Annotated in this window: 36 protein-coding genes and 3 pseudogenes (2 of these 39 cut by a window edge); 28 read left to right on the top strand and 11 right to left on the bottom strand. The window is 34.2% G+C overall.

Translation table 11 applies throughout. From position 1 onward, the window contains the following. On the bottom strand, positions 1-457 hold part of the coding region annotated (locus WP_RS01600) for an AAA family ATPase (RefSeq protein ID WP_012481803.1) (this coding region is incomplete at its 3' end). 29 nt of the annotated region lie to the left of the window's left edge; 457 of 486 annotated nt are visible. A 54-nt stretch (positions 458-511) separates the two neighbouring features. Next, positions 512-1,006: an RNA polymerase sigma factor gene (locus WP_RS01595; protein ID WP_012481776.1), complete on the bottom strand. Its 495-nt coding sequence runs from the start codon at positions 1,004-1,006 to the stop codon at positions 512-514. A 231-nt stretch (positions 1,007-1,237) separates the two neighbouring features. On the opposite strand from WP_RS01595, the pseudogene WP_RS06925 reads away from it, so the two are divergent. Then, a pseudogene (locus WP_RS06925) lies at positions 1,238-3,329 on the top strand (AAA family ATPase). 1,143 nt (positions 3,330-4,472) lie between these two features. Here the strand turns inward: WP_RS06925 and WP_RS01585 are convergent. Further along, entirely contained in the window at positions 4,473-8,009 is a 3,537-nt protein-coding gene (locus WP_RS01585; protein ID WP_012481802.1) for a DEAD/DEAH box helicase, read from the bottom strand. Positions 8,010-8,656: 647 nt separating this feature from the next. On the opposite strand from WP_RS01585, the gene WP_RS01580 reads away from it, so the two are divergent. From WP_RS01580 to WP_RS01475, 22 genes are all read left to right on the top strand, one after another. Beyond that, on the top strand, positions 8,657-9,121 hold the full coding sequence (locus tag WP_RS01580) for a crossover junction endodeoxyribonuclease RuvC (RefSeq protein ID WP_012481773.1): 465 nt from the start codon (positions 8,657-8,659) through the stop codon (positions 9,119-9,121). A gap of 113 nt (positions 9,122-9,234) precedes the next feature. Next, the gene (locus WP_RS01575; RefSeq protein ID WP_007302943.1) at positions 9,235-10,467 is read left to right on the top strand and encodes a DNA modification methylase; all 1,233 of its coding nucleotides are present in this window, start codon (positions 9,235-9,237) and stop codon (positions 10,465-10,467) included. Next, on the top strand, positions 10,464-10,940 hold the full coding sequence (locus tag WP_RS01570) for a hypothetical protein (protein ID WP_007302942.1): 477 nt from the start codon (positions 10,464-10,466) through the stop codon (positions 10,938-10,940). Before WP_RS01575 ends, WP_RS01570 begins: the two co-directional genes overlap by 4 nt. Before the next feature lie 7 nt (positions 10,941-10,947). Beyond that, the gene (locus WP_RS01565; RefSeq protein ID WP_012481772.1) at positions 10,948-12,420 is read left to right on the top strand and encodes an ankyrin repeat domain-containing protein; all 1,473 of its coding nucleotides are present in this window, start codon (positions 10,948-10,950) and stop codon (positions 12,418-12,420) included. Continuing rightward, a complete protein-coding gene (locus WP_RS01560) occupies positions 12,420-14,255 on the top strand; it encodes a phage terminase large subunit family protein (RefSeq protein WP_012481771.1) in 1,836 nt (611 codons plus the stop codon). Before WP_RS01565 ends, WP_RS01560 begins: the two co-directional genes overlap by 1 nt. Then, the gene (locus tag WP_RS01555) at positions 14,245-14,469 is read left to right on the top strand and encodes a gpW family head-tail joining protein (protein ID WP_007302937.1); all 225 of its coding nucleotides are present in this window, start codon (positions 14,245-14,247) and stop codon (positions 14,467-14,469) included. The genes WP_RS01560 and WP_RS01555 overlap by 11 nt, the downstream gene beginning before the upstream one ends. Further along, a complete protein-coding gene (locus WP_RS01550) occupies positions 14,470-15,888 on the top strand; it encodes a phage portal protein (RefSeq protein ID WP_007302936.1) in 1,419 nt (472 codons plus the stop codon). Beyond that, positions 15,888-16,934 (top strand): S49 family peptidase, encoded by a 1,047-nt coding sequence (locus tag WP_RS01545; RefSeq protein ID WP_012481770.1) that lies wholly within the window; start codon positions 15,888-15,890, stop codon positions 16,932-16,934. Before WP_RS01550 ends, WP_RS01545 begins: the two co-directional genes overlap by 1 nt. 141 nt (positions 16,935-17,075) lie before the next feature. Continuing rightward, positions 17,076-17,447, top strand: coding sequence for a head decoration protein (locus WP_RS01540; RefSeq protein ID WP_007302934.1), 372 nt, complete (start codon positions 17,076-17,078; stop codon positions 17,445-17,447). Between the two features lie 25 nt (positions 17,448-17,472). After that, entirely contained in the window at positions 17,473-18,477 is a 1,005-nt protein-coding gene (locus WP_RS01535; RefSeq protein ID WP_012481801.1) for a major capsid protein, read from the top strand. Further along, positions 18,477-18,797 carry a head-tail joining protein gene (locus WP_RS01530; RefSeq protein ID WP_012481800.1) on the top strand — a complete coding sequence of 107 codons (321 nt, stop codon included), beginning with the start codon at positions 18,477-18,479 and terminating at the stop codon, positions 18,795-18,797. Before WP_RS01535 ends, WP_RS01530 begins: the two co-directional genes overlap by 1 nt. Continuing rightward, the gene (locus tag WP_RS01525) at positions 18,787-19,284 is read left to right on the top strand and encodes a phage tail protein (protein WP_007302931.1); all 498 of its coding nucleotides are present in this window, start codon (positions 18,787-18,789) and stop codon (positions 19,282-19,284) included. The genes WP_RS01530 and WP_RS01525 overlap by 11 nt, the downstream gene beginning before the upstream one ends. After that, positions 19,281-19,754 (top strand): hypothetical protein, encoded by a 474-nt coding sequence (locus WP_RS01520; RefSeq protein ID WP_012481799.1) that lies wholly within the window; start codon positions 19,281-19,283, stop codon positions 19,752-19,754. Before WP_RS01525 ends, WP_RS01520 begins: the two co-directional genes overlap by 4 nt. Then, the gene (locus WP_RS01515; RefSeq protein ID WP_012481798.1) at positions 19,741-20,205 is read left to right on the top strand and encodes a phage baseplate assembly protein V; all 465 of its coding nucleotides are present in this window, start codon (positions 19,741-19,743) and stop codon (positions 20,203-20,205) included. Before WP_RS01520 ends, WP_RS01515 begins: the two co-directional genes overlap by 14 nt. After that, positions 20,202-20,456 (top strand): PAAR domain-containing protein, encoded by a 255-nt coding sequence (locus WP_RS01510; RefSeq protein ID WP_012481797.1) that lies wholly within the window; start codon positions 20,202-20,204, stop codon positions 20,454-20,456. Before WP_RS01515 ends, WP_RS01510 begins: the two co-directional genes overlap by 4 nt. 2 nt (positions 20,457-20,458) lie before the next feature. Then, complete coding sequence (locus WP_RS01505; protein ID WP_012481796.1) at positions 20,459-20,794, top strand: GPW/gp25 family protein; 336 nt, start codon at positions 20,459-20,461, stop codon at positions 20,792-20,794. Positions 20,795-20,796: 2 nt separating this feature from the next. Continuing rightward, entirely contained in the window at positions 20,797-21,582 is a 786-nt protein-coding gene (locus WP_RS01500; RefSeq protein WP_012481795.1) for a baseplate assembly protein, read from the top strand. Next, positions 21,582-22,742 carry a phage tail protein gene (locus WP_RS01495; RefSeq protein ID WP_007302879.1) on the top strand — a complete coding sequence of 387 codons (1,161 nt, stop codon included), beginning with the start codon at positions 21,582-21,584 and terminating at the stop codon, positions 22,740-22,742. The genes WP_RS01500 and WP_RS01495 overlap by 1 nt, the downstream gene beginning before the upstream one ends. A 167-nt stretch (positions 22,743-22,909) precedes the next feature. Next, positions 22,910-23,620 carry an ankyrin repeat domain-containing protein gene (locus WP_RS01490; protein ID WP_007302881.1) on the top strand — a complete coding sequence of 237 codons (711 nt, stop codon included), beginning with the start codon at positions 22,910-22,912 and terminating at the stop codon, positions 23,618-23,620. Positions 23,621-23,645: 25 nt separating this feature from the next. Beyond that, positions 23,646-24,095 carry an ankyrin repeat domain-containing protein gene (locus WP_RS01485; RefSeq protein ID WP_007302882.1) on the top strand — a complete coding sequence of 150 codons (450 nt, stop codon included), beginning with the start codon at positions 23,646-23,648 and terminating at the stop codon, positions 24,093-24,095. 4 nt (positions 24,096-24,099) lie between these two features. Then, positions 24,100-24,531, top strand: a complete 432-nt coding sequence (locus WP_RS01480) for a DUF2924 domain-containing protein (protein WP_007302883.1) — start codon at positions 24,100-24,102, stop codon at positions 24,529-24,531. 9 nt (positions 24,532-24,540) lie between these two features. Then, a complete protein-coding gene (locus tag WP_RS01475; RefSeq protein WP_007302977.1) occupies positions 24,541-26,022 on the top strand; it encodes a recombinase family protein in 1,482 nt (493 codons plus the stop codon). A gap of 466 nt (positions 26,023-26,488) precedes the next feature. Here the strand turns inward: WP_RS01475 and WP_RS01470 are convergent, their stop codons facing one another. The 3 genes from WP_RS01470 to WP_RS01460 form a co-directional block, all read right to left on the bottom strand. Further along, positions 26,489-28,435 carry an ankyrin repeat domain-containing protein gene (locus WP_RS01470; RefSeq protein ID WP_007302978.1) on the bottom strand — a complete coding sequence of 649 codons (1,947 nt, stop codon included), beginning with the start codon at positions 28,433-28,435 and terminating at the stop codon, positions 26,489-26,491. A 649-nt stretch (positions 28,436-29,084) separates the two neighbouring features. Next, positions 29,085-31,283 (bottom strand): hypothetical protein, encoded by a 2,199-nt coding sequence (locus WP_RS01465; protein ID WP_007302979.1) that lies wholly within the window; start codon positions 31,281-31,283, stop codon positions 29,085-29,087. A gap of 7 nt (positions 31,284-31,290) precedes the next feature. Continuing rightward, positions 31,291-32,628: a hypothetical protein gene (locus WP_RS01460; RefSeq protein WP_007302980.1), complete on the bottom strand. Its 1,338-nt coding sequence runs from the start codon at positions 32,626-32,628 to the stop codon at positions 31,291-31,293. Positions 32,629-33,376: 748 nt separating this feature from the next. On the opposite strand from WP_RS01460, the gene WP_RS01455 reads away from it, so the two are divergent. Both WP_RS01455 and WP_RS07080 read left to right on the top strand, forming a co-directional pair. Beyond that, positions 33,377-39,289, top strand: coding sequence for an ankyrin repeat domain-containing protein (locus WP_RS01455; protein ID WP_012481794.1), 5,913 nt, complete (start codon positions 33,377-33,379; stop codon positions 39,287-39,289). Beyond that, positions 39,286-47,532, top strand: a complete 8,247-nt coding sequence (locus WP_RS07080; RefSeq protein ID WP_012481793.1) for an ankyrin repeat domain-containing protein — start codon at positions 39,286-39,288, stop codon at positions 47,530-47,532. The genes WP_RS01455 and WP_RS07080 overlap by 4 nt, the downstream gene beginning before the upstream one ends. Here WP_RS07080 and WP_RS01445 read toward each other — a convergent pair. Then, the gene (locus WP_RS01445) at positions 47,516-48,448 is read right to left on the bottom strand and encodes an Rpn family recombination-promoting nuclease/putative transposase (protein WP_012481792.1); all 933 of its coding nucleotides are present in this window, start codon (positions 48,446-48,448) and stop codon (positions 47,516-47,518) included. The genes WP_RS07080 and WP_RS01445 overlap by 17 nt on opposite strands. Before the next feature lie 113 nt (positions 48,449-48,561). Between WP_RS01445 and WP_RS01440 the strand changes: the two genes are divergently transcribed. The 3 genes and pseudogenes from WP_RS01440 to WP_RS01435 all read left to right on the top strand — a co-directional run bounded on the left by WP_RS01440 (position 48,562) and on the right by WP_RS01435 (position 50,863). Further along, positions 48,562-49,116 carry a helix-turn-helix transcriptional regulator gene (locus tag WP_RS01440; protein WP_007301903.1) on the top strand — a complete coding sequence of 185 codons (555 nt, stop codon included), beginning with the start codon at positions 48,562-48,564 and terminating at the stop codon, positions 49,114-49,116. A 26-nt stretch (positions 49,117-49,142) separates the two neighbouring features. Next, positions 49,143-49,520 (top strand): hypothetical protein, encoded by a 378-nt coding sequence (locus WP_RS07835; RefSeq protein ID WP_007302984.1) that lies wholly within the window; start codon positions 49,143-49,145, stop codon positions 49,518-49,520. A gap of 112 nt (positions 49,521-49,632) precedes the next feature. Further along, positions 49,633-50,863 (top strand): annotated as a pseudogene (locus WP_RS01435) (IS256-like element ISWpi15 family transposase). A 34-nt stretch (positions 50,864-50,897) separates the two neighbouring features. On the opposite strand, the pseudogene WP_RS07075 reads toward WP_RS01435, so the two are convergent. The 4 genes and pseudogenes from WP_RS07075 to WP_RS01410 all read right to left on the bottom strand — a co-directional run. After that, positions 50,898-51,466 (bottom strand): annotated as a pseudogene (locus tag WP_RS07075) (IS6 family transposase); the annotation flags it as partial. Positions 51,467-51,624: 158 nt separating this feature from the next. Next, a protein-coding gene (locus tag WP_RS07070; protein ID WP_076611169.1) for an IS630-like element ISWpi10 family transposase occupies positions 51,625-52,627 on the bottom strand; the annotation gives its coding sequence in 2 pieces (ribosomal slippage) (positions 51,625-52,116 and positions 52,118-52,627; 1,002 coding nt in all). Positions 52,628-53,200: 573 nt separating this feature from the next. Beyond that, positions 53,201-56,725, bottom strand: coding sequence for a cytoplasmic incompatibility factor CifB (locus tag WP_RS01415; protein WP_012481788.1), 3,525 nt, complete (start codon positions 56,723-56,725; stop codon positions 53,201-53,203). A gap of 53 nt (positions 56,726-56,778) precedes the next feature. Next, positions 56,779-57,671, bottom strand: the 3' portion of a protein-coding gene (locus WP_RS01410; RefSeq protein WP_012481787.1) for a hypothetical protein. Its footprint extends 583 nt past the window's final position; only the last 893 of its 1,476 coding nucleotides appear in the window; its start codon lies beyond the right edge, outside the window; it ends in the stop codon at positions 56,779-56,781.

Here is a 57,671-nt window from a genome sequence, read left to right as displayed (position 1 = left end):
CAAGTAACCCATAAGCAGCTCTTTTATCTTCTCTTCCTGATCTATCTGAAAAAGCTTCCGGTTGCATTCTTGCCCATGAAAAGCATAAACGTGATGCTACAGTTATGCTATCAATAAAGATAGAGCGGTATTTAGAAACTTCAGAAAGAAGATCTTTGTGCTTGCTACAGACATGCTCATAGTGTTTTTGACTATACGCTTGATCAGACCTTAATGCAGGATTAGGACCACCAATAAGACAAGCAATGTCTCTGGCCTCATTCCAAGTGCGAATCTCAGTTGAATCTCCTTTCCAGTCTTGTACAGCAAGAAGTCCTGCTTCAAAATCAAGGCAAAGCGTTGTTGATTCATCAAGAGTTTTAAGTAGGCTAGTCTTGCCGATTCCATAAGGTCCGAAGATTACCATTTTCACACCTGTGACCATTTTTGCTCTTTCTTTGCTGTTTATTATTTTCATGCTTTTACCTTAATTTGCCACTATATATAAATTCACTAAATTTCAAAAAACTGTTCAATTTTTCTTATGCTTTTTTCCGTAAACAGGTGCAAATTTAGATCGCATTTTCTTGAGAATGTTGTACAAAGTAGTCCGTGACATATTGTTCATGTCTGCAACTTCAGCAATGCTGTGATGTTTAAGTTGTTCACATAAAACTTGCCACTTCTTTGGTAATTTTGAAATAATTTGCTCAACATCAATACGTAGTATCGTTTCATCTTCAAAGCAGTAACTTTCTTGTTGCACATTATTTTCAAGCTTAGGAGTAGTACGTGAGTGTTTACGGACTAGATTATTAATACGATTTTTAACAACTTGCTTAGCAAAGGTTGAAAGACTGCCCTTAGTTTTATCATACTGATCTATGCATGAAAGAAACTCACAGAAGAGGTCTTGTTCTATGTCTTCAATATCTTGATCAGTAAGCGATTTATAATATTTTGCGTAAAATTTTATTAAATTAACAACTTTAGGATCAATACCTGAATAAGAGTTTCGAGATTTCATAAGATGTGTCCTTAAATGAAAGACTTAAGGATGAAACTTTCTTAGTAAATATTGTAGGACATGAAAAAAATACCTCAGACAATCGTGAGTTTTTTACCCTCTGAAAACCTGGAATCTTTTTTCAAACCTCAGACACTCAAAACTTTGATCAGACAATACACCTACGAACTGAACAGTTTTTGTAAATCCGGTGAATATATAGAACAAGACTTTCAACTTACAGGTAATTTCATGAGTGATTCATACAATGTTCAAGAACTTAAAGCACAACTTCTATTAAACTTAAGATCTTGTCTTTTGTACTTGCTACCTAACGGAACTTTTCACAAAAATGAGTTTCAAGTAGGTGATATATGGGGTAATAAAGGAAAAAGTTTAAGAGTAGAACTAAGTGGCAGTAGAGCCGGGTTATGGAATGATTTTGCAACTGGAGAAGGTGGTGACATTATCGACCTTTGGGCAGCTGTGCATAGAAAGAATGCAAGGACAGAGTTTCCTGAGGTAATAGCTTCAATAAGTGAATGGCTCGGAAATAATAAAAAAATACAGAGAGAAACAATATGTTGATGAAGACTTTGAGAAATTCATTACCCAAAGTTGGAATTATTATGATGAAAATGGTCAGGTGATTGTAAAAGTTTATCGTTCTGATCCTCCTGGAAAGAAAAAAGTATACAAGCCTTTTGATATCAAACAATCTAAGTTTGCATCACCAGAAATAAGGCCTCTATATAATATTCCAGAAATCTTAAAGTCTGATAAAATTGTTCTGGTGGAAGGGGAAAAATGTGCAGAAGCGCTGATAGAGAAAGGAATAACTGCAACAACAATAATGTCTGGAGCAAACGCAGATGTCAAAAAGACTGATTGGTCACAACTGAAGGGCAAGCATATTATTATTTGGCCAGATAATGATGAAGCAGGTGCAAAATATGCTAAAAATGCTGAAAAAAAGCTTTTAGAAATCGGAGTTGAATCACTTGTTGTTCTTAATATTCCACAAAATAAAACAAAAGGCTGGGATGCTGCTGATTGTGTAGAGGAAGGAATAAATGTTAAAGAATTTTTAGCTTCAACTGCACTTACTACTAATACTCTAAGTACAAAAAGTTTGATTTCATTTTCTGCAAGGCAATACTTTAACGATAAATCACCGATGCCAGAAGATATAATTGCACCTAGGATTTTAACTCCAAGTGGACTTTTAGTGTTTGCTGGAGCACCTAAAGTAGGAAAAAGTGACTTTTTAATTTCTTGGCTAATTTACATGGCAGCAGGAGTTCAATTTCTTGATATGGTACCTAAAAGGCCTTTGAGGATCTTTTATCTTCAAACTGAAATTGGCTATCACTATATGCGCGAGCGTATTCAACAACTGAAACTTAGCGAGGAGATAAGAGAGCTTGCTGGGGACAATATAATGATTACACCACAGATAAAGTTGCTTCTAAATGATGATGGTATAGAAAAAGTTTTGAATGAAATAGAAGACTCATTTAGATTAAATGCTGTTGATATCATTGCAATAGACCCGCTACGAAATATTTTTGATGCTGGTGAAAACGGTAGTGAAAATGACAATAATGCTATGTTATTCTTCCTTCAAGAAAGAGTTGAAAAGCTAAGAACACTAGCTAATCCGGATGCTGGAGTTATTTTAGTACATCACACGAAAAAGATACAAAAGAAATCGCTGGAAGAAGATCCGTTTCAGAGCTTTAGTGGCGCAGGTTCATTGCGAAGCTTTTATACTACAGGAATAATAATGTTTAGGCCAGATGAACAGCAAAGCAACCGTCAGTTAATATGTGAGTTACGCAATGGTCACGCTATTCCACCAAAATGCATTGATAAAATCGATAACTGCTGGCATACAATTGATCACGAATCGCGGAGACTTGTGAATAAAGACTATGGTCAAAAGTTAGATGCAGAACGTTCTCGTAGACATGATATTATTTTGCAATTGATTTATGAAGAAGCACGAGAAAAAGGAAAAGTATATACAATTAATTCATTCTGTCAGATATTTGAAGGTAAAGCAGGTCTTGGTAGTCAGCATTCTATTCGTAACCGTATCGATGTGCTTGCTGCAAAAGGTTATATAAAATTCAACAGAGAAGGTAAAAATGCTGCAAGAACAAAATATGGAATACTTTGTGTTGAAGGTATGGAAAAAAGAGTAACAAATCAACTAAACAAGAATGTTATAGTCTATGAAAAGATTTTACCTACTGATTACAAATCATCGGAAAGTGAGGATGTTGTTCCAGAAGAAAATCCAAATATTTGGGTTTATAACGATCAAATTTTAGATATCTAGAACTTTTTCACTAAAATTCTTTATTACTTAAATATTTCAGTTTTCAGTCTTGGCCAGTTTTTGTCAGAATGTGTTCAGTCTACGAAGTCAGAATTTGTTAATAATTAAAAAGTACTAGATTTTCAATAGTTTAAGAAATCGTCAGACTGTGAAATCGTAGACTGAAAAAAGAGATAAAAGGCTAGAAATATAGAGGGTTTTGTCCGATTTTCAGTTTTCAAAATAACTCCTATTATTATAAATAATAATATTAAGTAGTATGAATTAACACATACTACCTTTAGCTTTTAGCTTACTACAAAATCTCAATAGACAAAAATATGAAAAACCTACTATTGCATTTTGGACAACCTGAAAAAAAGATGAAAGATAAATGCTTACAAAAGACAAAATGGCTAATAATAGCGTTTTAAAAAGATTCTACGACTCCAGGGTACAATTGTACAACCAGGACCTAAGTTACTCATGTAAGGTAGCTCAAAACTCGATTAAGAGTCATTTTTAAATTATTTCTTACCTTAAACTTTTACTTGCTATAAAAAAGCCTCACCTTAGTCTATCACGTTTTTTATTTGTTGTAAAATATTTTTTCAAAAAAGTGAACAGCTTTTGTAATTTAGGTGAAACAAGAGCTGATTATTTTAGAGGTCTTATAGAAATATAACAACTTTTATCTAAAACTCCTAAGGAAATATTTTAGCTAATCTCTATAAACAAATTGTAGGTGAAGTTAAAGAAAAAAAGTTTTGCCATAAACATAAGCTATGGAGCTCGTAAACTGCTTAAAATGGAGATAAAGATCTAAATTTATTTATTTACGTCTCCAATTTCATCGCGTACAATGGAGACAAAGATTTATGTTTTCACTATTTATTGGCAGATAGGGCTTTCTAAAGGGTGGGTCACCCCCCTTGAAATTAAAACAAAAGGTGGTAGACAAGATGTCAAACACAGATAACTCAACTACAAGCTGGTCTTTGTTGTAGTTATTTTCTCACCTGCTTTAATTAATTCATCAAAATCAGATTCATACTCTGTATAGCCTTTCTTATAATAGTCCGAATGCGATAAGATATGTGTTAGCAGGCCAAATGTTGTTTTTTTACATTTTTAAGATAAGAAGTGTATAGCTGAACTTGTTTTTTATACAGCATTTCTTATATTGATCAAATCTTTCAATTGATTATTGCTAAATTCTGTAATCCAACTTTCACCGCTACTTATAGTTAAGTTTGCTAACTCTTTCTTGCTTTGAATCATCTCATCAATACGCTCTTCAAAAGTACCTGTTGAAAGTAGCCTGTACACCATAACATTACGTTCTTGTCCAATACGGTACGCTCTATCTGTTGCTTGTGCTTCCACTGCTGGATTCCACCATAAATCGTAATGTATTACATGGTTTGCTGCTGTTAAATTAAGCCCTGTTCCACCAGCTTTTAAAGATACTATGAGAATATTTGATCGAAATGAGTTTTCAAAATCATTAACCATTTTGTCTCGTGCTTTACGGGATAAACTTCCATGCAAAAATGGCACTTTTGATTCAAACTTTTCTTCAAGTAGCCTAGCTATAATCTCACCCATTTCAGTGTATTGAGTAAATATCAATGATTTTTCTGCAAGCTCACTAATTCCTATCAATATCTCTTCTAGCATCTGCATCTTTCCTGACTGTTCAATACTTGCACGCTTTTTCTTGCCAAAATGCGATGGATGGTTACAAACTTGCTTTAAAGCATTGATAAGCTTAAGAATTAGACCCTTACGTTCAATTCCTTCACTCCTTTCTATCTTTTTCATAGTTGTGTTAACTACTTCTTGATAAAGTGCTGTTTGCTCTGGAGTTAGAGAACAATAACGATTATTTTCAATTTTATCTGGTAGATCCTCTATAATGCTTTTATCACTTTTTACCCTACGTAGCATAAAGGGATGAGTAACTTTCATGAACTTCTCTAGACAAACTTTGTCTCTCGCTTTTTCAATTGGTGTTGCAAAATGAGTTTTAAATTCCTTAGGAGTACCAAGGTAATATTTATTAGTAAAATCAAAAATACTCCAATATTCTAGTAGCCTATTTTCAACAGGTGTACCACTCATTGCTATTCTATTTTTTGCTGCAATAGCTTTTATAGCTTTGCTCTGTTCACTGTGGGGATTCTTTATATTTTGGGCTTCATCAATCACGAGCAAAAACCATCCTACTCTGTTAAGCTCTTTTTTATCACGACGCGCAAGACCATAGGATGTGAGAGCTACATCATAATCATTTGCCAATTCTCGATTTTGTCCATGATAGATGAAAAGCTTTAATTCTGATGCAAAACGTTCCATCTCTCGTTGCCAATTGCTTAATATGCTTGTTGGCGCTACTATCAAGACTTTATCTTCATCTAAAAATCCCACATTCTTACAGTATAAAATGGCTGCAATAACTTGTAGTGTTTTGCCAAGACCCATGTCATCAGCAATTATACTACCAAATCCCGTCTCTATGTTCTGCACAAGCCAACTAAATCCACGTTTTTGATATGGACGTAACTGTGCTGTTAGGTTACTTGGTACATCAACAGGTACATAAGTGTTAAGCTTTTCAAATAGGCTTTTAATCTGCTGATCAAGTCCTACCTTTGCTCCATCTAGTTCACCTCCTAAAGCAGCTTGCATCAGCTCTGCTTGACTCAAGCGTTCAGGTAACTTATCAAATTTTTTCAGTAGAGCTTCTACCTCCTTATCATCCAAAAGCACATATTGGTCTATAATCTTTATAAGTCCACGAGAATCTTTCAGTAGCTTTTTAAATTCTGTAATGCTTATCTCTTTATCACCTATCGCTATTTTCCAATCAAACTTTAATAATTTCTCAAGCGTTAAGAAACTTTTCCGATCTTCTTCAATTTTGCCTTTAGCAGATAAATTAAGACTCAACTTTGGCTTTAGGATTTTTTCCAGTGATTTTGGTAAGATAACTATAACGCCAATTGCTCTTAACACCGGCAAGATATTTAAAAACAATGGTGCAAAATCATCTAAGCTAAACAGTAATCTACTGCTGTCATCAATCGATCTTTCTAGCTCAGGTATGTATTCGGATAGCATTCCCATATCAGATAAAATGCTCAGTTTTGTGCTGCAGTTAGACAATGCTTTTTTCAGCTTTATTATCGATTTTCCATCATCTAAAGATACCTGTATATCAAGCTCAAATCTTTCATAATAATCTTTTACCATTAAGTAAAGTTTGTATGGTTTATCTGTTAAATAAAGCCGTGATAACCAGAGATTAATTGCTTGAGGTATTTCTCTGTTGCTAAACTCACTAAACTTGTATGCTGATCCAGTAAAAAATAATGCAAAGATGTGCTTGTCTCTATACTTATCCATCGATGAAGGAAAGGTATTCTTTTCTCTATACTTATCAAGTGCTGCAGGAAAATTATTTGCCATGTATCCCAAAAGGATTAAAGAAATTGCAATATTAACCTGTTCTTCAGGCTCTATAGAAGTTTTCTGATATTGAATTAGTAGAGGTGGACACATAGATGATATTTTTCTATGAATTTCTTTGACTGATTCATTAAACAACGCAGGGATCCACCTAATTATAAATTCTCCTCTTTTATTTTGTAGTATTTGTGGTACTAGTGCTGATTTTTCCATGAGCATACGTGCAAACTGTGAAATCATATGCATGAAGCGAAGCTCAGGATTAAGCTTATGCAGTAATGAAATAGGAATATCGTTTAAAAATTGTGCTATATTCCTTGAAACACTTTCGCTGAGCATAAATGAATTAGCTATACCATTGCTTACTTGAATAACTTGGTATTGGTCATTGATAAATAATTGAAATGTTTGCCAGTGTTCAATACTTCCCCATTTGCTAGTAAACAATTCTTCTTCCGATAGCTTTTTCTTGGAAGAGTAGAAAAAATAATCTGATTTCCCCGTAGGATATTTTTGCCAATGCTTGTAAGCTGTTTGCAGAATACTGTGAAAATTTTTTTCAAAAAAGAGTGGATTATTCGTCAAGATATTTTCGATACAGCTGGCAAGGTTAGGAATAGTCGATAGATCAATATCATTTAAGTTGACTTGGTCATATACTTTAACTTTAGAAGACGATTTAAATAGATCATTAATTTTTAGAATACTTTGAATGTTTTCTAATTTTCCATTTCCAAAATCATCAATCAGCGACAACAAGTCACAATTATGAATATTGAAAATTACGAAAGGGTTTTTATCAATTTCTGCAGCAATAAGATAAATCACAGCAGCAATATGTTTACAAGGCATAGCCCAATCAGGACAATTGCAACTTGCGTTCATTTCTTCCCAATTCGAAGGAAATAATTTAATACCTGAGTCGTTAAGCTTATCAAACAAAAGTGTTGGTAATTGTCTATTTATTAATTTAGGCAATATAGAGGGCGAATTTTCAATAATACAACGGATAGCTGATGAATTTAATTCATTGAGTGTTATTTTAACTTTATATGGATGAGGTCTTGAACCACTAACTTTGGCTGTAATTGTATTGCCGTTGATTTGAATACCAAAAGCTCGACCAGTATTAGCATAAGTTCTACCACGTGAAAGGCGGTTATCGTAATCAACTTCACTGAAAGATTGAAGCCATTTCTTACCCCACCATGTTCTCCCGTAAATAGACATTATATATATTTTAGCCTAAATAAACTCAAGTAATCTAACATAAATCACTACAAAATGCCAAAAAAACAACAGAAAAGGCAATATGAAAACCTTTTTTTCTATAGTCTCTTCATTTTTTGTGATTAAAAATTATTTTAACTTTTTTTGAGAAAATTCCGGAAAAAGTAGTAAGAAATCCGGTATATATATATTATAGAAGGGCATTGATGCAGTTTGTGGATGCGCTTCAAATACAAAAACTTTAAGTGTCAATCCGAAACTCGGCAAACAAACATTGAGTAGATTTGTATTTTTTTAGATAAGGTAAAAACTTCGTTTTAAAGCTAGATGTGATTTTATAGATAACAATAGCAATTCACCAAAGAACACACGTAGTACCCTCTAAAACTTAATTAAACGGCATTCTCGGTAATCTTACCATTATAGAACAAACCTCCCTTTAAGTCTAACACGATTTTTATCCTTTGCAAAAAAAAAGTGAACAGTTTTCGTAATTTTGGTGAATATATATAACAAGAAAACAACTTTCTGCAGTAGCACATGATTCTCGTTGTTGGACTACAAAAACCTATGAATTGCTAGTGTATTTTGCAGGAACCAAACGATATTTTGGAATCAGTGCTACTTATAGTTTTAAATTATAGCAAATGTCAACCCTAACACTAGATCTCGGCAAGCAAACGGGCTGGGCAATTCTTACAGATGGAGTAATTGAAAGTGGCAGTGAGAGTTTTCATACTAGTCGTTTTAGTGGAGGTGGCATGTGCTTCTTAAATTTTCGTAATTGGCTTAATTCTTTGAAAGAGATTTCTGTAGTGTATTTTGAGGAAGTAAGAAGACACTTAGGAACTGATGCTGCTCATTGCTACGGTGGTTTTCTTGCCGTTCTATCTGCTTGGTGTGAAGAACATCATGTGCCGTACAAAGGTGTTAATGTTAAAACTATCAAACGCTTTATAGCTGGTAATGGTAACGCAAGTAAGAGTGAAGTTATTGAAGCTGTAAAGGAAAAAGGGTTTTTACCTAGAGATGATAATGAATCTGATGCTTTGGCACTAATATTCTACGTTATGAATTTTAGTAAAGATTTTAACACATTAAAAATACCATAAAAGTGGGTCCTTTCGGCTATAATGGCGGGTTTGGTGGTGCTGACCTCAGGCCTTTTCTAGTGTTAGACATATTTTGAATATTAACTTTTTAATTATTAAGAATTTAAACATATATGAATTTAGCAATCCACTACTATCCTACTCGAGATCTAGTCGAATATGAGCGTAACCCACGTAAAAATGATGACGTAGTAAATAGAATGTGTGCTTCTATTCGGGAGTTTGGTTTTCGTATACCAATAGTTGCAAAAAGCGATGGGACTGTGGTTGATGGCCATTTAAGACTTAAAGCAGCAAGAAAACTTGGTATGGAGAGTATTCCAGTGGTCCTCAGTGATAATCTAAATGAACCACAAACCAAAGCTTTTCGATTGCTGGCAAATCAATCAGCTAATTGGGCAAAGTGGGATGATGAGCTTTTGAAAGTAGAAATTCAAGAGTTAGAAGATTTACAGTTTGATCTTAAAATGACTGGATTTGAATTAGAAAAAGTTCAACATTTCCTTGATGATTTAGATAGTGAAAAAGAAGATCTTTCTGACTTAGTTGTTGATGACAAAAAGGTAGAAATAACAAAACCAGGTGATCTATGGATTTTAGGTGATCATCGAATCTATTGTGGTGATAGCTCTGTAGTTGAATCATATAAAGCGCTGTTAGATGATAAAATGGCAGACATTACTGTTTGTGATCCTCCATATAACGTTGATTATGGTAGCAGTCAAGAAAGAGAGGATAAAAAGATACTAAACGATAATCAAGGTGAAAAGTATGAGCTTTTTCTCTACGACATCTGTTCCCATATTTTAGCATATACGAAAGGAGCAATTTACATCTGCATATCATCATCAGAGTTTTCAACGTTGCAAAAAGCATTTGAGGAAGCGGGAGGAAAATGGTCAACTTTTATCATTTGGGCGAAGAATCACTTTACGCTAGGAAGATCAGATTATCAAAGACAATACGAAGCAATGCTTTATGGATGGAAAAGCGGCAATAAACGTGAGTGGCATGGAGGAAGAAATCAAAGTGATCTGTGGTTTTATGATAAGCCAACACACAATACACTACACCCAACGATGAAGCCAGTAGAGCTAATGGAGAGAGCAATAGTAAACAGCAGCAGACCAGGAGACATAGTACTTGATCCATTTAGCGGCTCTGGCAGCACACTGATTGCATGTGAGAGAACAGGAAGAATTTGTAGAACAATAGAGCTAGATTCAAAATTTGTAGATGTAACGATAAAACGTTGGCAAGTGTATACAGGCAGGGAGGCAATTCTTTCTGGTACTGGTAAAACTTTTCCAGAGATTCAAGAAGAAAAAAAGGAGCAAAAAAAGTGAAATTAATAACACAAACAGAATGGGCAAGAGAACAAGGATTTTCAAAGCAATATGTCTGTTATTTAGTAAAGAAAGGAATAGTTGAGTTGGAGAATGGTTTGATCAATAGAGAACAAGCAAATGAAGCAGTAGCAGCAATAAGAGATCCAAGTCAACCATTGAGAAGAAAAAACTATTCAGAAAACGGAGAAAAACTTTCCACAATGTTGCTAAAAACGCGAATAAAAAATGAAATGGAACGAGGTAAACTGCTTGAGGCAAAAGCTAAGGCTGAAATAGGAGAGCTTGTAGCAGTAGAGGAAGTGAAAAACGAAGCATTTAATGTAGCAAGAGTTGTACGTAATAATCTGCTTAATATTCCAAATAGAGTTTCAGCGCTGCTTGCATCACTGAGTGACACTGAAAAGATTCATATGGAGCTAACTGAAGAAATTACAAACTCGCTTGAAGAATTATCTAACACTAAATTTTAAATATAAAATGTCTGCTCACTTAAGTTTAGAATTAATAAAGTGCCTCATTAATCAACCTGGATTAGATGTTAATGTTAGAGGATTAAATGGCAAGACACCACTACATTGCGCTATAGAATTTGACGAATTAAGCATGGTGGATCTGCTACTTACGAAGAAGAACATTAATCCTTTTGTAGAAGATAATGACGGCAAAACATCTCTTGATTACGCTAAAGAAGGAAAAAAAGCAGAAATATTAAAAGCGCTAATTAATAATAAATACGGGTCAGAACAAGATAGCTTACTTCATTTAGCTGCAATGGTGGGTGAGGTAAATGCTGTAAGGTACCTAATAAATAGAGGCATCGATGTTAATTCGCGTAATGCAATATTTCATACACCATTACATTTGGCAGCTGGTATTGGACATGTAGAAGTTGTAAAGATTTTAGTCAGAGAAGGAAATGCTGAAATCGAGGTTTTTGATGCACGAAATCAGACACCGATGCACTATGCAGTTAACAACAAAAAATTAGAGATAGTAAAGTTATTACTGGAGCTAGGAGCAGATGTAAATAGCGCACGTGTAGGACAAAATTCAATGAAATTATCACCTATTCATATAGCTGTAAGTAATACTAATTACGATGAAAGAGATTTGTGTTTGGATATCCTCAAATGCTTAATAAGGGAGCCTAATGCTCAAGTCAATTTGCAAGACTACGAAAATAAAACACCACTACATTATGCTGAAAGACTGAAAACAATAGAAGTTTTACTAACGCGAGAAGATATAGACCCTCTGGTAAAAGACGATAGTGGCAAGACACCATTTGATTACGCTAAACCTGAGATAAAGAAGGCTTTGATAAGTAATAAATACGGTTCTGAAAAGAATAGTCTACTCCATTTAGCTGCACAAAGAGGAGAAATTGAGCTTGTAGAGTCTATCTTAAAAGAAGAAATTGATATTGATATTTCAAATAATAAGAGTCTATCACCGATCTATCTTGCTGCAGAAAAAGGGCATTTACATGTAGTGAAGTTATTGCTGAAAAAAGGAGCAAACTATACACCTGTTCTGCACTTAGCAATCAAGTCAAATAATTTAGAATTACTAAAAGTTTTATTTAATGAAAAAAATGGAGCGTTACTCTGCAGAGATACCGTTGTTAATTTTCCAACCCTTCATAATAAATATATAGCACAGAGAGAAATAGCAGATAAAAGGATGAAAAAACATAATAATATTATCTGCATCTGTATTACAGTTAGCGCAGTAGCAATGGCAGCATATATAGGTTTAACAGCAGCAACAATAAGCAGTGCAATCATTTTTGCAACAATAACAGGGATATTTGCGCTTGTTGTAGCAATAATGGTAAGTGAGATGAACAAAAGATATATAGAAAAGGAATTTCAGAAAAAGATGTTTATGGAACTGGAGGAGTGTAGTTCTACTGTTAATGATGTTGCAATTGTGAGTAGATGCAGATAATGATATACGCTAGAGCTTTTTCTGAAGGTTTAAGACCAGATCCAGAGCTTAAAGTATCAGAGTGGGCGAATGAGTATCGAGTTTTAGCGCCAACTGCAGCATCAGAGCCAGGTAAATGGAGAACAGAGAGAACGCCATACCTTAAAGAAATCATGGATTCACTTTCTCCGTCCTCACCAGCAGAAAAAGTAGTATTCATGAAAGGAGCGCAGATTGGAGGAACAGAAGCAGGTAACAATTGGATTGGCTATATTATAGATCAGACTCCTGGTCCAATGTTAGTTGTGCAGCCAACAGTTGAAATGGGAAAACGTTGGTCAAAAGGAAGATTTGCGCCGTTAATAGAGAGTACACCATGTTTAAAAAGTAAAGTAAAAGACCCAAGGTCAAGAGATTCAGGCAATACTGTGCAAAGTAAGGAATTTCCAGGTGGAATAGTAGTAATAACCGGAGCAAATAGCAGTGTAGGACTAAGATCCATGCCAGTAAAATATCTCTTTCTTGATGAAATAGATGCCTACCCAGGAGATTCAGGAGGAGAAGGAGATCCAGTACTGCTCAGTATTGCTCGAACTAATACATTTGCACGTCGAAAGATTTTTTTAGTATCAACGCCAACGATTCATGGAATAAGCAGAATTGAGAAAGAATTTGAAGCAACAGATAAGAGATATTTTTTTGTACCATGTCCGCATTGTAATTACTATCAAGTTCTAAAATGGTCACAAATAAAATGGGAAAATAACGACTCAAGAACAGCACATTATGTCTGCACTGAATGTAGCGGCAAAATAGAAAATCATCAAAAGACAGAGATGCTAGAACGTGGAGAATGGAGAGCTACAGAGGCAAAAGAAGGGGAGAAAAAAGGATTTCATCTTTCAAGTCTTTATAGTCCAGTTGGGTGGTATAGTTGGCAACAAGCAGTAGAGGATTTTCTGCATGCAAAAGAAAGTGAACAATTACTGAAAGTTTGGATAAATACTACGCTTGGAGAAACTTGGGTAGATAAAGGAGAAGTACCTGATTGGAAGCAATTATTTAACAGGAGAGAATTTTTTCCCGTAGGCACAGTACCAAAAGGTGAAGTGGTTCTCACAGCAGGAGTAGATGTCCAAAAAGATCGGTTAGAAGTAGAAGTTGTAGCATGGGGAAAAAGCCGTGAAAGTTGGTCAATAGACTACCGAGTATTTGAAGGAGATACAGGAGGTAGGGAAGTATGGGGAAAACTCTCTGAGCTTTTAAATCATCATTTTATTGGTGAAAATGGGCTTGAATATATGATAAGCATGATGGCGGTTGATGCAGGGTATGCAACGCAGGAAGTATACAACTGGGTAAGAGGTCATCAGGGCTCTGGAAGAGTAATGGCAGTCAAAGGTGTAAATAAAGCTCTAGTGCCACTTAGCAGCCCAAGTAGAGTTGATATAACAGTTGGTGGTCAAAAGCTGAAAAGAGGAATAAAGCTCTGGCCAGTAGGAGTATCGATATTAAAGTCAGAACTTTTTCAATTACTTAATGTTTTAAAGGACGGTGAAGAAGCTCCAGCAGGATACTGTCATTTTCCCGAGTATGCACCTGAATATTTTAAGCAGCTAACGGCAGAGCAATTAGTCAGCAAAGTGGTAAAAGGATACACCAAACAAGAGTGGCAAAAGGTAAGAGAAAGAAATGAAGTGCTAGATTGCCGAATTTATGCGAGAGCAGCATCTATTGCACTTGGAATTGATCGTTGGCCAGAGAGTAAATGGAATAGTTTGAGTGGAAAAATGGAAAGCAAAAAGCCTAAAAAAGTAATACAGAGTAAGTGGCTTGGTAATCAAAATGTACAGTGAAGAATATTTAACTCAAGTTGAGAAAGCAATTCAAAAACTGCAAAGCGGAGAAAGAGTTGTCTCAATTGCATATGGTGACCATGTTGTGAGGTACGGGGAAGTTCAAATAAATGATTTATTGAATTTAAGACAACGAATTAAGGCTGAGTTAAAAGTTGCAGGCATGAGGCCAAAGAGGAAAATTGTTTTTTCAACGAGTAAAGGAATTTTATAAATGCTGCTAAAAACCTTCAAGCAATTATTTAACAAACCAAAGATAAAAAGCTCAGCGTGGGATACAGCAGGTTCAGGAAGAAGATTTTTTCACTTTCAACCAGAGTTAGGAAGTATAAACAATTTGCTGTCTCAAAGCCTTGAAACTTTACGTAGTAGATCACGTGATATGGTGAGAAAAAATCCATATGCAGCAAATATTATTGATACAATAGTAAGTAACTCTATTGGAACAGGAATAAAGCCGCAATCAAAAGCAAAGAATGCAGAATTTCGAAAGAAAGTACAAGAATTATGGCTGAAATGGACAGATGAAGCAGACAGTAGTGGAGTAAGTGATTTTTATGGATTACAAGCTCTAGTGTGCAGAAGTATGATAGAAGGTGGAGAGTGTTTTGTACGCCTCCGAAATCGTAAACTCGAAGATGGATTTTCTGTACCATTGCAACTTCAAGTATTGGAATCAGAGCATTTAGATAACAAAAGCAATCAAACACTTGCAAATGGCAATATTATTCGTAGTGGCATTGAATTTAACCGACTTGGGCAAAGAGAAGCTTATTACTTATTTAGAGAGCACCCAGGTGAAGGTTCGTTTGGAGAATCAGTTAGAGTACCGGCAAATGATGTTTTACATATCTATAAACCTTTAAGGCCTGGACAAATTAGAGGAGAACCTTGGCTTTCTAATATACTGCTAAAGCTTTATGAGCTTGATCAGTACGATGATGCGGAGCTGGTAAGAAAGAAAACTGCAGCAATGTTTGCTGGATTTATTACGAGACTCGATCCTGAGGCAAATATTTTAGGAGAAGGTGAAAGTAATGAGCAAGGAGTAGCACTATCTGGCCTAGAACCTGGAACAATGCAGCTTTTAGACCCAGGAGAAGACATAAAATTTTCAGAGCCGTCTGATGTTGGAGGAAGTTATGAAGCATTCATGAGACAGCAACTGAGGGCAATAGCAATAGGCACAGGGATAACATACGAACAACTAACAGGAGATTTAACCGGTGTTAATTATTCATCAATCAGAGCAGGACTGATAGAGTTTCGTCGTCGATGCGCTATGCTGCAACATAACATTATGGTATTCCAATTTTGTAGACCAGTATGGAGTAGATGGCTAGAGTTAGCAGTACTTTGTGGAGAACTCCGTATAGATGAAAAAGTGGCAAAAGCAGCGAAAGAAGAAGTAAAATGGATACCACAGGGATTTGATTGGGTGGATCCACTGAAAGATCAACAAGCACAACAGATGGCAGTAAGAAATGGCTTCAAGAGTCGCTCAGAAGTTGTTTCAGAATTGGGTTACGATGTTGAAGAAATTGATCAAGAGATTGCCGAAGATCAAAAGCGAGCTGATTCTTTTGGACTTTGTTTCGATTCTGACATTAATCATAAAAGGGAAGGAAGGTGATGTGGATAAATAAACCAGTAATGGTAGAGAGAAGAAGCTTTGAACTATTATCATTATATAATAGCAAACAACCTATCTTTAAGAACTTAAAGCATTTTCATATAAACCCAAAAGGAATAGCAATAATACGTATTTATGGAGTTTTGACAAAAAAAACAGAAGCTTTTGATCATATTTTAGATATGACTTCGTATGAAAATATTCATGAAGAGATAGAGAGTGCTTTAGAAGATAAAAGCATAGAGACGATTCTACTTGACATAGATAGTCCAGGTGGAGAAGTAAATGGAGTGTTTGATCTAGCTGATTTTATCTACGGTGTAAGAGGAAAAAAGAGGATAATAGCGATAGCAAATGATGATGCGTACTCTGCTGCATATGCTATAGCTTCAAGCGCTGAAAAGGTTTTTGTGTGTAGAACCTCTGGTGTTGGAAGTATAGGTGTTATTGCAAGTCACATTGACCAAAGCGGTTTTGATGAAAAGCAAGGAATAAAATACACAACTATTTTTGCAGGCAAGAGAAAGAATGATTTAAATCCACATGAGCCAATGACGTCTGAAAGTCTGGAAAGCTTACAAAAAGAAGTAGACCGACTATATGAAATGTTTGTGCAGCTAATAGCAAGAAACAGAGGTCTTTCAATTGAAAAGATTCGATCAACAGAAGCAGGTCTATATTTTGGCGAGAAAGCAGTAGAAATAGGTCTTGCAGATGGAGTTACAACATTTTTTGAATTTATTAACAAAGGAGAAAATACTATGAATAAACAAACTACAACTGACCTAGAAATTGATGACCTAGAAACTGATAATTTAACTAAGTATCGTACTGAAATTGTTGAATTAATACGTTTATGTAACTTATCACGAATGCCAGAGAAAATAGGAGAATTTATTGAGCAGGGTGTAAGTATTGAGCAAGCGAGGGAAGTTTTAATGGAATTACTTGCAGAGAGAACGAAAAAGACAGAGATACTGAGTGCAATACCACAGAATTCGCAGGAAGATTTGATGACACAGGTAGCGAAAAGTCGGTGCATTTAAATTTTATAACCGCCATATATAGTGCTCTGCGGTAAATAAGTGTCCAAAATGTGCCATAATGGCTAATTATAAGGTAATAACTGCGGTGTATAGCATTTATAAACACGGCGGTAAAAAAATAAAAAAAGGAGAGAAAAAGACATGATAAGTATAACTGAAGGAAATAATTTAGGCGATCTTCTGAAATATGAAGTGTCCAACCTATATTCAAGAGATCAAATAACAGTAGCTAAAGGTCAAAATCTTAAGCTTGGTGAAGTAGTTGCCAAAAAGACGGAAGATGGTTTTATTAGAGTACTTAATCCTGTTGGAACAGATGGCACACAAACAGCAATAGGTGCAATAGTAAGTGATGTAAATGCGACAGAAAATTCCAAAGCAGTAATTATTACTCGTGGTGCAATACTAGCAGATCATGCAGTTGTGTGGCCAGCAGGTATCACTGAAGAGCAAAAAGCTGCAGCAATAAAGCAACTTGAAGGACGAGGGATCATTGTCCGCAAGGGAGTGTAACTTAAATTAATAAGGGGGAAAAAGAATGCAAAATCCATTTACAAATACAGCATTTAGCATGACGGCACTAACAAATGCGATGAATATATTGCCGATAAATTATGGACGGGTTGAAAATTTAAATTTATTTCCAAATAGGTCAGTAAGATTTAGACATATTACAATAGAAGAACATAACGGAGTTTTAAGTTTACTACCAACGCAAGTTCCAGGGGCGCCAGCAACAGTAGGAAAAAGAGGAAAAAGAAAGGTAAGAACGTTTACGATTCCACATATTCCACATGATGATGTAGTACTGCCAGAGGAAGTACAAGGAATAAGGGCATTTGGATCAGAGAGTGAACTTAAAGCGCTTGCAGACGTAATAACTGACCATTTACAGCTAATGAGAAACAAGCACGCAATAACATTAGAGCATTTGCGAATGGGAGCGCTGAAAGGAATAATTCTGGACGCAGATGGCAGTGAATTATTAAATCTGTACAACGAATTTGAAATCACGCCAAAAGTAGTAAATTTTGCCCTTGGAACAGCAACAACTGATGTAAAGCGTAAGTGTCTGGAAGTATTGCGACATATTGAAGACAACTTAAGTGGTGAATATATGACGGGAATTCATGCACTCATAAGCCCTGAGTTTTTTGATGCACTTACTTCTCATACTAAAGTGAAAGAAGCATATGAGAGATGGCAAGAAGGAGCAGCGCTTCGGAATGATATGAGGTCAGGGTTTACGTTCTGTGGAATAACGTTTGAGGAATATAGAGGGCAAGCAACTGACCCTGAAGGAACGGTGAGAAGATTTATTGAGAAAGATACAGGGCACTGTTTTCCACTAGGAACAGCGAGCACATTTACAACATATTTTGCACCAGCAGATTTTAATGAAACAGTAAATACACTAGGACAGCCACTATATGCAAAACAAGAGCCAAGAAGATTTGATAGAGGAACAGATTTACATACGCAGTCAAATCCTCTGCCAATGTGTCACAGACCTGGGGTATTAATCAAAATTACTGCAAGTTAATGAGTATAGAGAGGTTGTTGGAGGATTGTTTTGAGCATCTAGGAGTGGAAGCCACATATTGTAATAAAAATAAGGAGGGTATTCATAAAATAAAAGTGCTAATGAAACGTCCTGAGACTAAGTACTCTTTAGGTACAGATGGAGCATTAACTCAGCAAATTGCTTCTATAGAAATACGTGATCAGGACGTTACTTCCTTTAGCATAGGTGATTATATCAAGATTGAAAAAAGGTTCTACAAGATTTTTGAACCACCATTGAAAGATTCTTCAAGTAAAATATGGAAAATTCAAGCTGTAGGAGAAGGAAGTGTTTCATAATGTAAACCAGGTAATAAGTGATATCAGAGGAAAAGAAGCTCAAATCAAATTAGTAGTAGCAAAAGCACTGAATAAAACAGCAATATGGTTAAAGGGACAAGCAGCTAAGGAAATCAGTGAGGAAAAGAAGATAAAATTAACGGTAATGAGAAAAAGGTTGCGAATCTTTAAAGCGAAAGCAGGTAGGTTAGAGGTTTTAATAAGAGCAAACTTGTATGATGTAAGGGCTTCATCTATTGGCAGTATGAGAGAAACAAAAAGAGGTACGAAAACAGGAAATCATGAGTTTATAGGAGCATTTACTGCAACAATGCCAAGAGGTTATAAAGGAGCTTTTAAACGTGAAGGAAGAGCAGCATTGCCAATAAAGGAAGTAAAACTACCACTCGAACCTGAGGCTTCAAGGATAATAGGAAATCTTGTTAATTATGAGGTTGAGAAAGTGTTTACAAAATTTTTTGAACGTGAATTGAGCTATAAAGGATGAATTTGAAAGATTTACATGATAAAATTTGTACCACGCTGAAGAGAGAAATACCAGCAATTCAAACTTGTGAAATTTATCCATCGATAAGAAAAGAATTATTAGCGCCAGCGTTATTTGTAGAGCTTGTGAGTTTAGAATCGGGAAAAGATCCTGGAACAGAGGAATTAGCGCTGAAAGCAAGATTTGAAGCACGCATTGTGACTGATAGCACAATAGAAAATGCCCCTATTATTGTCAGAACATTAGCAGCAGAAGTAGCAAGAGTAGTAAATAAAAATACTTGGAATGTGGAAAATGTTTCACCAGGAGAATTTATCTCTACGGAAATTGACGGATTTAGACCCGAATTAGATGCGTATTTGTTGTGGTTGGTTGAGTGGAGTCATCAGCTTCATTTAGGTAAATCGATATGGACAGAAAATAAGATTAAACCACATACGATTACAATAGGAGAAAATGTTAGAGAGTAATTTTGCTATTTCAGAGCTGCAAAGAAAATTAGCAAACATTGTACGAATAGGGCTTGTAAAAGAAGTAGATTATGAAAAAGCAAAAGTAAGAATTAAAATAGGCGAATTTTTAACAGATTGGTTGCCATGGATAACAAGCAAAGCAGGAAAAGATAGAAATTGGTCTCCGCCAGGTATTGATGAGCAAGTAGTGATACTTTCCCCGCTAGGAGAATTATCTTTAGGAGTAGTACTTCCTGGAATATATCAACAAAAGTACTCTGCACCAGAAAATAAAAAAGAGGTGAGTAGCTTAACATTTCAAGATGGAACAAAGTTGTCATACGATAAAGATAAACATCATTTAGAGATTGAAGTAGTAGACAAAATAACACTGAAAGCTGGGGAATCGAGCATAGAAATGACAAAAAGTGGAATAAAACTGAAAGCAGAAAGGATCGACTTAAATTGAACAAAGGAATAGTAAGGTTAGGAGACTATTGTGGAGAAGCTATACCACATTTCTGCATTAGCGGAAGTAATAATGTTTTTGTAAACGGTAAGTCAATATGTAGACAAGGAGAAAGTTTTAGTGAAGGAAAAGTAATGATTCAAGGATCAAAAACAGTGTTTGCAAATGGTCTTAGTGTAGGAAGAGTAGGAGATATAGTTTCATGTGGGTTTAAAGTAATAAAAGGCAGTGAAAGCGTTTTTGCAAAATAGAAATGAAGGGTATGGATGCTAAAACAGGAAAAACGTTAGAAGGAATAGAGCACTTAAAGCAGTCGATAATTGATATACTGACCACTCCTATTAACAGTAGAATAATGAGGAGAGATTATGGTTCTCGATTATTTGAATTAGTAGATAAGTCAATAAATAGAGATCTAACTTTGGAAATCTATTCAGCAGTAGCAGAAGCTCTACAAAGGTGGGAGGAAAGATTTAAGCTAGAAAAAGTAAAAATGACAGAGGTGAAAGAAGGAAAAGTAACGCTTGATCTAGAAGGATTATACTTACCAAGCGGGAAAAACATTCATTTTGATGAAATTGTAGTTTAAAGATGAAGCAGCTAAATATTGTAGAAAAGCTGAGTTATGAAGAAATCTTTTCGAGAATGAAGGAAGAGTTAGTAAAGCGAGATGCAAGTTTTACAGGATTGGTAGAAAGTGATCCAGCAATGAAGGTATTAGAAGTAGCAGCATGGCGAGAACTTTTACTCAGACAAAGGATAAACGAAGCTGTAAAGGGTAATTTACTTAAATTTGCAACAGGAGAAGATCTTGACTCTTTAGCTGAATTTTATGGAGTAGAGAGGCAAAATGAAGAAGATGATGAACATTTTAGAAAAAGAATAAAAGCAAAAATAGCAGGTTGGTCAACAGGAGGAAGTAAGGAATATTATAAATATCATGCACTGTCAGCAGATAGTAGAGTAAAAGATGCACTAGTAGAATCACCTATACCAGGAAAAGTACAAATTTCAATCTTATCAACACAAACTGGCATATTGTCAGAAGAGCTACTAGAAATTGTAAAAAAGCAGGTTACTAGAGATGATATAAGGGTTTTAACAGATACAGTAACAGTAGTTGGTTGCAATATTACGGAAATAGATATTCACAGCAGAATGAGCATAAGTCCTGTAATATCGAAGGAGGAAATCAAGAAGCAGTTTATTGAGAAGTTTGAATTAGCAAAAAGATTAGGGTGGAGTGTAACAAGATCGTGGATAATAGCGAATCTATTTGTAGATGGTGTAGAAAACGTAGAATTAATCGAGCCAAAAGAGGATGTTGTGGTGCTAGGTAACGAGTGTGCAAATTTGCGAAATTTAAAGATTGAGTAATGCTATTACCCCCAAACGCGACAAAGCAAGAGCAAGCATTGGTTGATGCAATCGATTACAAAGTTGATCCAAGTTGCATCAGGAGATTTAAATTTAGTCTTAAAGAAGAAACATTGCCGTGGATAATAGAAGAATATGGTTTAGAAGAGATACTGCGTTGGGTAAAAGATAGAAGAAAAGCCGTAATAGAAGGAGTAAAATTTCAAAGACTGCGAGGAACTCCAGCATCACTAAAAATAGCACTAAAATGGGCAAATATAGAAGATATTAAAATTATTGAAGAACCACCTGGTAAACATTTTTTTGAGTTGCAAGTAGGGATAAAAGAGGTACCAAATGACTTCTTCGTAGATGCAGTAGTAGAACTTGCAAAACTATCACTGCCTGTAAGATCCAGATTGATGAGGATTTTTAACGATTATTATAATGTGCAGAGATTTATATTGGATGAGAGTTTATTTGGAGATCTTCTTTCTGATTATTCAGGGGTAAAAATAGAAAAAGATGGACCAGTGTTATCATTTGGAAGAGTAAATTTTTTCAGGTCTAGTGGTCCAGTTATTAGGATTATAGAAAACTATCTACGCGATCATTATGAACGAGCTTTAAGCAATGATATATATCGCCTAGATGTAGCAGTACTTGGAGAAACAGAGGCTCATACAAAGGATTACAAAGGCATTTATGAAAGAAGTCATCAGTGGTACAACTTAAAAGCACTATATCCTCTATCACAGAGCTTATTACCAGAAATAAAGTTTGCCAAAGCACAGATTGTACTGTCAGATAGCTGGAAATTAGGAGAAATAAATGGGTGCTTTCCAGTAAGTAGCGTAGAAGAAAAAGGAAATAAATTTGTATTGGGAAACGATAAACTTTCAGGGCAACGTTGGAATTTAAAACACAAGCCAATTTTAGAAAGATTCAGTATTATCCATCGTTACAAAGTAGAAAATTATACAGATCAGAAGGTCAGAAAATATGTTTTAGCAGAACACAACATTTACTATAAAAACGACTTATATTCAGAGCAAAAAGACTCAATACACGAATTAGAAAAGCACATTTTAGTGTTTTACCCGGGAGTACTGAAATGGCACGAACATCGACATTTGCACAGAAGTTGGAAAAATAGTCAAGTAATATCTATAATAAGTTAAATACTTATATTTAGATCCTCATATATTATATTAATAATAGGTTAAAATGTATGAAATAAAAAGAAAAGGACTTGCTTTCTCATGCTAAAAAGGACATGACTTGAATAGCGGCAGGTAAATATAAGAAATTTGTCTGGCGCTAGAAAAGCTAATTTTGTGAGGTAAGTATGAAGTTTAGCAAAGAATCTTTTAGTAAGTTTTGTAAAGAAGTATCAAGTAAGGATATTAATAAAAGAAATGAAGAAGGAGAGACGATATTACACCAAGCAGTAGAAATCTCCAATTACAAAACAGTGAGGTTCTTAATAAAGAAAGGAGCAGAGGTAAATGCAAGAGATAAAAATGGTTATACACCTCTGCACTGTGCAGTATTTGCGAAAAGCTTAGAAAATGTAAAAGTGCTGCTAAGAGAAGGAGCGGAAGTAAATGCTACTCAATATGTCACTGGATGTACGCCACTCCACTCTGCGTGCAAAATAGGAGGAGCAGGAGTTGAAATAATAAAAGAGCTAGTGAAGGCCGGAGCTGAAGTTAATCAACTGAATAAGTATGGTGCAACACCAATGTATTACATCTGGGAAAGTGAAAAGTATTGCCTATGTGATAGCAAAGAGAGTGAAAAGGCAAGTAAATTTTTGAGAGAAAAAGGAGGAATAACAAAAAGTAGAGAACTGACGTGCTATGGAATAGAGGGGCTAGTGGGAGAAATAGCAGACATGTTGAATGGAAGCTACATGCCGGAGCTAAAAATAATAGAGATAGGAGAAATAAGAAAGAGAGACAAATCACTAATAAAGGAAGAATGTGAAAATTTAGCAAGCAAAATAATGAGCCAAGTAAATGAGATGATAGATGAGGTGGTGAAAAGGAAGGCTTAGGTTTAAAGAAAGGTAGGGGTAGATTATGATAAAGCTTGGTAAGAAAGAGAAATCTCTATTAGAGAGCTCATTTAAAAAGAAAGAGACGAAAAGGGAACTACATTATGCAGTAGACGCAAAAACAGTGAGATTATTAGTCGAAAAAGGAGCGAATGTGAATGCTAAAGATGTAGAAGGATACACAGCACTGCACCTAGCGGTAACGGAGAAACGTCTAGAAATCGTGAGGGAATTGATAAAATCAGGAGGGAATGTAAATGCGGAAGAATATGGAAATAAATGCACACCGCTGCACCTTGCATGCATGATAGGCGAAAAAGAGATAGTGAAAGAATTAGTGAAGGCTGGAGGAGAAATAGAACAAGCGGATAAATTTGGAATGACAGCAATGGATTATGCGAAAAACAGTAAGGAGATCACTGAAATATTGAAGAAAGAAATAGACAGAATTGAAAAGCTATTTATGAAGGGCTAAAAATATGGAGAAAGAAATAGAAAAGAAAGTAATGAATTTAGAGAAAAAACCTTTGGGTGAAATGAGAAAAATATGGAAGAAGGTATATGGGGAAGAGGCACCTAGACATTCAAAGAAGTACCTGATACCAAGATTGGCGTATAGGTTACAGGAGAAAGTGCATGGAGAAATATCAAGAAAGGGGGCAAAAAGACTAGAATATCTAGCAGATCGACTAGAGAAGGGAAAAAGAATAAGTAGCGATAAACTGCCAGTAGCAGGAACAGAGCTGATATTAGAAAGGGGTGAAGAAACACATGCAATAATGGTAACAGATAAGGGTTTAATCTACAGAGAAGAATTTTATACGTCATTGTCAGCAGTAGCCGGGAAAATAATGGGAATGAGCTACAACGGACCTTTATTATTCGGGATGCGTGACAAAAGTGGAAATTGAGGAGAGAGAATGCTAAAAGAAGTAAGATGTGCAATATATACGAGAAAATCAAATGAAGATGGTCTAGAACAAAAGTTTAATAGTCTTGATGCGCAACGTGTAGCATGTGAAAAATATATAAAAAGCCGAGAAGGATGGGTAGCATTGGCAAAAAGGTACGATGATGGCGGATATTCAGGAAAAAACTTAGAAAGACCAGCAATAAAAGAATTATTTGAAGATGTAAAGGCAGGAGAAGTAGATTGTGTAGTAGTATATACGCTCGATAGGCTATCAAGAGAAACAAAAGACAGCATAGAAGTGACATCATTTTTTAGAAGGCACCGAGTAAATTTTATAGCAGTAACGCAGATATTTGATAATAACACACCAATGGGAAAATTTGTACAAACGGTATTATCAGGAGCAGCGCAACTAGAAAGAGAAATGATCGTAGAAAGAGTAAAAAATAAAATAGCAACATCAAAAGAACAAGGATTATGGATGGGTGGAACTTTACCGCTTGGGTATGATGTGAAAGATAAGGAATTAATAATAAATGGAAAAGAAGCAAAGACGGTAAAACATATATTTGAGAGGTATATGGAGCTAAAATCAATGGCAGAATTGGCAAGGGAGTTAAATAGTCAAGGTTACAGAACGAAAGCAAGGTTTGATATCTTTAAAAAAGCAACGGTGAGGAGAATAATAACAAATCCAATATATATGGGAAAAATACGGCATTATGAGAAAGAGTATGAAGGAAAACATGAAGCAATAATAGAAGAGGAAAAGTGGCAAAAAGCACAAGAATTAATAAGGAATCAGCCATATAGAAAAGCAAAATATGAGGAAGCGCTGCTTAGGGGAATAATTAAGTGCAAAAGCTGTGATGTAAATATGACTTTGACGTACTCAAAAAAAGAGAATAAAAGGTACCGATATTATATATGTAATAACCATTTAAGAGGAAAAAGTTGTGAATCGGTAAATCGAACAGTAGTAGCAGGAAAAGTGGAAAAAGAAGTGATGAAAAGAGCAGAAGATTTATATGAAAAATGTGGAGAAGAATGGAAAAATTTAAGTTTTGGAAAACAGAAAGAAGTAGTGAAAAAGTTAATAAAGGGAGTAATGGTAAAAGAAGATGGAATAGAGGTGAGCTCAGAGGATAAGGTGGAATTTATACCAATAAAAAAGAAAGGAAACAAATGCACAGTAGTAGAGCCAGAGGGGAAAACAAACAATGCATTACTGAAAGCAGTGGTGAGGGCTCACCTATGGAAACGTCAGCTAGAGGAAGGAAAATACGCAAATATAAAAGAGCTGAGTGCTAAAGTTAATATAGGTACAAGACGTATACAACAAATTTTAAGATTAAATTATTTAGCACCAAAAATTAAAGAAGATATAGTAAATGGGAGGCAGCCAAGGGGTTTGAGGTTAGTGGATTTAAGAGAAATACCGATGCTGTGGGGTGAGCAATTAGAGAAATTTTATGGATTAGGGGCGTAATTACACCATTTATAAAAAGAACAAAAGGAGAGAAACTGAAAACACCAAAAACTATTGAAAGGTATTGCTGAGAAATAGGAAAAATAGCCAAATTGCCGCTACTGCAGTTGATATAGAGGAATCAAGGACCATACCAAAAGATGTTGAGATTGATATAGAAAAGTAAATCAATGTTACAAAAGTTGACACCTAATTATGCGAAGATATCAATATAAATATTGAAGATTTTAACAGACTAGATACGACAATGGTAGAAAATGTATCCAATTTTAGCTGCATATTTTAATAGTAGATCTGGAGTGTAAAAGGCAGCCCAGCCATTGTATGTTCCATATCCTCATTTTGTAGCCAGCTTAAAAACAACATAAAAGAGTATTCTTAGAAGACATTGGTACGAACTCCTTAACCTATAAATTATAGTAGTTTATATTTAAATAATAATCTTCAACTTTTTTAGCAAATCAATCTACCTAGAAACTTCTCTCCTAGGATCAGAAGTCCTTCTTAACTCTTCACGTTTTGTCCATTTGTTGTTAGACTCGCTTATTACTTCAGGACGCATTAATCCACCAGATCTTTCAAAATATCCCTGTTCAATAGCATCGTAGACCCAGTAGTTACCAAGCTCGCAATCATTGCCTAACTCTTCTTCGCGACCTTTGAATTTTTCTAATATTTCTTCTCTATTACTCACTTCTACTATAATTTTGCTTTTATTCTGTACGTCAGGATACAGCCTAACGTCTACATTTCCCAAACTAGTATAGAAGGTTAATACTATATCGCTGCCTTCTGTAAGATCTGTGTAATTCCTTATGCCATCTTCAGTTTTAATTTCTACTTCACTTTTACCGATCTTTACTATATTTCTTCCACACTTTACATCCCCATCGGTTAGACCTAAATCCCTTGTCCCATCTGTTATCTTTATAATGTCTATTTTACTATCTTTAGAATATTCTAAGTAAAAAACGGAGTTGTCTACTCTTGCATCTTTTAGCTCGCTATTGGTTGCACTTTTTGCGATTTCAATAAATTTATGAGAATTGCTAATATAATCTCTATAAGCTTTTTTTAGGTTAGTTTTATGCTCTTTAAATTCTGATGTCAGTGTGTTAGCATCAACTGTATTACCAAACACTGCTCCTTTTGATACTAATTGACATATTATACTACTAGCAACTTTAGGATTTTTTTCCAACTCACTGATTTTTTTCATCACATAATCGGTAAAAGTGTACTCATTACCTAAAAAAAAATCTTGTGAAGAAGAATAATTTAAACGTACACCAGACTTTATAGCATCATTTACAATCTCTTCAAGTTCAGCCATGTTTTGAGCTCGAAATACCTTATCAGAAAAATTATTTAACTTCTCCTTTTGATTTGAAGTTAAATTAACGAGTAATTTACTGGCCTGTCCTTTCTTTTGCTGACGATAAATATTTATATCATAATCTAATGCTCCTGCTTCTAAAAATATCTTTCTTAACTCTTGAGCAAGACCTTCATTGTCCCAAGCAAAACGATCAACATACGAAAACACTTTTGATTCACCCATTCCTTGCCGAATATTTAGCACTACTTTTAGGTCTGAATCTCTTTTATGCTTACTTAAAAACTCCTTTAAATTTTTAGTGCAGTCTGAATCGAGTACAAGTAAGTCATACAATTCTGCATTTAACTTTTTCTGTTTATCAGTTAGAAATAATTCTTCTATATTATAGCAGAGTTTATTAGTTGCTATTTGTTGTGGAGTTTTGCCCTTTCTACTTGTTATATTAGGGTTAGCTCCTTTTAAGAAAAGAGAGTTTGCATTATTGTAATGACCTTTGGCAGCAGCAATGTATAATGGTGTTTTTCCTTTACTATCCTGTATGTTAGGATCTGCGCCTGCTTCTAAGAGTAAATCTACAGCCTGATTTCCTGTGCGACGAAATCCACCAATATTTGCTCCTGCAATCGCATGCAATACTGTTGATTGAGATTCTCCTCTTCTTAGGTTAAGAATCACTTTTAAATCTTTATTGTTTTTATTATCATATAAAAATTCTTCAAGGGGCTCAGTATTATCAAATGAACCACAGTTAGAAGCTAAACATTTTAGAGCACTAAGTAACTTTTTGTTTAAAATTTTTTGACTTGGCGTAAGATCATGGTCCAGAGCAAACCAAACACAAATTTGCTCGCTTAGTCCAAGTTTGCTATCAATTAAAGAAGGTAGTTCATTATGATTTCTAACTGATGGTAAGTCTCCTGAGTACCACATATCATTCATCAGCTCATTTAATAAATGCTCTTTAGATGATAGATGTTCTATAATGGACTCATATTCGAAATCATATAGTTCTGATTTGGATTTTGGCTTTAGTAGATTGATGATAGATTTTACCATCCCAGTAGACTCACTCATACTTACCCCTTAAGCTAAGATATATGATATATTGTATGCGATATGTAACATTAAGTCAATAACCATAATCTTTTTACTGCTCACGTCGTTAAGCTTTTGTTAAGTTTTTATGGTGAGTAACAATGGAGTATATAGAGAGGTTAAAAGTTGCTTATGACTCCAAATTTGAGCTAATTTTACTATAAATCAACATGGTTAAGACCTATACTTGATATCACTACTATAAGAGCATGATGCTTTAAAGGAGCACGGAAACTGCTGAAGCTTATACAGTAACCTGCGGAGCCACTTCAGCAGAATAAACAAACACATGCCAGTATTAGTAGAGAATTATTTATAAGTCAACTAACTTTTTCAAAAATATTTTAGCAAGAACATCAGTGTTGTGAAAAAAAGTTCAAAACCTTCCAGCCTTGGTAACTATTTACACAATACATACTTTTAGCTCTTAGCTATCTAAGGAATTCACTGGAGATTGATTACTATAAATGTAATTCATATTATGCTTAGTAATAAATGTATCGGAAAACGAACTTTTAACAGCACTCCATGTACTCGTATCAGGATCATTTTGTTTTCCTTCTATAACTTTGTCACAAAACTTCCCGACAGCATAACCTACTTAAGATGACTATTTCTTAAGACTAGATCACTGATTAACTGCTCGAGATAGACCTGCTTGTTTAACATAAGGTTGTTGGAGACTACCTGGCTGTTGACCAAAAGCAACCACAGAGCTATGTCTTACATCTACCTCTACAAACTCATTACCAATTTTTATAAGGGAACCTTCATCTGTTGCACCTTTATTAAAAACAGCATATATCAGTTTCACTTTGCCAGCATCAGTAATTACCTTATACGCTTCACCTTCTTTATATCTTTTCAACTGGTCCTTAGCATCTTTTTCTTTTTTATCCAATTCTCCTTTCTTAGCAAATTTTAGCTCTATTCCAACTGGGGGGTATTCTTTTTTTTGATCAGTAGCATTTATAACCAACATAACATCCAACTTCTCTCCACCACCTATTTGAAATTCAGTAATAACTTTTATATTATCTTCTCCGTAGCTACTAAATAAACCATGCAATACAGCTTGAAATGTAGCCTCATTGCTTATTAATGATTTGAAAGGATGTAGTATATGAGAAATTTCTTCAAATAGTTTTTTGTAATCATCATATTTACCAGATTCTATAGCTTTGCTCAAAGCTGCTTTAAATTTTTTATTTTCCACAATTCGAGTAAAATTACCTTGTAAAATTTCTTTACCTCTTTTGTATTTGTCCAATGAGTCATACGTATTTACTGTAATTCCCTTATTCTTATTACAGTACTGATCAAATGGATTCTTATTACTAGGCGTACTGTATAAGTTACAGGTTATTTCTTGTATCTTTATGTCATTGACGTTTTGAATTCTCCTAATATTTTCAATAGGAATTCCTTTATTATCTGGCACTCTCAATGCAAATTCATTTTTTTCATTTATGTTGAGTATAAGCACCTTCTTACCTAAAGTTAGCACTATAGTTGTAACACAATCCTCAATACTTTCTTTTGCTGCTTCTGGGCGTTTCTGTGATCCAGTAACCATTTTATCATTTTGATCATAAATAAAAATATGTTTACCTAACTTTTCACGCTTAATAATATTAGAAATAAGTACTAGCTGACCTAAGATCATTCTGCTGACATAATTAATATTATCACTTCCACCATTGCTCCAAACAATTCCATAGTAAAGATACTCTAGCTGTGTTCTTATCACCTCAGCATTCGTTGCTTCAGTGCCAAGTAACTTTTCTATTACAGAATTACCTTCTCGACTAAGAAAATTTTCTACATCAATTTTAACATTTTCGTGATGAACCATGTCAAAATTTAATCCTACACAAATAGCTTCATTAGCTATAGTAATCATTCTTATAGAGTTAGAAAAAGAGCCCTTAACATAATCTTGTGCTTGCTTCAATGCTTTTATCACTGTACTTATCTCACCAGTACCTGCTTTAAGCTCAATAATAATAGGAATAGAGCTTAGCGACTTATCAGAACCGCGCACAAGCAAAATAATGTCTGCGTAACCTTTTCCAGCAAATAATTCGAGATAAAGTTTTAGGTGAAAACGATACTTAAAATTTATCAAAAACCCAGCTAAAAACCCATGATGACTTGATTCTTTACCGCTAAATAGAGTTTCTTTTTCATATTTCTTATAGACATTTGTAATATAATTAAACATTCTTCTAGCGTTCTTTTTTACTTCTTCGAAATCTTGATTACTCAATTTTGAAATTAAGCTCTCTAGGTCTTGTTGGTCACGATCTTTTTCTATTTCTGTAAAACCTTTTTGTGAATAATCAGTCTTTTTACTAAAAGCTGGATCAACCTTTCCGTGCTTTACTTCTTTTCCTGTAATTGTTATTTCATGCTCTTCTTTTTCTAGTTTATCAAACTCTGCTCCCATTTTCCATTTCTGTGCTATTTTTTCTAACTCTCCTTGAGAGAACTTTAGATGCATGTTACCATCAACTTGATCAGACATCGTTATACACTTAAGTCCCTCATTAGTTAATATAGCTATTTTTAAAGTTCTATTATCATCAAAACGAAAATGAAGTTTTTTAATACCAATTTTAGTAGCAAGTTCTGTGTCTAATACAGTAGCAAACATACCAAAAAAGAAACTAGGGAAAAAGCCTGGCTTTCCAACTGAATGCAAAAAAGAAGGAGATTGATTGATAAACGATTGGAACCTTTTTTGAAAATCTAGGAACTCGTCTTTTGATTTATTTCTCATTAACAGAAGCTGTACCAACTCAAGCGGCTTGACATTACTTGGCATATTACTCCTATTTGCTATGGCTTAAAGATTTTATATTATATGGGGTATCAGTCGTACTGAGACTTGACTGTGGCAAAGTATCACCAGCTTCACGCAAAATTGATTCTTTAGAAGCTTCTTGAGCTAATTTAGAAAATACTTGTTCTCCTAACTGCAATTTTTTACCCCCATGAAATAACTGAATTTTACTTAATACAGAATCTTTAACCTTTATCATCTCTTCACCACTCATTTCTTTTACGTGCTTTAATATCTTCCCTAATATTTCTTCTTTACTTACCCCTTGTCTACTTGGATCCACAATTAAATTTGCTATTGTATATGTAACTGAATAGTCTACAAAAATAGAGGAAATAGATTGCTCCCCGCGGTCTTGAGTTTTTAATTTTATTATACGTTCCCAAACATTCATCATACATTTTTTTGTTTCTTCAGACAGATCTGGATTCTTCAGTACTTGATCTGATAATGAAGATAAAAAAGTTGTGTAACGTTCACATTCAATCTGACTACACAATCGGCTTAATTCCATAAAAGAATCAAAGTAATACTGACCTACTAGCACATTCAACACTGCATAATAAGTATTTTCCTTATAATCTCTATCTAGTAATTTTTTCTTTTGCTCATCATCCATTTTAGACAGGCAAAACTCTATGGTGTCTACTTCTTTGTAACCCTTTACTGCAGATAAAGCTGCTTCAATTAACAGATCATCTTTATCTTGACTAGAAATACTGGAATCATTGTGTAATTTATTATAGAAGAACTCTATACCTTCTTCCCAGTTTTTATTAGAATTTATCTGTATGGATTTTTGCAAACCTTCAACTGATTTATATTCGTTTAGTTTTCCAATCTGCTTATCAATAAGAAAAGACCAGAAAGCTTCTATAGGGCTAGTTTCTTCGATATTTTCCAATAATTCTCTTCTCAGATCATCATCAGATCCATCTTCTTCAAAGGCACTTCTCTTAAATCTCATAAATACTTGTTCAAATAATCCAGGAATCTTATCTTCTAGACAATATTTACATGCCAAGTAATATCTATCTGCAAGATCAAGCGGATTTTCTTTTCCATTTTTATTTTTTTCTTCAGTTAGCCTTTCACCAACAGCTTTATTCTTTAATTTTATTCCATCCCAACAAGAATTATCAGAGAATATATCAGAAAAAAAAATTAGTTTTTCCTCATCAAAATCTTCAATTAATTGAATATAAGCCCTCAACCATCTTTCTACTCTAAGGTGTTTTCTTGCTTTAACTTGATTATCGTCGCCTTTAATAGCACCTTTTAATATATCAAGTATTTTATTGTAATTGTGATCCAAACCAGATTCCATACCCGCAACCCCATTTTGTATTTTAATATAAACTTTAGTCTAGTAAATTATCGTTGCCAAGCCAATCTTTTTCTCCAAACCTTACCACTGCACAACAGGAAATTTCTTGAGAGCCAAGTATGATATTTTCATTCTAATAATTAATTGTAAAACACTTTTACTTACGAAAAAATAGACCTTGCTGTAACTAAAGAAATTCCTATTTTAGTGCCACAAAAATTTGAATTATTGACTCTTCCTAAGATTGCAAAAAGGGTCGTATATTTGTGAGAACAAGCCGCGTAAAAATAAGGTTATAAAAATAGAAGATTTAAATTATTTTCATAAGCTTAGGCAAAACAGTTCGTACGTAGGTTTAGTAAAAGTGAGCCAATATAGCTGATTTCAGCGTATAATGAAATTATTATCTAGAAAAGTTCGTATGTATCGTTTGGTAGACCAATTGATTCCAAAGAAAACAGCTCTCACGTTTCTTGGTTTTGGTTACTGAAAGTGGTTAAGTTATTAGTGAAATACATTGCTAGATTAATAGTAATTTCTTTGAGAAAGGTTGATGTAATTTACAGCAAAGACAAAGTTTAAAAATAGAAAAAAACTCTTTCGCAAGTTTAGTGCAAAATAAAACAGCGTGAAAATAAAATACTATAATACACATAAAAAATTACTTGCATTGCCAATTGTATTTATTAGCATATATCCATATCTAGTATAACATTAAGTTTTCATTCGAATATAGGCGGGGGGTTTTATGCTGAAAGTTGAACATTCATCGGATTATCTAAAAGATGAAGGAAGAGATTCACAAGCAGTTGAGTTGTTGAAGAAAAAACAACAGAGTAAAAGATCTTTGCAACCTAAATCTAGGTTAAGGCGGCAATATAATCCTGATGATATTAACATTGCAAAATTGTTTCTTGCAATACGTGAGCACAAAACAGGTAATCCTCAGTTAGATAAGATTAATGAAATTAAAGTGTTACTTATCCAGATACGAAATATCAATGATATTGATTTTAATGATAATGGTAATACACCACTGCATGTTGCTGTAAGCAAAGAACACGAGGATATTGTTAAGCTACTTCTGAAAAAAGGAGCAAAGGTTGATATCAAAAATAATATAGGCAGTAGTCCATTAGATATTGCTGTACGCCTTGACAATCAGATTATTATAGGAGAATTACAAAAATACTCTGAATTAGGGTCTTCTAATCAACAAGTTTCTTCGGTTCAGCAACAACCCAAAAATGATGATACTCTAAAAGAATTACAAACTAGAGAGCCTATTTCCATTTTCCAAAAGATAACTAAGGAAAAAGATCAGTCAAAAAAACAAAATCTTGAGGGTCTATTAAATAAATTAAGAAGTTCTTACCCTGATGACCTTAAAATAGGAGTAGCACTTAAAACAGGAGATTGTTTTTTTGACTCCGTAGCTCAAGGCTTGAATGAGTTAAAGGATAAAGGTCTGGTCGAAAATAGTGAAAGGTTTAATGTAAAATCACTGAGAAAAGATTGTGCAGATTATGCTAGAGAAAATAATAATAAAGATAGTTGGACCTATGAAGCAGTAATAAAAGACGCTGCTATTGGTGGCTACTTTGCTGCGCTAAAAGGTCCATATGGTCCTATACAAGACCCAAAAACTAAAATAAATGTAATAGATAAAGGGGAGACTTTTCGTAAATACTTAAAAGACATTAAGAATATGGCTACAGGAACTGATTATCCAGCTATATGGGGAAGACCCGAAATTGAAGGTCAAATGATTTCCAATAAGTATGGTGTGGTGCTTTGTTTTTATTCGACTAATGAAGAAAATGGTCAAAAAATTACAGTAACTAAAATTACACCAGATAATAATGACCCTGAAGTTTTTATAGAAGGAGTGAATTTTGATCAGTTACATAAAGATAGTAATGAAAAGGTCTTGAGAATAGTAAATTACAAGGAGCATTTTGTACCACTTCTTGGTGGTCTTACAGCAGATATTACAGAAAATGTAAAAGTTCCTAGAGAAGAAGTTTATGGTGTGGAAAATAAGAAAAGCTTTGATCTTGAAGAAGATAGTGATTTACATAATAATCAAGCACAACCTTTCGTTGATACCTTTACTACAGAAGGATTCGGCAACTGCTTTTTCCATGCAGTCTTTGGTGACAACAGCTCTGGTACATATAAAGCTGAAAGAGCACAAGATATGAGAATGGAATGGCACAAATTTTTAAGTCAATTTACATCTTTAAGTGATCCTAAGATGCCAAATCCTTTAAGAGATCAGCTAGAAAAGGTTTTTGATGGGTTTTTAAACACTCCAGGAGATTTAACTGTTAAATCTGAGGAAATAAAAGGATTGGCTGAGCAAACAAATAAGAAAATCGAGGAAGCTGACAGTAAGATTAAAGAATTACAAGAAGAAATTATAAAAAAATTTCGTGATGATGGTGACTTCAGAAAAGTAATATATCCAGTAATAGAAAAAGCTATTACTCAGCGTAATGAGCGTAATGTCGACTCTCCGAGAGACCAAAAAACTTTGCTCAGTATTGAAGACTTACTTAAAGAAGAAAATAAGGAGAGGTTATATAATGATATCATAGAAGATCTTGAGTCTTGTGCATTAATATTGAATTCTAGCCTCAGTAAAAAGGAGTATGGTAATACATATAACCCTAAAATTATAAAAGATTCATTTTTGAACGATGAAGTTCTCTATGAAACCTATCTAGAAGCAATAAGTGATAATGCATATTATGTGTTTTTTGAAGAAGTCCCTATTTTAGCATCTTTAGCTAATATCAAAATTACTGCTTATTATGATAATGGGAATAGACTTCAAGTATTTGAGCCAAACAAAGAATTACTAGGAAGTTACCAATCAGATGAAAATCTTTGGGGAGAAAAAGAGGAAGCTGTAATATTTCATAAAGGACTCCACTTTTCACATGCTACTATTAGTCATTCTTTACATTCTGATCCAAAACAGCGTAAGTCTTCTGAACATGGGCAGCCACTTTCTGGTAGTCATCAACTTAGCTCTAGTAGACAGCAGGAGTCAGAAATTTCTAGTCAAATAAATGATCGAGGAAAGCAAACACCTTCAGGAAAGTCAAGGCCAGATCACCAATCTTTTAGCTCTGAAATCAAAGAACCAGGAAAAAGATCAAAAACTCCTATTCCTGTAAGCCAATCTTCTGGTTTAGCTAATCAAAATGCTGCTTCGCAAGTTGATAGAAAAAAGAGCAGTAATGTGCTAGGTGAAGCAGATATGAGAAGTTCAAGGATACCACACTTGAAGTCTCAGGCAGGTTCTTCTCAGCAATCTTCTAATAATCGTCAGTCAGTTCGAGGTACTATTGATTCCGCTCAGCATCAACAAATAAATCCTAATTCTCCTAACTTTATTGATAGTGATGATGAAAGAGAAAAAAATACAGAGCTATTTTCTGCTATAAAGAATAGTAATCTGCAAAAAGTTCAGGAGCTGCTAAAAGCAGGAGTAAAGGTTAACATTATTGATAAAAATAATAAAGATAATACCCCTTTACACTATGCTATTGAAAGGGAAAAAAAAGAAATAGCTAAAAAATTACTGCAAAAGTGGAAAGCAGATATTAATGCTAAAAACAATAAAGGTGATACACCACTACATGTTGCTGTAAGTAAAGGGCATCAGGATATTGTTGAACTTCTACTGAAAGAAGGGGCAAAGATTGACATCGAAAATAATGCAGGTAAATCACCGCTAATCTTAGCTAATGAGCTTGATAATAGCAATCCTAATAAACAAGGCATTATTCAAATCTTAGAAACGTTATTGAGTTCAAAAACACAGATACAACCTCGACAAAGAACTAATATAGATGCTCAAGGTAAACAGGAAAACCGAGATGATCAGCGGCCAGGACCTTCTCGCCAAGTTAATAATCCAACACAATTGCATAAACAGTCATCAGTTAAGCAACACCCTGAGCAATCTCCTTCTGATAACAGTAATTTTTATCAAAAAAGAAGTGGAACTTCGGGTATTAGTGGACAGCTTTATGAGACTAAATTGTTAATGTTGATTTTGTTCAGGGCTTTAAATGATGAAAAGATAAACGAATTTTATTTAGGCACAAATGTTGATGGAGTAGGAGCTCTTGATGACATAATTTTTAGGTATAACTTGAGTGGACAAGAAAAACCAAGAGTTATATTTATACAAGCTAAGCATAAAGATAATTCTGACAATAAGAAAGTTACTGTTGGAGAAGTACAAAAAAAAGGTGGGGATTTTAGTTTACATAGTTACCTTGATAGTTACTTAAGAATTAAGTATAAGTTTAATCCAGAAAGTGATGATGTTATATTCAAAGGTGAATTTCAAAATATAGATTGTGACTTTGTTATTTATACCCCTGCTAAAGAGAACTTTAGTGAGAAAAAAAGCATAGAACAACCTAATACAGGTGATGTTCTAATTTATACAAGCGAAGAAGAAGGAAAGAGGTTTCAATTTGAGTATAAAGACGAGAATATCGGTCTTTTAGTAAAAATTGTGTCGGAATCACATACTAAAATACTAGCAGAGAATTTTGCAAAGTTCATTTTGTCTAGCACAGATAACATGATGTCAGACGGGCTTATAAAAAGCTACCATGTTGTCCTAGCACAAAAAGTTATAAGAAAAGTGAGCGATGGTAAATGGAAATTTCGCGATGAATTTTTTGAAAGTAAAGAAGACCTTTTGCGGATATTGAAGAAAGTACTTTGTGAAAAAATAGTATACGACAAAAAATCAACAACTAAACCAGAAGAAATAAGAGTTTTGGTTGAAGCAATGTTAGAGAACACATCTCCGGATACAATAAGCAAACTGATAGGAAGTGTGGTTACATTCGATTCTGAAGAGAGTAGGCTTAAATTCGTCGAAAAGGGCATTCCACAAGAAGTCATCGATTTAAAGAATAAATTGGAAGAAAAGGAAGTAACGCAAAAAATTGTTAATGACGCCATTTGGATAGCAGGAAAGAAAAAATTACAATCGCTTTCTTTAAAACTTCCTAGTACTTTTGGTAATCTTGATTTGGCGTTAAGAAAAGAAAAAAGATTAGAGCATTTAACCTTAAAGTTTATTGATTTGTTAAAAGATGGCAAGGTTACAAATAATTATGTTGTCACAATTGATGACAATATGGTTGGCAATCAAAAGAGATTAAACAAAGGAGACATAGCAATCAATGGAGGTATTGGAGGTTTAGTAGGTAATCTACTTATCTTCGACGAAGAAACAAGTATGCTTAAATTTAATAATAATGAAGAATCATTGCCAAAAAATGCTAAGCAACTTTTTCAGAAATTGAAGGACAAAATTGAAAAAGAGAACGGTTTAACAAACAAAAAACTAGATAGTTATAGATTTGAAATTAATGTTAAGAATTTCCCTAGGCTTTCATTAATCGATGAAAAACATGATAAAAGTTTGGTAAGAGAGTTTCTAGACAAAATAAAGTTTTTTACAAATCAAGCTAAAGAAGATGGAGTAGAGGAAATTTTAAAGCAAGAAATAAGCGAATATTATCTACAAAACAGAGAATCTCTTTTTGATATTAAAACTGATGCAATTTTTCTGGACGTACACGATAAAGTGCAAAAATGGTGGAAGTTGCCAAAAGAGGCTCCATACTTAACAAAAAGTTGCAGTTATTTTAATGAAGTAAAAGACAGGATTATTAATAATCCAATATTAAATATTCTAAGGATTATATATTTTCATAAGATTAAGGGCAGTGATATTGAATTTAGCTCTGATTCAATTAAAGAATTGAAGTTAGAAGATTTTGTAAGTGATCCTAATAAACAAATTTTAAATATTATTGCAAAGGAAAAGCTACTAAGTGCTGTTAAGTTAGTTCAAAATTTTGTAACTGCTGATTTTATAGACTTAGATTATCTGTATTCTCTTGGAGGGGATAATGACTATTTAGAAAAAGCAATAACTGAATTGAAGCAAAAAGGAGGAGAAAATAATATATTAGTAATTCACTGTAATGACATAGAGGTAGAAAGAGTAGATGAATTATACAAAAGAGTAGATGAATTATACAATCGATTATCCTCAATAATACAGTCTAATAGTAATAAAAAAGTTATTCTCATTACTCAAGAGCAAGATCCTCTAGCTGCTAAATTTAAAGAGGATTCCTCTACTAAATATACTGAAAAAAAAGATGAAAGAAATATCTTAACTGATCTTACAACTGAGTCACAAGAAAAACTTCTAGAAAGAGAAAAAGTCATATTTCAAGGAAAGGAGGTAAGTTTAGGTACATTAGTAGATGATGGGTCAAAACATCTACTAGATGGAGAAGTATTATCTAAGCTTATTAATAAGGAGAAGGTAAAGATAGGTAAAGCACTCATAGATTCAAAGTATGAGGATATTAAGGATTATTATATTTCCCGAACATTTAATCGCCAAGTAAAGATCAAAAAAGAAATTTTGAAGGAAAAAGACTCTAAGTTTCTTGTAACTTATAGCAGTCAAGTGAATAGGCAAAACCTTAAGGAAGATCAGGATATAGTATTAATTTCTGATACAGGTGAGGATTTTAAGCATTTATGTGATAATCACAAAAACACAATATTTATTGGCTCAAAAAGGAGGGAGATGATTTGATATGGCAGAAATCTTATGGTACTCTATCTAAATTAAGAAAGTCTGTAGATACAAATGCACAGGCTATTCAGGAGTATAAACCAGAGAAAATTACAGATATAACAGACAAAGTAGTAATTATTTCTGCTGAACCTGGTATGGGCAAGTCTACTGTACTGACTCCTTTAGCATTAAAGACAAAAGAATCTTTGTGGATTGTAAGAATCAACTTGCTGGATTATTCAACTGAATTAAAAATAGAAACAGAGAAGAAAACAAAACTTAACGAGGCAGAAGCGATAAAATTCCTATACAGGATTGTAGGTTTTCAACTCTTTCAAGGAGAAAAAGAAGAAACAACAGAAAAGAAGGGGAAAAGGGAACAAACGGTAGAAAATGTTCTCCATGCTATAACTGTAAAAGACAGTAAAATAAGTTTGGACAGAAAAAGCACTCAGGATCTGGACTTATTAGAAATAGAGCTATTTAATAATTTTTATAATCAGGGCAGGATTGTTTTACTGTTTGATGGGTTTGATGAGATTAGCCCTGACTATACAGAAAAAGTTATTGAGTTACTGCAAGTTCTAAAAAATTCTAAAGTAGAAAAGCTATGGATAACTACTCGTCCTTATAATTTTATTCAAGAAGAACTAGAAGATCAACTTAGTGTATTTTCATATTCATTAAAGCCACTCCTTCTCGAAGAACAGAAAGGTTTTTTAAGGAAATTTTGGAAAGAAAAGTTGAAACTTAATGAATTAGATGAGCAACGCTCAGGAGTTTTTATTGATGAATTACTAGGTAAGCTTCCTAAATCCATAGGTGATAAAGATTTTATGAGTATACCGCTACATGCATCTATGGTTGCTGAAGTTTTCACAGATGCATTCAAGAGTTTTTATGACTCTAATAAGCAGGAGCTTTCTGATGAACATAAAAGGAAAATTGAAGAGCAGGATTTGGTTACTTTATATGAGAGATTTATTGACATAAAGTTTTATAAAATTCGCTTTGGAGAAAAGAAGCCTGGTATGAATATTGACGATCCAGATATGAAAGGGATGGTTGAAGAAGGACGCGAGAAACTTATAGAAGATCATATGAAATTAGCTTTATATGCAATCTTTAACGAAGATGAAGTAAAGAAGTTGCTTACTGGAGAAGAAATGGACAAAGTACGCGGATTAATTGACGATATAAAAGAAGGGAAAGAAAGTACAGGTATTATTGAACAAGTTATTGATAATAAGCCTAGATTCATTCACCGTACTTTTGCTGAATATTTTGCTGCTAGTTACTTTTGGGAAAGGTTTAAGTCAGTTAAATCTGATAAATTTGAGGACTTTGTTGAGAATATTATAACTAAAAACCTAATTGAGGATGATAGGATACAAATTTCTAAGTTTCTTCAATTAAAAGCAAAAAAAGATTTTGAAAGCAACATCGACTTTCCTGATAAGCAGAATAAGCTGAGAACCCTACTCACAAAGCTTCTTGATCAAACAACACGATATGATTATAATGGCAACGGTAAACAATCAACCAAACTGTTATTTGGGATAGTTGAGTTTTCTTTGTCGACAAAAGAAAAAAGTAATGTAGACGTTATTGAGAATAATGATCAACTAAAATTATTATGCGTATCTGCTGAAATGGGGTATATAAAACTTGTTGAAGCCTTAGAAACAAAACTTAATAAAGAATTTTTACAGAAATATCTAAAACGTGATAAATGGTTCTATAGTCCCTTATGGTTAGCGGCTCAAAATGCTCACCTAGATGTTTTAGAAGTTCTCGTTAAAAAATTTTCTTATGATCCTAATTGGAAGGATAAGGATTCAGAGACTTTAGTTCAACGTATATTTCAAAAGATTGAATTTGATGTTCTTAGATCTTGTTTAAAGCTAGATATAGTTGATGGTAAACCTTATGAAGATTTAAATCATCGACAAGAATTGCCAATACTTGAAGCTTTTCAGTACGTTGCCCCGTCAGATGTAATTGAATTGTTAATAGAAAAGACTGATAGTAACCTTGTTAATGGATTTAAATATCCTGAAATTAGTAGTCAGATCTCCCCTGCCCAATTGATTGCCGTACAATCCCTCAAATATGGTAAAGAAATAACTGAGCTCGCTATAAAAAAGGGTATTGATTTCTCTGATGTTATAAATGTATTGCTTTTTGAATATTGTTACGAGAGCTTAAATAGTCCTATAAATAAACTGAATTATGCTAGTAATAGTCAGCCTTCTTTTCATTCTGATAAAGAGTTTTTGAATTTATTTGAGAGAATCGAACTGTTACTAAAAGCTGGTGTAGGATATAATCATAAGGATATTAAATATTCAAAAACAACACTACAGTATGCTAAGCAGATACACTACATCCATGAGCTTTTAGATGGAGTACATAAGTTGCACAATCAGAAGATTAATAAAAGTAGTAATCCACTAGGCACTATACTAAAGCTAATTATTGATAATGTAGGTAGTTCTCCTGACTTCGAAGGTTATGAATTTGTTGAGAGTCATCAACAAGGAATATCTTTATCGCTTAATTACAAGGATGAATCATCCAAATATAATAAAAGAATACCTCTTCTACCAGATAATATACCAAAACTACTTTTTAAGTTTTATGAGGATAGTAATACTAATCTAGTAGAAAATGCCTTAGGTAAATTTCGTGATTATATAACTAATGCTAAAGAAGAAATAGGGGCATTCAAACAGTACCCTGATAGCAAGGTATATAATGAAATTTTGACTGGTTATAGAGAGATGCTTAAGTTCAATGATTATCAACACTTATATCATCAATTTTATTCACTAGACGAAAGAAAAGAGAAAGAAAATCGATATCAATCTCTTGATGACTATGAACAAGATTTGCTGGAACGGGTATTAAATTTGTATATAAGACAAGATTATGAAATTAATGATGCGTTAAAAGAAGTAGAAGAAGAAGTATTAAGATTGAAAGAAATAATAAATAAGCTAAAAGAAAATTCAGGTCATAAAAAATATGAGACTGGAGAAATATTAGATATATTAGCTATAAAAAGCATGGATACAAATGAAGAATTACAAGATTTGATATCAAAAATCTATGAATGTGGTGGTATTCAATTCTTGAGTGAAACTTGGTTGCATTTAAATCTTATAGGTCAGCAAAAAATAATGGGAACATTAGAACTGATGTTCAAATTTGCTGATCAATCATCAAAAATTCTTGAATTATTAAAGAAACTGGATGATTCATATAAGACCCTTACCGAGGCTATTAAAAATAAAGACTATCAAATGATAAATAATATATTACAAGATCAAGATATAGAACCTGATTTCATAAAAGCAATTATTAATGGTCAAGATGATAAATATGGCTCACCACTACACTATGCTGCTTTTAAAGGCGATGTTCAAGTGACCAAAATCCTTTTAGAGAGTGGAGCAAATCCTAATCTTAAGATGCAAGGAAGTGGTATATTATTAAGTACTGCAGATGAAACCCAGAAAGATGAAGATTTGGAATATAAATATCAAGGTTGCACACCATTACACGTAGCAGCCCTCAATAAACAATTAGAAGTTGCTAAGATTTTGGTAAACGACTGGGACGCTGATGTTAATGCTATGAGTACAGGTTGGCAAGTAACTCCTCTGCATATGGCTGCTGAAAGTGGAAACTTGGATATGGTTAAATTCCTTGTTAAAGAAGGTAAAGCTGATGTTAATGCTATGAGTACAGGTTGGCAAGTAACTCCTCTGCATATGGCTGCTGAAAGTGGAAACTTGGATATGGTTAAATTCCTTGTTGAAGAAGGTAAAGCTGATGTTAATGCTAAGAACAAAGATGAAAGGACACCTCTTTACTTGTCTGCTAGAAAGGTAAAATTGGATGTAATTGACTTCCTTGTTGAAAAAGGTGGTGATCTTAATGTTAAGGACAAATATGGAAAGACACCGCTGCAAAGTATTGACTATGAAAACTACAGCTTTGATGACTTTGTTTTTACAGTACCAGGTGCTTTGAATAATAATGATGAGGACAAACGTAATGTGTTAATCCTACAATGGGCTGCTTATTTTGGAAACTTGGATGTGGTTAAATCCCTTGTTGAAAAAGGCGCTGATGTTAATGCTAAGGACGAACTTAGTAGGTCACTGATATACTATGCTGCTTATTCTGGAAACTTGAATGTAATTGAATTCCTTGTTGAAGAAGGCGCTGATGTTAATGCTAAAGAAGAAGGTGGAAGGGCACCGCTGCACACTGCTGTTCAATTAGGTTACTTAAAGATAGTAAAATTACTCTTAGAAAAAGGAGCGCATTATGATGTTCAAAATGCACAAGGTAAGACACCGCTAGATCTAGCAAAGTCTGGATCTGTTAAGAATCTACTTAGTGACATTGATAAATTATTTCAAGATGTTCAAGATGGTAAAGAAGATAAAGTTAATTCTTTATTAAAAGGAAAAGATGATGACACACTTAAAGCAGTTCTCCACGCTCGTAATCGTAATCAAAAAACACTTCTAAAATTTGCTATTGCTAATAAGCAGCAAGATATTGCAAACTTGCTTATAGAAAAATTAAGACTTATTCAGTCTTCTGATCAGCAGCAAGAAGCTGTAAAACAAGGAGGTGAAGTTTCAGCTAAAGAATGTTTACCGAGCACAAGTTCAGGAAGGAGTAAGAGAGAAGCTATTGGTGAAAAGTGTTTATTCACCTGGGAAGATGTAGATGAGTTTAATGAGGAGAAGGATGAAAAAAGAGATTTAAGTAAGATTAAGATAGATAGTGAAAGGTTTGTCAGTTACATTAAAGATTTACCGAAAGAAAAGCAGAGTCAGCTAATTCAATTGGCAAGTGAGGTTAAAATCGGAGATAGTTCTCAAGGTCTCGTAAGTAAGCTAATTGGCAATCAAAAAGTCATGAATCATTTGGGTAGAGTAGCAGGCATGACCATGCACGGAATGATGGCTAAAAATGTTCTCGCTGACTTTTTAAATGGTAATTATCAAGGTGCAGCAATCAATGTTGGTTTTATAGCCGGTGGTCAAGGATTTGCTAAAGTTGCTGAAGCTGCATCTCTTAAAGGATTAAAACTAGCTGAAGAGGGAAAATTATTAGTTGGTCAATCTTTAAAAGCAGCATCTCCTTTTCTTGCTCGCGGTACTTCTGCTTTTGTTGTCTATGATCTAGTAAATCAGATAAAAGCATTTAAAAATGGTACAGAAGAGGCACTAGTTGGTGTAGTAGGAGATAGTATTTACTTAGGTGTTGACGCTGCAGAGATTGGTGTGGAAGTTGCTGAAGCTTTTGGAGTACTGGAAGGAGTATCAAGTGTTACTGGTCCTATTGGAGCTACAATTGGCGCTGTAGTATTTGTTGGCACTGATATTTATATGGCAGTAAAGAGAGTTGATAAAATTGATCAGATTATTCATCTAACTGGAGATGAGAAGTTTGTTGAAGGTTTACGTGCGTTTATAGGTATGAAGCCCGAACAATATATAGAAGAGCTCATGGAGAAAAAACAACTTTATAATCAGTTAGTTAAGCAAGGACTTGGGTATTTAAAACAGCATAGTGATATTCAAAGCTATGTTTTTCCTACTACTGATAAACTAGATAGTAAAGTACTACTTGATAGAAAAAGAACGGGTATAAGATGGAGCAGAGCAAGACCCGATGATTTAAATGAAGGTCGAGTATTTTGTTTACCACAGGGAAATGATGAGCCTGCACCAGATTATGGATCATATCTATGTGAAAATGCAATTGGTATATTCGCAAATAAAACAGGAGATCATACTTTAATTAATCTCGGAGAAGGTAAAGATTACGCAAAAGGATTTTTAAATAGTCCAAATATCTTTGTAGTGAATAATGGCTCTAAAGAATATTATGGAGGAAATAAAGACGATATATTTGTTTTACAGGCAGAGTACATAAAGGGACATCTATCTGGAGAAGGTGGAATCAATACTTTAGATACAACATTGTTTGCTTTACAGGAAGAGCAATTAAACATTCAATTAGAGATAGGAGAGATAGCAGACTATTTCAGAGACAATTGGCTAAAAATATGTGAAATAAATAAGGTAATAGGAAGAGCAAATAAAGCAGAGACAATAACAGTTTCCTGTGATGGTTGTAATAGTAATGTAAGACTGATAGATGGTCAAAGTGGTAATGAAGAAATTAAAGATAGAATAAACATAATAGATGATAGCTGTGATTATCAAATGCAAATAGTAGTAAGGCCTAATACGGCAGTATACAATCGAGCATTGAAAGGAAGCTTTGATTATCTAGTACCATTAAATAGCAGTGGAAGTGCTGAGGTTAGTTTTATCTATGGCCCTGAAAGATTTAATGTAAACAACACGTTTTGGTTTGCATATCAGGCAGTTGATATAAAAAGTATCGATGTAAAATATATAAATGTTTTTAACAGAACTGAACATGAAGTAAAATTCAATTTTGTTGAGTCAAATAAAGAATTTAATGTCACAATCTCTTATTCAGAAAATCCTGCTTACAGACTAGGAAAGAGTGGTGAGATAAGAATAGGGAATAAAGGTAATTTGTATATGCTAGAAAGTAGTGATAAGTCTAGTGAAGAGGTGATAAGAGACTATTTACCTGTAGCAAATAGAGTAAGTAAAATGTCATTTTTTATACAATCAGTTTTAAGTAATGAGACAGTGGTAATAGGAAGTGGAAATCATGAAGTAATACATAGCAATCCAGCGTATAGGAGTCATTTAGTGGGTAACGGTGGTGAAAATGTATATGTAATTGATTCTGAAACTACTGAGGTTATTATTCATGATGTTGATGAGGAGAATTCAATAGATACGATTGACTTAAGAAATGTAGTAAGGCAGGTAAGAGGTGAACTCTCAAATCAAGATAATTTTCAATTAAAAGTTCTAAAATCTGCAAATGATTTGTTATTAGAAGCAACAGTAGTTGAAGTGAAGCCAACAGAAGATTCATCTGTGAGTAAGATGAGAAAACATGAGTATTGTACTGTGAGATTAAAAGATGGGGTTAATTGGTATAACAAAACTCATGTGATTGTGGATAATGCTCCTATGAAAATCAACCTTGATAATAATGAGTGGAGTTTGAAACCACAGCCTTTGATGTTTGAAAGGGATAAGGAAATTATTGTGGTCACGAATCAAGATATAGAACAAGGTAGTGAAATTATTACACCGAGAAAAGGAGGAAATTATAAGTTTGTTCGTAGTAATGATAATGATCTAATGATAACTAATGCTTTTGACTTGACTATTACTAAGAATGATCTCTGCACTATTACACTTAGTAAGTTCTACGAAACACCGAGAATGAAAACATTATTCATAAAGTTTGCTGATAAGGAAATAATTCTAAAAGAGCATCAGGAAGAAATAAGTACGGCAAGAGATGTGAATGTTGTGAAAAAAGAACATAAGGATCAAGTCTATAATGATGTTTTCAATCCAGAAGTTATGATGTTGTCTGATCAACCTGTAACGCACAGACATAGGCATAGTAGACATAGAGAGCAAGCTCGTCATCGTCGGAGTACAACAAGTAGTAGCACAAGACCAACTGGATGGATAAATGATTTATTTGGTTGGGTAAAAAGCTCAATAAGTGGATTATTAAGTTCTAAACCTGAAAGTACTAAAAGTCCAATCTCACAAGTAGATGCAAAAATGGATGTAAATGGTACGATAATTTTACTTGACATGCTCATTAGAAAAGTTACAGGTCAGAAGTATGTTTCTACAGCAGATCAGTCTATATCTCCACTAGAAGCACAGGGATATGCACTCAATATTACAAAGGGATTTGAGAAAGTAGTAGAGCAAGCTGGATTAAAAAGTGGTGTATCAATGCACCGGTTAAATATTGATTATATGGGAATGCAAAAAGAGATTACTAGAAAAGTCATGAGTGGTAAATTTAATGAGATTTCAGGGATTTTAAGCTCATATGTAGAGAAAGCATGTCCTGACGGAGAAGCTGGATATCCTGGTAAATTAAGTCCGAAAAAGTTTGACAAGTTTATGATTGAATTTAATAAGGGGCTAGATGTAACATTAAATCAATCAATAGAGCACAACGGAGATGGTAGATTAGAAGTTGATGTTGTAAAAGAACAGAAAACGAACTCAGGGCCCCAAAGTTATTTAAGTAATGCTTCCGTTCAAGGTCATTTAACTCAGAATAAGGTTAAATTAATTTCTTAATCTCATCTAAAGAAAGGCCGGTTATTTCAGCGATAACATCAATAGAGACACCGGCCTTAAGTGAGTTTTTTGCAACTTCGATTTTACCTTCGATTTTACCTTCGATTTTACCTTCAATTTTACCTTTTTCATGGCCGATTTGGATGCCTTCTTGTCTACCTTTTTCTTGACCTACTCTAAGACCCTCATCAAATTTTTGAGCAAAAGCAGCAATCTCATCCATTATGCGTTTTTTCATTTGTTCATATGCTAGTAACTCTTCTTCTGACCAATTAAACTTATTCATCTCTTCATAAGCTCGTTTTATTATTACGTCACTACCAACTATCTTATCTAGATCCTCTTCCCTTGTTTCTGCTGCATATCGGAAAAAATAACACCATTTTTCTACTATATTTTCTAGTTGGTCTTCTTTTGTCTTTGTAAATTTAGGTAGTTCTATGAATACGAAGTAAAAATCCTTCAAGTCATGTTCAAAGCTATTTTGATCTAAAATGACATGATTAGATTTGTAATCAGCCTTATCTGGAAAAATAATACAATCAGCAACAGCAATAAAGATAATTTCCTTGAGATTATGATAATTATCACCTTGATCAGCTTGACTTGAGTAGGCTTTGGCAGCATAATATTGAGCGCGTTTTTCGAAGCCTTTGGTCTTAGTAAACTGCATTTCTATTATGTATCTTGAACCTTGAGAGTCTTTACAAAGAACATCGACAATACTCTGCTTTTTAGCGGCAATTTCAGGGTCCAAAATGGTAGCTAAGAATTCAACATCGTGAATAGCAGCTAAGCCAGTGAAGCCTAAAATATCGTTCAAGAAATGAATGAGAATATCTTTATTCTTCTCGGTGCCAAATATTCTTTTAAAGGCATAATCATTGCGTGCATCAAGAAATTTAGAAAAAGCCATGAGAAAGTAAGATAAAAAGCATTAATAATTATACACAATTGTGAAGAAATATTCAACTAAAATGCAAACATTTTGTATATCTTTATTTGGTAGTATTAACCTGTATAATATTTATGGCAAATATCTCAATAAGGTATCAGATAGCACAAAAAGTAAGGAGCTGGAGGTTAAAGAGAAAATATACTCTGAAAGTCTTAATAGACAAAACAAGCATAAACTACCACACGCTGCTAAGATATGAGCAAGGAACATGTGGCATTCCAATTGAAAAGTTAAAAATATTAGCAGGGGCATTATCAATTCCTATTAGAAATCTATTTCCCAAACGAAAGGTGCTAAGAGAAAATAGCTGTTTTGATAAAGCTAAGGAACAAGCAATGTATAATCTAATGCAAGGATACATACAAATAGGAGAGCGAGAATTACGCAAGGTGGTTTATGCTTTGACCCAATCTATTCAAGCTGAAAAGGAAAGTAATATCAAAGCAGCAAGAATAAGAATTGCGAGGAATCTAGTTAAGGCAGGGTTTGATACTGAGATTATCTATCGAGCAACAGGCTTATCAACTGAGGAATATGCTGATAAAGAGAGATACGAGCCAAACGGAGGACAAGAGATCAAGAAGTGGAGAATAATAAGAGGATATACACAAAGCAAAAAAGCTTAATGTAGGGCCCTCACAGATACATCATTATGAACAAGACTCTTTTAAGTGAAAGGTTGTGGGAGATAGAAAGAGAATTGTCAGTGAATGCTGAAGATCTGATAAAGGAAGAAGATAATTATGAAGATGGTGAAGCAGAAAATGATTTATTAAGTTTGGCGAGGGAATATAGAAAAATTGACAATCAGGAATCACGAGATGAACTGGACATATGGGTAGAATTTTTCTTGCAAAGAAAGCAAATTTACAAAGAGAAGATTAGTAAAATAGAGGGTTCTGTCGCATCTATAAATTGTGGTACAAGAAGATCGTTAAACTGGGATTATGGGAGTTATAGAGCAATTAGCATAGCAAAATTCTCAAAAGTAGAAACATTATCATTAGCCCCGATAATTTGTCTTTTTTGAATCATACGAATATTTTCTATGCCGGTAATGGTAATCTTTGGGGAGTGTTAAATAAACTGTGTCAAACCGAAAAAAAAGTAATAAATTGATATAAAAAAATGGAGGTTTGACAATGAGTCAGAAAGTAGTAAACAGAACTACCGGTTTGGTAGATTATAAAGAATTAGAAACAAATATCCTGTCGTCTATACGAGAAGGAAGACCGTTGACAGGAAGAGATGGAGCATTAACACCGTTTATAAAAAAGTTGCTGGAGGTAAGCCTGGAAGGTGAAATAGAAAACCACTTGTCGGCCGAAAGCGAAGAGAATAATCGAAGAAATGGGAGGAATGCAAAGACTTTACGTACAAGCGCAGGGTCATTTGAGCTTTTGACGCCAAGAGATAGGGAAGGAAGTTTCGAACCACAAATAGTCAAAAAAAGGCAAACAAACTTACATCCAGAGCTTGAAACGAAGATTTTGAGCACATTTGCCAGTGGTATGGGCTATAGAGATATAGTGTCACATGTTGAGGAAATTTATGATCACAAAATATCGGCGGCAGAGATATCAAGTATTACTGACAAATTGCTACCAGTAATCAACGAATGGCGTAGTCGCCCGCTGCAGTCTGTATATCCGATAGTTTTCATGGATGGCATGTTTTTTAAAGTCAAAGAGGACGGGCATTGCGTAAGTAAATGCATGTATAACATATTAGGCATAGATCAAAATGGCAAAAAAGAAGTATTAGGTTTTTATTTGGCTGAAAGTGAAGTTCTGGTTGGGAGTGCTAAATGACCTCAAAGAAAGAGGAGTAGAAGATATCCTTATTGCCTGCGTTGATGGGCTGAAAAGCTTTCCTGCAGCTATAAACAGTGTCTTTCCTAATGCGGAAGTGCAGATGTGTATAGTGCATCAGATACGCAACTCACTGAAGTATGTGGCCAGTAAAGATGCGAAGAGTTTTTTGAGCGATTTAAAGAAGGTATATCAAGCTTCAAGCAAGGAAATTGCCGAGAATTATCTGTTGGAATTGGATGAAAAATGGGGCACAAAGTACCCTATGGTTATAAAATCTTGGCAGAATAATTGGGAAAACTTGTCTGGTTATTTTAAGTATTCTGGTCCAGTTAGGAGGATAATCTACACCACCAATCCCATAGAGGGGCTACATAGGCAAATTAGGAAATTCACTAAGACCAAAGGCTCATTTACCAGCATAAATGCCTTGTATAAGCAGGTATATTGTGCTATAAAGAAGGTAGAGGAAAAGTCGACGATGCCTGTACATGATTGGGCATTAACTATCTCTCAACTTGATGTTTTCTTTCCTGGCAGATTGAAAATTGAGTTGAACTAAAAATGCGGTTTGACACAGTTTATTTAACACTCCCAATCTTTGCGGAGTGGAAGCTCTTAAAACCAAGCATTGGCTTTATTCGTTTTTTGATAAATCTATGATCTTGTTCGACAATATTATTTAGATATTTTATTTGAAAAACCATGATTCTACAATCTTCAGAAATTTCTGTATTCAAATCATCAAGAGCAGCAGTATTACTGCCGCTTTTATCAATTACTACTTTCTCAGGAAGGTTATTCTCTCTAAAGGCTTTACGAAAGAACGCAAGTGCCGCAGACTTGTCTCTACGAGCACACAACAGAAAGTCTACAGTATTACCAATAGTGCTCTGTATAGATAAACCCATTTGCCGTTTAATTTAACGTAGGTCTCTCCAGCTACTGCCAACCTGCTTCTTCCTTTTCCTTACCGCTTCATCTATCAGTGGTGATAACCCACCTTTGTAACGTAGCATTTTGCTCCCCTTATACTCAGCATTTCTTCCAAATCTCGATAGCTCAAAGAGAATCTACATTTCATATATACAGATAACATTATTATCTCTGCTGAAAAGCTAAATCCTTTGAAATATGGCAATAATTTTGAACTAATACGAAACATCTTTGCTTTTTTTTAGATGATCATATCACTTCTTTTCTACTTTCCTACAAATGTTACATACCAGGATTTATAGATGCGACAGAACCTTCCTAAGTGCTATGTTGTGAGAAAAGAAGGGTGTATTACTGAGTTTGGAATACTTATACCAAATTCCATTACTAATCGAACAAATAAGAAACATTACAAACTCGTTTAATAGTAGCACTGGAAATACTGACAATAAAATTACACAGAACATCTTCAAGTAAGCCTATGGTATCGTAGACTCTGTTGCGTAAAGTATTGTGTTTGATATATTGCCACAACCTCTCAACAGGATTCAGTTCTGGTGAATAAGGAGGCAAGTATATAATGGTAATGTTTTTCTGAATTTTCAAACTTTTTGATCTATGCCAGCCTGCACAATCCATTACAAGAAAGGCTTTTTTCGTGCCTAAATCTTTCGACATCTGCTCCAGAAATATATTCATACAATCAGTGTTTACATATGGAGCAAGTAGGCTAATTTTCTTACCACTTCTTGGATTTACCGCACTGTAGATATAGAAATTTTGTCTACCAATTTTCATTTTAACCTGCGTTCTGACCCCTTTTTTAAACCATCCATGTCCGATTTTTGAATGAGTTCCAAATCGTGATTCATCAAAAAAATACCTCCTTTTCAGGGTGGGAATTGACTATTTTATTGAAGTATTTTTTAAACTCTTCTTGCTTGTTTTTATCTTGTTTATGGTGAATTGGCCTCGGTGTTATGTAAGAAAACTTCATCCTTTGTATCTCACGATGCACTGTTGATTTGCTAATGTTTAGGCCAAATTCCTCTGAGATTTTTATTTGCACTTCCTTAATAGTAATATTTGGATTTCTTTCTACCCATATTTCAATTTGCTCACGTTGATTTTTGTTTAATTTGCTTTTTCTTCGCCGCTGAGAAGGGGAAAATAATTTTTCTACTCTACCAAATTTTAGATGCTTTATCCATTCAGTCAAAGCAGTCCTTGAAATTTTACATATTCTTGCCACAGCGCTTATACTACTTTCTTTTCCTGCTATCACCGCTTGTAACTTTTTTGAAACATATGCGTTATTTCTGACCTTTTTTAACATTTCTTTCGCCAAATTTACAACTTTTTCGTCTAACAGTTTTGACCTTAATGCCATTTATACCTCTCTATTTTATCTACTTTAGTATCACTTCTTTCCCATTATTGTCTATCTGTTCTTTACATAGTGGGAATTGGTATTACGTTTAAATTATTTGATACCCAAAATTAAGGAAGCCATTTTAAACGGCACACAACCTCAGCATCTAAAACTAGCTGATTTGAAGGAAATATCACTCTCATGAGAGGAGCAAATGAAGGTGCTTTACGGACAAGAGTCTTAATAATAGTCTTCTATATTATTGTTAATAAACACCACCATAAAATATCTTACTATTACCCACAAATAAAAACATAGTATTGTATTTACTCAAATAATTTAATTTTATTAACCTGAAAGCTTATTGGATTAAAATTATTAAACTAAGAGTTATAATTTTAGCAACTAAAAGCTGTAAATTGCACCATATAAACAGTTATTTCAAGCAAAAGTTATGCCATTAAGAGCTACGCAACAAACATTTATATTTGTGGGTAATAGTAAGATAAAATATGCAGAAACAACCTAGAAGACCGATTACAACCAATGCGTAAATATAGAGTAAAGAAAACTTCATCCACCTATTAACTTCTACCTACTACCTCTACTATTGCTATGGTTATAAACTCTACTCACTCCATCAATTTTATCTAATGCAGACTGCGGGTTACCAAAATCAATTGATATCACTCTTTCTCCGCCTAATTGTAATGCTCCTCCACCTCCACGCTGTGGGTATTGGAGTCCTAAAAATTGTAATAGTAATGGATCAATTTCATGTTGAATTCCTGGATGAGCTTGAATTAAATCACTCCGGCGAGAAGGTAAGTTAGGATCATTTTGGAGTAATTGTGAAATATCTCTTCTCCGATCTTCAAAGTATTGTTCATTTCTTCGAGGTTGTCTAGTGTCATTTCCAATGCCTGCACTAAGAAGACCACGTATATAACCTATAATACCTTCACCTTTCTCTCCAAAGTTATTATTTCCCTGTAAAGCTTGATCAATAGCTTGGTTAATATCCCTAGCATTTTCGTATACCCATATGCCACAATTATGGCCATCTGTTTGCTGATGAACGGAAATATTATGGACATTATCATCGTTAATATCACATTCTCTTAAAGCTCCTCGAATATTATTGTCAATACCACTATCTGGACCAAGTGAATCAGCATAATACCCATAATAATTTCCATTTTGGTGTACAATAACTAATGTAACCCAATGACGATTACCTACATTAATAATAGCAATTAATCTATCTTTTTCACCCGAATCTACTTTTTGTTTAAAGTTAGTTATGTGACTACTTAATAAGCCCCTACCTGTTGGATCATTTTGATTTCCATCGACTCCTACTGAAGTTATTTCAAAACCATAATGATCATTAGTTGAATGAGATTGATTATCAAGGAAAGTATATTGTCGTGCAGCGAAAAACATGTCATGAGTTTGTAGCCAATAACGATAATTTTGATTATCTGTTGCAAAGTCTAGTGCAAGTAGATCATGCACATCTTCTATCTCACGAGCGTTGTTTCTACGAAGGATAGCATTTATTTGTTGTAATATTCCTTGTGCTGTAGGAGTACCACCTCCCCTTATTCTTGACTTTAATGTTTCTATTACCTGTGCTCTAGTACCTTGCAAGTAACTAAAGGGAACATGTAGATTGTCGCCTATATCAAGCAAAAAAATCGAATTTTGTCCTGGTGCTTTTTCTTCGTAAAAACGCCTAAAGTTTTCACGAGTCTGATCTGATAATAGACCTTCTGGTGGATTTTCATCAATAACACTTTCAGGTCCCACTAATCCTCCTGGTCTTGAGCTGCGAACATGACGATCAAGCCTGTGTACATGCTCTTCTCTTCCTATCCCTTCTGGGAAAAGTATAAGATTACCTGCTTCGTGTGCATCTCTATTAAACACAATAGGAAACAAAACCACCTCATTTCCAGAAGTAATAGGTATAAATCCTCTGTGTTGTTTCTTAAGTCTTCCGATTTCTTGTCTCGCATCATTTTGCTGTTGTCCTACTTCTTCTGCATTATTAGCAAGTCTTAACACATATCCAATTGGGTGAGTATCTAGGTCATTCTCTCTAGGTTGTCTTAATAATAAAAGATCTAATCTCTGTTCTGTAATTCTTGTGAGTATTACCCTTTCTCCTTCTTCTTCCTGCCCCCTTTTTAAACTATATGTTTGACCAACTTTATACATAGCAAGCACTTTATAAGGATTATCACTAGCATAAAATGTACCATGTAGTATAGAACGGAACTTATCCTCACTATTAACATTTATTGTATCCACAAGCGGCATCAATGCTCCAGAGATCTCTTGAAATAATCCTCTATGCTGAGCTATATTTTTCCAGCCATCATTCACAACTTGATTTAAAGTATTATGTACATTTTCAGTATTGGGCACTTGTACAAGATCACCAGCAAGAAAATTATTTGCATTATTATTTTGGTAATCGTGATATAAACCAAGGTCATTTGGTAGATCAATATCTAGTTCAAGTTGATTATTAAGTGTGCATGAAACTTCCCACACATGAACATCATTTCCATTAACATTAAGAGTCTGTAAATTGATGGCTCCTTGTTGTTGCGCATCGTGAGCTCTAATATGAAGTATAACTATATCAGAACCTTCAGCATGAAAGACCATAGTTAAACATCTTAAACCCTCATCACCATGTCTAAATATGTACTTTGTTATAGGTGCTTCGTCTTCCTCTTCTAGTTCTAAAGGGTGCCTATCAAAAGCACTATTCCCAAAAGCAAAACCAGTTATGCAATCAAATATTCTATCATAATTCTCTGCATTTCTTGGTATTTCAGCAGGAAGATGGTGAAGCAAGAAATCTCTAATATTTTCTCTAATTCCTTCATTCTCCAAACACTCAAATAATCTTTGTACTAAAGGAAATCTATCCTGTTGAAGCCCTACTGTATCAACACTAAAAGGATCTAGATTTAAATTAAAATTTAATCCAACACAGACAGTATTTCTTGATTCAGTATGGATAGGTATAAATGAAAAAACATGCAATCTTTCAGCGTGACTTCTGGCGCGGTTTAATGCGATATAGGGCGGTGCCCTTGTAGCAAGATTAATAACAATAGGAATATTTTCTCTTTCTACTTGATGACGTACAAGAAATGCAACATGTGAGTTTCTAGGAGATAAGTCAAGATCGACGCCTATTGTGTAGCGATGACTAAAATTTGCTAAGAAACCTAATAAAAACCCATGACTCTCAAACTTTTGACTGCGACCTTCAATATTATTTTCTATCTGTGCCCTATAATTGTTATAGGTATCAGTTACATATTCTAAAATATCTCCTCGGAGAGAATCCCTTACATCTTGTCTTTGGTTACTTGCTAGCATTTCCATAAAGTTGTCAATCCTCTGCTGACCTGGTTCTACTCGTGTAAAATTGACTGACCTACCAAGTTGTCTGAGCTGATTTTGATTGAGTTGTCTTCCTTCTATTTCCTTAATTGTTAATCTGTGATTTCTAAAGAGTTGCCTCAAGAAATGAACCTCAGATGCTGAATATTTGGCAAATTTATCCCTACCTTGACGATCTTTTTCACGAATTACCTCGAATACCGTTGCAATTGCCTCTCCCTGACTCTTGCCCTTTCCGTGCATGCATACTTTGTATTGCTCAAAATTTAGGTCTTCTTCCCTTAAATTTGGATTTTGCCGTCTAATCTCTTGTACTAGAGCATTTCTCTCCCTTGTACTGAACCTCAACCCATCACTATTAGGACGATCAGAAATACTGTAGCATCTGACAACTTGCTGTCCGTCACGATAAACAGCAACTTTTAGGTTTGCCGTATTTCGATTTTCACCATTACGTGGATTAACACCATGGTTATCAAAACGAAAATAGACTCTCTCATTTGCATTTAAGATATTAGCATCATGTGCAGTAGAAAACATACTAAAAAAGAATACAGGAAGGAAACGACCTGCACTTACATGATACAAGAAAGATGGACATTGATCTAAAAAAGATTCAAATCCTTGTCTGAATCCTTCAAGATCTCCATCCACCAAACTCCTAATAAGTCCATCACCATTACTCATACAAAATACCCCTTATTTACTACGACCAGAAACACCAAGAGTTCATAAGTGGATTACTTATTACCACTAAGCGTAAAGACGCTTTTTTTCTTATAAGAAGAAACACCACTTACACTAGGAGTTCCAAGCTCAGACTGCGGACTATCATCAACTGGCAAAGTTGTTTTCTTACTACCATGAGCTTTAGATCGTGATCGCAAATTACTGCAAGGACCATCACCTACAGGACCAGGTGGTAAAATTGTTTTCTCTAACTCAGAGAATAATTCTTCTGCAAACAGACCGTAATCTACATTTACTCTTTTACCTTCCCTACCGCATAATCTAAGGTCTCTTATTATTAGTTTTTTAAAGAGCTCAAACTTTTCAGGAAAGCAATCTTTGGCAAATGACATCATATCTAATATTTCTTTTTTCTCTATTTCTTTTTCTTCATCAGTCTTATAAATGTCTTCTCGTCTCCAATTGACTATTAACTCTGCAAATACACCACTTGTAGGAACTGTATAATTAGAAGTATTAACAGCAGCTTTTCTGTATTGATACAAGCTACCACATTCCCAAAATTCCATAATAAGAGATCTAGCTTGAACGCTTAACTCAGGATTTTTCAACATTGTGTCTGAAAGAGAGGAAAGAAAAAGCTCATAGTCTCGCTGTGAGAATATTTTCTCTGAATGGTCTCCTCCTGCTGAAACTTCTTTATAACACCAGCACTGTACCAAATCATGAACCGTATCAAAAAAACATGACTCTATTAATTCAGCAAAAAGGGAATATACTCCTTTATCTTTCTGTGATAATTTCTGTAAAAGAGTATCTTTATCGACTATCTTATTTACACAAAAATCTAAAATAGGGGCGTCTTTCTCAACAGATTGAACGCGAGAAAGAGCAAGAATAGCTTCTGTGAGCTTCTTTTCCTTATCTTCTTCTTTTAAATGAT

Origin of the sequence: Wolbachia endosymbiont of Culex quinquefasciatus Pel (assembly GCF_000073005.1) — a bacterium.
Lineage (GTDB): Bacteria > Pseudomonadota > Alphaproteobacteria > Rickettsiales > Anaplasmataceae > Wolbachia.
Note: the sequence above shows the minus strand (reverse complement) of the source record. Positions and strands in the feature narration are given on the sequence as shown.

Bases quoted from the DNA above. Each gene is read 5' to 3' on its own strand.
- WP_RS01595 (WP_012481776.1), bottom strand. From the start codon at position 1,006: ATGAAATCTCGAAACTCTTATTCAGGTATTGATCCTAAAGTTGTTAAT.
- WP_RS01585 (WP_012481802.1), bottom strand. From the start codon at position 8,009: ATGTCTATTTACGGGAGAACATGGTGGGGTAAGAAATGGCTTCAATCT.
- WP_RS01580 (WP_012481773.1), top strand. From the start codon at position 8,657: ATGTCAACCCTAACACTAGATCTCGGCAAGCAAACGGGCTGGGCAATT.
- WP_RS01575 (WP_007302943.1), top strand. From the start codon at position 9,235: ATGAATTTAGCAATCCACTACTATCCTACTCGAGATCTAGTCGAATAT.
- WP_RS01565 (WP_012481772.1), top strand. From the start codon at position 10,948: ATGTCTGCTCACTTAAGTTTAGAATTAATAAAGTGCCTCATTAATCAA.
- WP_RS01560 (WP_012481771.1), top strand. From the start codon at position 12,420: ATGATATACGCTAGAGCTTTTTCTGAAGGTTTAAGACCAGATCCAGAG.
- WP_RS01555 (WP_007302937.1), top strand. From the start codon at position 14,245: ATGTACAGTGAAGAATATTTAACTCAAGTTGAGAAAGCAATTCAAAAA.
- WP_RS01550 (WP_007302936.1), top strand. From the start codon at position 14,470: ATGCTGCTAAAAACCTTCAAGCAATTATTTAACAAACCAAAGATAAAA.
- WP_RS01545 (WP_012481770.1), top strand. From the start codon at position 15,888: ATGTGGATAAATAAACCAGTAATGGTAGAGAGAAGAAGCTTTGAACTA.
- WP_RS01540 (WP_007302934.1), top strand. From the start codon at position 17,076: ATGATAAGTATAACTGAAGGAAATAATTTAGGCGATCTTCTGAAATAT.
- WP_RS01535 (WP_012481801.1), top strand. From the start codon at position 17,473: ATGCAAAATCCATTTACAAATACAGCATTTAGCATGACGGCACTAACA.
- WP_RS01530 (WP_012481800.1), top strand. From the start codon at position 18,477: ATGAGTATAGAGAGGTTGTTGGAGGATTGTTTTGAGCATCTAGGAGTG.
- WP_RS01520 (WP_012481799.1), top strand. From the start codon at position 19,281: ATGAATTTGAAAGATTTACATGATAAAATTTGTACCACGCTGAAGAGA.
- WP_RS01515 (WP_012481798.1), top strand. From the start codon at position 19,741: ATGTTAGAGAGTAATTTTGCTATTTCAGAGCTGCAAAGAAAATTAGCA.
- WP_RS01505 (WP_012481796.1), top strand. From the start codon at position 20,459: ATGAAGGGTATGGATGCTAAAACAGGAAAAACGTTAGAAGGAATAGAG.
- WP_RS01500 (WP_012481795.1), top strand. From the start codon at position 20,797: ATGAAGCAGCTAAATATTGTAGAAAAGCTGAGTTATGAAGAAATCTTT.
- WP_RS01495 (WP_007302879.1), top strand. From the start codon at position 21,582: ATGCTATTACCCCCAAACGCGACAAAGCAAGAGCAAGCATTGGTTGAT.
- WP_RS01490 (WP_007302881.1), top strand. From the start codon at position 22,910: ATGAAGTTTAGCAAAGAATCTTTTAGTAAGTTTTGTAAAGAAGTATCA.
- WP_RS01485 (WP_007302882.1), top strand. From the start codon at position 23,646: ATGATAAAGCTTGGTAAGAAAGAGAAATCTCTATTAGAGAGCTCATTT.
- WP_RS01480 (WP_007302883.1), top strand. From the start codon at position 24,100: ATGGAGAAAGAAATAGAAAAGAAAGTAATGAATTTAGAGAAAAAACCT.
- WP_RS01475 (WP_007302977.1), top strand. From the start codon at position 24,541: ATGCTAAAAGAAGTAAGATGTGCAATATATACGAGAAAATCAAATGAA.
- WP_RS01470 (WP_007302978.1), bottom strand. From the start codon at position 28,435: ATGAGTGAGTCTACTGGGATGGTAAAATCTATCATCAATCTACTAAAG.
- WP_RS01465 (WP_007302979.1), bottom strand. From the start codon at position 31,283: ATGCCAAGTAATGTCAAGCCGCTTGAGTTGGTACAGCTTCTGTTAATG.
- WP_RS01460 (WP_007302980.1), bottom strand. From the start codon at position 32,628: ATGGAATCTGGTTTGGATCACAATTACAATAAAATACTTGATATATTA.
- WP_RS01455 (WP_012481794.1), top strand. From the start codon at position 33,377: ATGCTGAAAGTTGAACATTCATCGGATTATCTAAAAGATGAAGGAAGA.
- WP_RS01445 (WP_012481792.1), bottom strand. From the start codon at position 48,448: ATGGCTTTTTCTAAATTTCTTGATGCACGCAATGATTATGCCTTTAAA.
- WP_RS01440 (WP_007301903.1), top strand. From the start codon at position 48,562: ATGGCAAATATCTCAATAAGGTATCAGATAGCACAAAAAGTAAGGAGC.
- WP_RS07835 (WP_007302984.1), top strand. From the start codon at position 49,143: ATGAACAAGACTCTTTTAAGTGAAAGGTTGTGGGAGATAGAAAGAGAA.
- WP_RS01415 (WP_012481788.1), bottom strand. From the start codon at position 56,725: ATGAGTAATGGTGATGGACTTATTAGGAGTTTGGTGGATGGAGATCTT.